This window comes from Kitasatospora sp. NPDC043950, from assembly GCF_056435345.1.
Window position 1 is genome coordinate 4,726 of the sequence record NZ_JBWKER010000014.1, and the last position, 56,455, is coordinate 61,180.

The 56,455-nt window shown below is 74.1% G+C and carries 46 protein-coding genes (1 of these 46 cut by a window edge); 17 read left to right on the plus strand and 29 right to left on the minus strand.

All coding sequences use genetic code 11. The annotated features are described in order from the left end of the window. Positions 1-419: 419 nt before the first annotated feature. From AC07BF_RS12170 to AC07BF_RS12180, 3 genes are all read right to left on the minus strand, one after another. Positions 420-1,283 (minus strand): hypothetical protein, encoded by an 864-nt coding sequence (locus AC07BF_RS12170; protein WP_400810151.1) that lies wholly within the window; start codon positions 1,281-1,283, stop codon positions 420-422. Beyond that, complete coding sequence (locus AC07BF_RS12175) at positions 1,270-1,794, minus strand: SigE family RNA polymerase sigma factor (RefSeq protein ID WP_363585614.1); 525 nt, start codon at positions 1,792-1,794, stop codon at positions 1,270-1,272. Before AC07BF_RS12175 ends, AC07BF_RS12170 begins: the two co-directional genes overlap by 14 nt. A 351-nt stretch (positions 1,795-2,145) precedes the next feature. Next, positions 2,146-3,621 carry a M1 family metallopeptidase gene (locus AC07BF_RS12180; protein ID WP_363629657.1) on the minus strand — a complete coding sequence of 492 codons (1,476 nt, stop codon included), beginning with the start codon at positions 3,619-3,621 and terminating at the stop codon, positions 2,146-2,148. 411 nt (positions 3,622-4,032) lie between these two features. Here AC07BF_RS12180 and AC07BF_RS12185 point away from each other — a divergent pair, with 411 nt between their 5' ends. Then, positions 4,033-4,923 (plus strand): carbohydrate kinase family protein, encoded by an 891-nt coding sequence (locus AC07BF_RS12185; RefSeq protein ID WP_363585612.1) that lies wholly within the window; start codon positions 4,033-4,035, stop codon positions 4,921-4,923. 8 nt (positions 4,924-4,931) lie between these two features. On the opposite strand, the gene AC07BF_RS12190 is transcribed toward AC07BF_RS12185, so the two are convergent. Then, entirely contained in the window at positions 4,932-5,453 is a 522-nt protein-coding gene (locus tag AC07BF_RS12190; protein WP_478333321.1) for a GNAT family N-acetyltransferase, read from the minus strand. A gap of 265 nt (positions 5,454-5,718) precedes the next feature. Here AC07BF_RS12190 and AC07BF_RS12195 point away from each other — a divergent pair, with 265 nt between their 5' ends. Continuing rightward, positions 5,719-6,642, plus strand: a complete 924-nt coding sequence (locus tag AC07BF_RS12195) for a polysaccharide deacetylase family protein (RefSeq protein ID WP_363629661.1) — start codon at positions 5,719-5,721, stop codon at positions 6,640-6,642. 27 nt (positions 6,643-6,669) lie between these two features. Here AC07BF_RS12195 and AC07BF_RS12200 read toward each other — a convergent pair whose 3' ends face one another. The 3 genes from AC07BF_RS12200 to AC07BF_RS12210 form a co-directional block, all read right to left on the minus strand. Continuing rightward, positions 6,670-7,107, minus strand: a complete 438-nt coding sequence (locus AC07BF_RS12200) for a YchJ family protein (protein ID WP_363585609.1) — start codon at positions 7,105-7,107, stop codon at positions 6,670-6,672. Between the two features lie 69 nt (positions 7,108-7,176). Continuing rightward, complete coding sequence (locus AC07BF_RS12205) at positions 7,177-8,727, minus strand: FAD-dependent monooxygenase (RefSeq protein WP_478333322.1); 1,551 nt, start codon at positions 8,725-8,727, stop codon at positions 7,177-7,179. 27 nt (positions 8,728-8,754) lie between these two features. Continuing rightward, positions 8,755-9,366, minus strand: coding sequence for an acyl-CoA-like ligand-binding transcription factor (locus AC07BF_RS12210; protein WP_363629662.1), 612 nt, complete (start codon positions 9,364-9,366; stop codon positions 8,755-8,757). A gap of 256 nt (positions 9,367-9,622) precedes the next feature. On the opposite strand from AC07BF_RS12210, the gene AC07BF_RS12215 reads away from it, so the two are divergent. Further along, positions 9,623-10,021: a cytochrome C oxidase subunit I gene (locus AC07BF_RS12215; RefSeq protein ID WP_350881931.1), complete on the plus strand. Its 399-nt coding sequence runs from the start codon at positions 9,623-9,625 to the stop codon at positions 10,019-10,021. 78 nt (positions 10,022-10,099) lie between these two features. Here the strand turns inward: AC07BF_RS12215 and qcrB are convergent, their stop codons facing one another. Next, on the minus strand, positions 10,100-11,722 hold the full coding sequence (qcrB, locus tag AC07BF_RS12220) for a cytochrome bc1 complex cytochrome b subunit (protein WP_363585620.1): 1,623 nt from the start codon (positions 11,720-11,722) through the stop codon (positions 10,100-10,102). Between the two features lie 395 nt (positions 11,723-12,117). Here qcrB and AC07BF_RS12225 point away from each other — a divergent pair, with 395 nt between their 5' ends. The 3 genes from AC07BF_RS12225 (at position 12,118) to efeB (ending at position 16,043) form a co-directional block, all read left to right on the plus strand. Beyond that, a complete protein-coding gene (locus AC07BF_RS12225) occupies positions 12,118-12,441 on the plus strand; it encodes a hypothetical protein (protein WP_363585606.1) in 324 nt (107 codons plus the stop codon). Between the two features lie 207 nt (positions 12,442-12,648). Continuing rightward, entirely contained in the window at positions 12,649-14,718 is a 2,070-nt protein-coding gene (gene efeU, locus AC07BF_RS12230) for an iron uptake transporter permease EfeU (RefSeq protein WP_363629666.1), read from the plus strand. Beyond that, the gene (efeB, locus tag AC07BF_RS12235) at positions 14,718-16,043 is read left to right on the plus strand and encodes an iron uptake transporter deferrochelatase/peroxidase subunit (RefSeq protein ID WP_400987463.1); all 1,326 of its coding nucleotides are present in this window, start codon (positions 14,718-14,720) and stop codon (positions 16,041-16,043) included. The genes efeU and efeB overlap by 1 nt, the downstream gene beginning before the upstream one ends. A gap of 130 nt (positions 16,044-16,173) precedes the next feature. On the opposite strand, the gene AC07BF_RS12240 is transcribed toward efeB, so the two are convergent. After that, complete coding sequence (locus AC07BF_RS12240; protein WP_400987465.1) at positions 16,174-17,565, minus strand: sensor histidine kinase; 1,392 nt, start codon at positions 17,563-17,565, stop codon at positions 16,174-16,176. Further along, positions 17,562-18,242 carry a response regulator transcription factor gene (locus AC07BF_RS12245; RefSeq protein WP_363629670.1) on the minus strand — a complete coding sequence of 227 codons (681 nt, stop codon included), beginning with the start codon at positions 18,240-18,242 and terminating at the stop codon, positions 17,562-17,564. The genes AC07BF_RS12240 and AC07BF_RS12245 overlap by 4 nt, the downstream gene beginning before the upstream one ends. 237 nt (positions 18,243-18,479) lie before the next feature. Here AC07BF_RS12245 and AC07BF_RS12250 point away from each other — a divergent pair, with 237 nt between their 5' ends. Then, positions 18,480-19,949 (plus strand): glutamate synthase subunit beta, encoded by a 1,470-nt coding sequence (locus AC07BF_RS12250; protein WP_363585601.1) that lies wholly within the window; start codon positions 18,480-18,482, stop codon positions 19,947-19,949. A gap of 137 nt (positions 19,950-20,086) precedes the next feature. On the opposite strand, the gene AC07BF_RS12255 is transcribed toward AC07BF_RS12250, so the two are convergent. Next, positions 20,087-21,526, minus strand: a complete 1,440-nt coding sequence (locus AC07BF_RS12255; protein WP_478333323.1) for a hypothetical protein — start codon at positions 21,524-21,526, stop codon at positions 20,087-20,089. Positions 21,527-21,733: 207 nt separating this feature from the next. Here AC07BF_RS12255 and AC07BF_RS12260 point away from each other — a divergent pair, with 207 nt between their 5' ends. Beyond that, positions 21,734-22,261, plus strand: a complete 528-nt coding sequence (locus AC07BF_RS12260) for a YcxB family protein (protein WP_363585599.1) — start codon at positions 21,734-21,736, stop codon at positions 22,259-22,261. A gap of 38 nt (positions 22,262-22,299) precedes the next feature. On the opposite strand, the gene AC07BF_RS12265 is transcribed toward AC07BF_RS12260, so the two are convergent. Beyond that, positions 22,300-23,610, minus strand: coding sequence for an MFS transporter (locus AC07BF_RS12265; RefSeq protein ID WP_363629674.1), 1,311 nt, complete (start codon positions 23,608-23,610; stop codon positions 22,300-22,302). 122 nt (positions 23,611-23,732) lie between these two features. Here AC07BF_RS12265 and AC07BF_RS12270 point away from each other — a divergent pair, with 122 nt between their 5' ends. Beyond that, positions 23,733-24,380 carry a TetR/AcrR family transcriptional regulator C-terminal domain-containing protein gene (locus tag AC07BF_RS12270; protein WP_363585597.1) on the plus strand — a complete coding sequence of 216 codons (648 nt, stop codon included), beginning with the start codon at positions 23,733-23,735 and terminating at the stop codon, positions 24,378-24,380. Positions 24,381-24,405: 25 nt separating this feature from the next. Here the strand turns inward: AC07BF_RS12270 and murQ are convergent, their stop codons facing one another. From murQ to AC07BF_RS12290, 4 genes are all read right to left on the minus strand, one after another. Further along, complete coding sequence (murQ, locus tag AC07BF_RS12275) at positions 24,406-25,308, minus strand: N-acetylmuramic acid 6-phosphate etherase (RefSeq protein WP_478333324.1); 903 nt, start codon at positions 25,306-25,308, stop codon at positions 24,406-24,408. A 170-nt stretch (positions 25,309-25,478) separates the two neighbouring features. After that, positions 25,479-26,096: an HAD family hydrolase gene (locus AC07BF_RS12280; protein ID WP_363621849.1), complete on the minus strand. Its 618-nt coding sequence runs from the start codon at positions 26,094-26,096 to the stop codon at positions 25,479-25,481. A 157-nt stretch (positions 26,097-26,253) separates the two neighbouring features. Beyond that, the gene (locus AC07BF_RS12285; RefSeq protein WP_363621847.1) at positions 26,254-26,934 is read right to left on the minus strand and encodes a DUF6445 family protein; all 681 of its coding nucleotides are present in this window, start codon (positions 26,932-26,934) and stop codon (positions 26,254-26,256) included. A 96-nt stretch (positions 26,935-27,030) separates the two neighbouring features. Continuing rightward, entirely contained in the window at positions 27,031-27,777 is a 747-nt protein-coding gene (locus AC07BF_RS12290) for a TetR/AcrR family transcriptional regulator (protein WP_400987473.1), read from the minus strand. A gap of 174 nt (positions 27,778-27,951) precedes the next feature. Here AC07BF_RS12290 and mca point away from each other — a divergent pair, with 174 nt between their 5' ends. Beyond that, positions 27,952-28,905, plus strand: a complete 954-nt coding sequence (mca, locus tag AC07BF_RS12295; RefSeq protein ID WP_478333325.1) for a mycothiol conjugate amidase Mca — start codon at positions 27,952-27,954, stop codon at positions 28,903-28,905. A 23-nt stretch (positions 28,906-28,928) separates the two neighbouring features. On the opposite strand, the gene AC07BF_RS12300 is transcribed toward mca, so the two are convergent. Further along, positions 28,929-30,371: an extracellular catalytic domain type 1 short-chain-length polyhydroxyalkanoate depolymerase gene (locus tag AC07BF_RS12300; protein WP_400844526.1), complete on the minus strand. Its 1,443-nt coding sequence runs from the start codon at positions 30,369-30,371 to the stop codon at positions 28,929-28,931. A gap of 200 nt (positions 30,372-30,571) precedes the next feature. On the opposite strand from AC07BF_RS12300, the gene AC07BF_RS12305 reads away from it, so the two are divergent. After that, positions 30,572-31,156: a PaaI family thioesterase gene (locus AC07BF_RS12305; RefSeq protein ID WP_400329178.1), complete on the plus strand. Its 585-nt coding sequence runs from the start codon at positions 30,572-30,574 to the stop codon at positions 31,154-31,156. Between the two features lie 120 nt (positions 31,157-31,276). On the opposite strand, the gene AC07BF_RS12310 is transcribed toward AC07BF_RS12305, so the two are convergent. From AC07BF_RS12310 to AC07BF_RS12320, 3 genes are all read right to left on the minus strand, one after another. Next, positions 31,277-32,275, minus strand: coding sequence for a YdcF family protein (locus tag AC07BF_RS12310; protein ID WP_363585589.1), 999 nt, complete (start codon positions 32,273-32,275; stop codon positions 31,277-31,279). A gap of 120 nt (positions 32,276-32,395) precedes the next feature. Further along, positions 32,396-33,349: a prolyl aminopeptidase gene (gene pip / locus AC07BF_RS12315; RefSeq protein WP_363629686.1), complete on the minus strand. Its 954-nt coding sequence runs from the start codon at positions 33,347-33,349 to the stop codon at positions 32,396-32,398. 119 nt (positions 33,350-33,468) lie between these two features. Continuing rightward, positions 33,469-34,146, minus strand: a complete 678-nt coding sequence (locus tag AC07BF_RS12320) for a TetR/AcrR family transcriptional regulator C-terminal domain-containing protein (RefSeq protein ID WP_363585587.1) — start codon at positions 34,144-34,146, stop codon at positions 33,469-33,471. A gap of 169 nt (positions 34,147-34,315) precedes the next feature. Between AC07BF_RS12320 and AC07BF_RS12325 the strand changes: the two genes are divergently transcribed. Next, a complete protein-coding gene (locus AC07BF_RS12325; RefSeq protein ID WP_478333326.1) occupies positions 34,316-35,986 on the plus strand; it encodes an MFS transporter in 1,671 nt (556 codons plus the stop codon). A 50-nt stretch (positions 35,987-36,036) separates the two neighbouring features. On the opposite strand, the gene AC07BF_RS12330 is transcribed toward AC07BF_RS12325, so the two are convergent. From AC07BF_RS12330 to AC07BF_RS12365, 8 genes are all read right to left on the minus strand, one after another. Continuing rightward, positions 36,037-36,849 (minus strand): lysophospholipid acyltransferase family protein, encoded by an 813-nt coding sequence (locus AC07BF_RS12330; RefSeq protein WP_363585585.1) that lies wholly within the window; start codon positions 36,847-36,849, stop codon positions 36,037-36,039. Continuing rightward, positions 36,846-37,682 carry a GNAT family N-acetyltransferase gene (locus AC07BF_RS12335; RefSeq protein WP_363585584.1) on the minus strand — a complete coding sequence of 279 codons (837 nt, stop codon included), beginning with the start codon at positions 37,680-37,682 and terminating at the stop codon, positions 36,846-36,848. Before AC07BF_RS12335 ends, AC07BF_RS12330 begins: the two co-directional genes overlap by 4 nt. Positions 37,683-38,032: 350 nt before the next feature. Then, on the minus strand, positions 38,033-39,412 hold the full coding sequence (locus AC07BF_RS12340) for a serine hydrolase domain-containing protein (protein WP_478333327.1): 1,380 nt from the start codon (positions 39,410-39,412) through the stop codon (positions 38,033-38,035). A gap of 233 nt (positions 39,413-39,645) precedes the next feature. After that, positions 39,646-41,025, minus strand: a complete 1,380-nt coding sequence (locus tag AC07BF_RS12345; protein WP_478333328.1) for a M1 family metallopeptidase — start codon at positions 41,023-41,025, stop codon at positions 39,646-39,648. After that, entirely contained in the window at positions 41,007-44,963 is a 3,957-nt protein-coding gene (locus AC07BF_RS12350) for a Pls/PosA family non-ribosomal peptide synthetase (RefSeq protein ID WP_478333329.1), read from the minus strand. Before AC07BF_RS12350 ends, AC07BF_RS12345 begins: the two co-directional genes overlap by 19 nt. Before the next feature lie 438 nt (positions 44,964-45,401). Then, positions 45,402-46,268, minus strand: coding sequence for an NmrA family NAD(P)-binding protein (locus tag AC07BF_RS12355; RefSeq protein ID WP_478333330.1), 867 nt, complete (start codon positions 46,266-46,268; stop codon positions 45,402-45,404). Next, positions 46,265-46,747 carry a hypothetical protein gene (locus AC07BF_RS12360; RefSeq protein WP_478333331.1) on the minus strand — a complete coding sequence of 161 codons (483 nt, stop codon included), beginning with the start codon at positions 46,745-46,747 and terminating at the stop codon, positions 46,265-46,267. Before AC07BF_RS12360 ends, AC07BF_RS12355 begins: the two co-directional genes overlap by 4 nt. 124 nt (positions 46,748-46,871) lie before the next feature. Continuing rightward, a complete protein-coding gene (locus tag AC07BF_RS12365; RefSeq protein WP_363373080.1) occupies positions 46,872-47,393 on the minus strand; it encodes a MarR family winged helix-turn-helix transcriptional regulator in 522 nt (173 codons plus the stop codon). Between the two features lie 142 nt (positions 47,394-47,535). On the opposite strand from AC07BF_RS12365, the gene AC07BF_RS12370 reads away from it, so the two are divergent. The 4 genes from AC07BF_RS12370 to AC07BF_RS12385 all read left to right on the plus strand — a co-directional run bounded on the left by AC07BF_RS12370 (position 47,536) and on the right by AC07BF_RS12385 (position 52,153). Further along, positions 47,536-47,775 (plus strand): hypothetical protein, encoded by a 240-nt coding sequence (locus AC07BF_RS12370; RefSeq protein WP_478333351.1) that lies wholly within the window; start codon positions 47,536-47,538, stop codon positions 47,773-47,775. 302 nt (positions 47,776-48,077) lie between these two features. After that, on the plus strand, positions 48,078-49,697 hold the full coding sequence (locus AC07BF_RS12375) for an alpha/beta hydrolase (protein ID WP_363585578.1): 1,620 nt from the start codon (positions 48,078-48,080) through the stop codon (positions 49,695-49,697). 500 nt (positions 49,698-50,197) lie between these two features. Further along, complete coding sequence (locus AC07BF_RS12380) at positions 50,198-51,820, plus strand: FAD-binding oxidoreductase (RefSeq protein ID WP_478333332.1); 1,623 nt, start codon at positions 50,198-50,200, stop codon at positions 51,818-51,820. Between the two features lie 57 nt (positions 51,821-51,877). Further along, positions 51,878-52,153 carry a hypothetical protein gene (locus AC07BF_RS12385; protein WP_478333333.1) on the plus strand — a complete coding sequence of 92 codons (276 nt, stop codon included), beginning with the start codon at positions 51,878-51,880 and terminating at the stop codon, positions 52,151-52,153. Between the two features lie 120 nt (positions 52,154-52,273). On the opposite strand, the gene AC07BF_RS12390 is transcribed toward AC07BF_RS12385, so the two are convergent. Then, entirely contained in the window at positions 52,274-52,999 is a 726-nt protein-coding gene (locus tag AC07BF_RS12390) for an ABC transporter ATP-binding protein (RefSeq protein ID WP_363585575.1), read from the minus strand. A 394-nt stretch (positions 53,000-53,393) separates the two neighbouring features. Between AC07BF_RS12390 and AC07BF_RS12395 the strand changes: the two genes are divergently transcribed. Then, positions 53,394-56,455 carry the 5' portion of an ABC transporter permease gene (locus AC07BF_RS12395; protein ID WP_478333334.1) on the plus strand. The gene runs 286 nt beyond the window's last position, so only the first 3,062 of its 3,348 coding nucleotides appear in the window; its start codon is at positions 53,394-53,396; its stop codon lies beyond the right edge, outside the window.

A 56,455-nucleotide genomic window follows, 5' to 3' on the forward strand; every position in this document is an offset into this window, starting at 1 on the left:
TTTCCTTTACCCTCCCCCCCCCCCTTCCTTCCCCCCCCCCACCCCCCCCCTCCCCCCCCCCCCCCCCCCCCCCCCCCCCCCTCCCCCCCCCCCCTTCCCCCCCCCCCCCCCCCCCCCCCCCCCCCCACCGCCGTGTCACGGCCGCGTCAGGACCGGTGGAACGCCCGCCCGGCGGCACCCGAGGAGACCGACCCGACCCCGGGTATCAGCCCGCCGGTGATCGGCCGGGCGTCCGCACCGCGCAGGGCCGCCCCGCCGCCCGCGCCGTACCACCGCGCCGTCCACCGGTCGCAGCCCCCGGCACCTACCCGTCGCCGCTCGCCACCCATGAGAGGACCCCCGTTCTCTGATCGTGCTCGGGACGCTAGCAGGAGCCACTGACACTGAACCCAGGTCGGCCAGGCCGGCCCGGACGGTCCTCAGCGGGTCGTGGTCGAGGAGGGAGTGCTCCCCTCGGAGGTCCGGATCGAGTCCAGCACCTGCTGCACCTGCTGGATCGTCACGTGCGACGGCTCCCGCAGGCAGGCCGTCAGCTGGATCAGCACCAGCGTGCCGGTCCGGGCGACGGCCCGATGGCCGATGAGCTCGCGGGTGCCGCCGAGCGTGAGGCATTCCTTGTCGAGCGTGACGTCGGAGGTGACGGCCAATGAGGTGGTGAACTTCCCGACCAGGTCCGGTTGGTCCACCAGCCGGAGGGTGAGGAGGGCGCCGCCGACGGGCAGCAGCGTGTCGGACGGGCAGGCGATGCCCGCCGTCCGGCAGGGGGACGCGGGGCTGATCGGCCCGGTGGCCAGGTAGCCGATGCCGTTCCGGGGGTCGCCGTTGAAGGTGCTCTGGCTGTACCAGCCGCTCGGCAGGTCGAGCGCCAGGTTCGGGTACGACGAGAAGCGGACCTGCGATCCGGGCGTCGGCACCATGGTCGGTGTCGCGCTGGGGCCGATCGTCGGAGTGGGCGGTACCCCGCCCGGCACCGTTTCGGCCGGTCCGGTCACCCCCGGTCCCGCAGCCGTCCCCAGTCCCGCGCCCACCCCGCGCTCCGGCGTGGGCGCGATCGCGGGCGCGGCGGCCAGCGCCGCGGCGACCAGCCCGGCGGTCAGTCCGGCCCCGAGCCCGGCGGCCCGCCGTCGGCGCCGGGTGCCGATGGCGCGGGCGCGTACCCGTTCCATCCGGTCCTCGGGCGTGGCGAGCTCCGGTACGGCCTGGTGGAGCAGGATCCGCAGCTCCTCGCCCTCACCGCCGTCCGGCCTTGGGTCGTCCGGGTCCAGCAGGTCAGTACCGATCACGGGGTCCCCCCGCCAGCAGCAGTTCCCGGGCCGGCAGCCGGCCGCGCAGCGCGGCGAGCGCGCGGTGCGTCTGGCTCTTGACCGTGCCGGTGCTGCAACCCAGGACCTCGGCGGTCTCCTCGACGCTGAGGTCCTCGAAGAAGCGCAGCACCACCACGGCCCGTTGGCGCGGCGGCAGGGCACGGACGGCCTGGGCGACCACCTCTCCGAGCACCACCCCTTCGTACGGGTCCGCGCTCGCCGGCGGCGGCTCCGGCAGTTCGCCGTGCGGCAGTTCGCCGGTCCAGCGGCGGCGCCACCAGGAGACGTTGCAGTTGACCAGCACCTTCCGCAGGTAGGCCTCGGGCCGGTCGATGGAGATCCGGTCCCATTTGGGCCAGATCTTGGCGAGCGCGGTCTGCAGCAGATCCTCCGCCTGGTGCGGGTCGCCGGTCAACAGCCAGGCCACCCGCAGCATCTTCGGGCCGCAGGCGGAGACGAACTCCTCGAAGTCCGGTGTGCCATCCCTCATCCCGCCGTCCCCGCCATGGTGTCCGTGCCGTCCCTGTCAGCCGTGGCGGCCTGCTGGGCCGCGATCGTGGTGTCCTACTCACAGCTGATGAACGTGCTGGACGGTGTTTCGGGTTGTCTTCCGGGCACGGGGATTTTCGGCCGGCCGGCGCGGGGAGGTTGGACGGCCCGCGAGCCGGCCGGGACTCGGCCGGGCGGCGGGCGGGCCGTGGGCACCACGATGGCCGCGTCGGTCCCGTCCGGCCAGAGGCGCTCACGGGGCGTCCGGGCGCACGATGCGGCGCGCCAGGGGCGTACGGGTGGGACGCAGGGGGCGGCGGACCACGGACCGGGCCAACCGGGTGACGGCGGGTCAGAGCGTCCCGGAGCCGTGCGGCGCCTCGGTGGGGACACCGCGGGCGGCGGCCGCCGGGTCCGAGGTCACCGGGGTGACCGTCCAGTCGGGGTGGCCGGGCATCGGCGGGGTGCGCAGCCCGTACAGCCAGTCGGTGAGGAAGCCGGAGAGGTCCTGGCCGGAGACCTCGGAGGCGGTGCGCAGGTAGTCCCGGGTGGTGGCGGTGCCGTACCGGTGCCCGCGCAGGAAGGTGCGCTCGATCCGGTCGAAGGTCCCGGCGCCGACCCGCTCGCGCAGTGCGAACAGCACCAGCGCGCCGCCGGTGTAGCGCTGGCTGTCGAAGAGCTTGGCGGCGCTGGGAGCGGCGACCGGTCCGGAGTCGTGCCGCCACTGGTCGCCGAGGCCGTAGAGGGCCCGCATCCGGTCGACCAGGGTGGTGTGGCCCCAGGCGTCCGGCCAGCCGCGCTCGTAGCGGTAGACCAGGGCGTAGTAGTCGGCGTGCCCCTCGTTGAGCCACAGGTCCGCCCAACTGGCGGGGGAGACGCTGTCGCCGAACCAGGAGTGCACCAGCTCGTGCATCTGGTGCGAGCCGATCGCGGACTCGGGCTGGCGCAGGAAGTCAGGCTTGTAGAGGGTGAGGGTCTGGGTCTCCAGGCCGGTGAAGCCGAACGCGGCGGGGTCGTCGGTGTCGGCCGGCAGGAGGCCGTAGGTCTCGAAGGGGAACGGCCCGAGGTGCTGCTCGGCCCAGGTCAGCTGGTCGGCGGTGAGCGCCAGGGCGGGTTCGAGGTCGGCGGCCCGGGCGGTCGGGACGACGTCGCGCAGCGGCAGGCCGTGCGGGCCGGTGCGCTCGCGGACGGTGTAGTTCCCGACGGAGACCTGCACCAGCTCGGTGGCCATCGGCTCGCGGGAGGCGTAGCGCCGGGTGGTCCGGCCGTCGCCGAGCCGTTCGGTCTGCGTCAACTCCCCGTTGGCGACGCCCAGCAGGCCGTCGGGCGCGGTGACGGCGATGGTGAACCGGGCCTTGTCGCTGGGGTGGTCGTTGCACGGGAAGACGGTGTGCGCGCTGTCCGGCTGGCCGGCCACCGCGAAGCCGTCCGGGGTCGGGACCCAGCCGGTGTGCGGGAGCCTGGCGCGCGGGTCGGCGGTGTACTCGACGGTCAGCCGCGCGGTGGTGCCGCGGTGCAGGGGCCGGGGCGGGGTGATGGTCAGCTTCTCGTCGTGGGCGGCGAACCCCGCCGGGCGCCCGTCGACCCGGACGGCGCGCACGGTCAGGCCCAGCGCGTCCAGCTCCAGGTGTGCCAGGGTGCGGGACGGCCGGGCGGTGATCACCGCGGTCGCGTCGACCGTGCGGGTATCGGCGCGGTAGTCGAACGACAGGTCGTAGGCGAGCGCGTCGTACCCGCTGTTGCCGAGTGAGGGGAAGACCGGGTCGCCGAGGCCGTCCGCGGCGGTGGCGGCCGGGGTGCCGGCGGACAGCAGCACCGCACTGAGCACGAGTGGGAGGACGAGGCCGACACGGGGCCTGGACAGGGTGATCACCGCACTTCGGGAGTCGTGGCCTCGGGGGGCCTGGCTGCGGGATTCGTGGCTTCGGGAGCCCCGGTGAGGAGCGGGGCCGGGCGGCGGTACGTGCGCGACGCACCGGGCACGGACCCTAGCGGACCGGGGCGCCCGCCAGGCGCCGCCGCCCGGACGGTTGTCAACACGAGTCCATCCCCCGGACGGCCTACAGCGATGGCGGGGCCGCCGCGCGCTGGCTAACGTTCGAAGTGCTTCGCCCCCTGACGGACGAGGCCACGGCCGTCGGAGAACCTGGCCAGGTCCGGCGGCCGTCCTTCATGCCCGGGTGCACCCCGTAGGCTGGCGGCCGAGACGACGCCCGCGTACCGGATGCCAGGAGCCGCCGTGACCAGCCCCGATTCGCACGTTCTGGTGATCGGCGAGTGCGTCGCCGACATCGTCCGCACGGATGGCGCCCCGGACACCGTCCACCCCGGCGGCAGCCCCGCGAACGTCGCCTACGGCCTGGCCCGGTTGGGGCGGCCCGCCACCCTGCTCACCCAGCTCGGGGAGGACGCCAACGGCCGGCTGATCCGGGCGCACCTGGAGTCGGCGGGGGTGGTGGTCCGGGCCGCCGGGGTGGCGCGGACCCCCTCGGCCGTGGTGCGTCTCGACGGGCAGGGGCGGGCGCGCTACACCTTCGACATCGGCTGGACGTTGCCGCCGACCGAACTCGCCGAAGCGCCGGGCGCGATCCACCTCGGCTCGATCGGGGCGGTCACCGACCCGGGCGCGGCGGCGGTGCTGGCGCTGGTCGAGCGGTGGCGCGGCCGGGCGCAGATCAGTTACGACCCGAACGTGCGCCCCGCGCTGATGGGCGAGCGGGCGCGGGCCGTGCGGCGGGTCGAGCGCTGCGTGGCGCTGAGCGACGTGGTCAAGGCGAGTGATGAGGACCTGGCCTGGCTCTACCCCGGTGAGGATGCGGAGGCGGTCGCGCGCAGCTGGCTCGCCCTCGGCCCGGCCGTGGTCGCGGTGACCCTGGGCGCCGACGGCGCGTTCGCGCTCACCGCCGGGGGCGGGCACGCGCGGGCCGCAGCCGTTCCGGTGCCGGTCGCCGACACCGTCGGCGCCGGGGACTCCTTCACGGCGGCTTTCCTGCACGCCCGCGCGGCCGGCGCCGACCTCGCCGGCTGCCTCACCCAGGCGGTGACGGCCGCCGCGCTGACCGTCTCCCGCCCCGGCGCCAACCCGCCCTCGACGGCGGAGCTGACGGCCGCCCTGGCGCAGGCGAGTTAGGGCGTGCTCTAGCCGGCCAGCTCCTTGCCGTACCAGATCTGGGCGTACGGGCCGCTGCTGTAGGCGGGGATCTCGCGGTAGCCGTGGCGGGTGTAGAGCGCGCGGGCCTCGACCAGGTCGAGGCGGGTGTCGAGGACGATCCGCCGGGCGCCGAGCGAGCGGGCGGCCTCGTCGACGGCGGCGAGCAGCCGGGCGCCGCCGCCGGTGCCGCGCAGGCCGGGGCGGACGAACACCCGGGTCAGCTCGACGGTGTCGGCGTCGCGCCGGCGCAGCCCGGCGCAGGACTGGGCCGCGCCGTCGTAGTGGCCTAGCAGGAAGAGGCCGTCCGGTGCGGCGAGGTCGTCGCTGGGGGAGCCGGCCAGCCCCGACTCCAGTTCCTCGGGGGTGCCTTCGCGGCCGAGGTGCAGGCGGTAGTAGCGGTTGGCCACGTCGCAGTAGTACTCGCGCAGCAGGGCCAGGGCCTCGGGTGCGGTGACGTCCGCCGTGGCGACGGACCAGAGGCGGGCGGTGCGGGGCGCGGTGTCGGTCATGGGCGCATGATCGGTGGTCGCGGGCCCGGTCCGCAATCGGGTTTCGCACGGCCGCCCGGTCGGCTCGGGTGCCCGGCCGGTTCGGCAAAGGAAGGGCAAGGAGCCCGGCGCGTCGTTGCCCCGCACGGGTGATGAGGGGGTTGGCGGGGGTGTGCTGCGGGGGAGCAGTGCGTCTATGACCAGATCATCAAATCATCGCATTAATGCGGGTTTGAGGGGGATTCAGAGACGCGGCGCCGGTGCTCGGGCGGGTGTGCGGACCGGTTTGCTGGCCACCGTCTGCCTCTCCGCCGTCGCCGCCGGCTGCGCGGGGCCGGCCGACCCCGCGCGGCCGGCCGTCGTCCCGCCCGCGCCGGGTGCCGTGCCCGTCGTCGAACACGGGGTCGGCCGCCCGCCCGAGGCGCTGCCGGTGCTGCCGGGCCTGGCCCGCAAGGAGGAGGAGGCCGGCACCGAGGCGGTCGCGCGCCGGGATTCGGAAACCCGGGCGGCCCTGGAGACCGCGCACCGCTGGGGCCTGGAGGCCCCGCCGCTGAAGGCGCCGCCACGCCCGGCGACCAGGCCGGTGCTGGCCCAGTCGCAGGGCGTGAAGCTCAAGGAGGGGCGGCCGCCGGTGGTCTACCGGGTGCCGACCGACGAGAAGGTGGTCTTCCTCACCGTCGACGACGGCTCCGAGAAGGACCCGGAGTTCTCCCGGATGGCCGACGAACTCGGCATCCCGCTCAGCACCTACGTTTCCGACTACCTGGCCCGCGAGAACTACGGCTACTTCCGCGACCTGCACGCCCAGGGGGTGGAGATCAACAACCACACCATCAACCACCGCAACCTGAAGGTCCTCGGCTACGAGGCCCAACGCGACGAGATCTGCCGTCAGCAGGACCAGCTGGAGAAGCAGATCGGCGTCCGCCCCCGGCTGTTCCGGCCCCCGTACGGCGAGTACAACGACGACACGCTGCGCGCGGCGGCGTCCTGCGGGGTCCAGGCGGTGCCGCTGTGGAACGAGGAGGCCTTCCCGGACCACATGGAGTGGCGCTACGACGACCGCAAGCTCCACTCGGGCGACATCATCCTCACCCACTTCCGGGGCACCGACCTCTGGAAGGCCTCGATGCCGGACCTGCTCCGCAAGGTCGTCAACGACGTCACCGCGCAGGGCTTCGCCCTCGGCCGGCTGGACGACTACCTGTAGGGGTTCGCCCGTCGGGGCCCCCGGGGGTCAGCCGAGCGAGAGGGCGTCGAGGTACACCCAGGCGCCCTCGTGCCGGACGAACCGGCTGTGCTCGGTGAGCACGCCCTGCTCGCGGCCCTCGGTCCAGTGCGCCCGGAAGGCGACCGTGCCCTCCGCGTGGAAGGCGCCGCCCTCGGTGGTGGCCACCACCTCCAGGCCGGTCCAGCGCAGCGCCGGGTCGAAGTCCACCTCGGCGGGCCGGGTGTCCGGGTGCCAGGTGCGCAGCAGGTAGGCCTCGTCCTGGGCGGCGAAGGCGCTGTACCGCGAGCGCATCAGGGACTCGGCGGTGGTGGCCGCCGTCTGGCCGCGGTGCAGCCGCCCGCAGCAGTCGCCGTAGGCGGCGGGCAGGCCGCAGGGGCAGGGGGAGGAGGGCAGCAGCCGGGGCGCGGAGGCGGCGGCGCGGGGCGCGGGGTGACGTCGGGACATGCGGTCCATTCTCTCCCTCCGGCCCCGGCCGCCCCGACCGGGGCCGGTGGGGCGTCCGGGTGCGGGTGCTCAGCAGTGGGCGGAGTCCGGTTCGCCGAACCAGGCGTGCAGCGCGCGCAGCAGCCCGTCCGGATCCTCCTCCCCGGGAGCGGCGGCCCAGGCGACGTAGCCGTCCGGGCGTACCAGCAGCGCGCCGGCGGGTGGTTGCGGGCAGTCGGCCGTGAGCACGTCCACCCGGCCCTTCCAACCGGCCGCGAGGTCGGCGAGCCGTGGCGGGCCGTCCGCGAGGTCGAGCAGCAGGGCCCGGCCGCCGCGGGCCAGTTCGGCGAGCCGGGTGGGGCCGGTGGCGGTGGTCAGCGGGAGGTCCGGCGCGAAGCCGCCGGCGAGCGGGTGCGGGCAGTCGGTGTCGTACCGGACGTCGCTGCCCGCCATGAGCGCGGCGATCCGCCCGAGGTTGTCCTGGTACGCGAGCAGCTCGCCGAACAGGGCGCGCAGGGCGGTGACGGCCGGGCCCGGGGACATCAGGGCCATCTGGGCCTGCGAGTGCATGAAGACCCGTTCGCCGATGGGGTACCGCTCGCGGTGGTAGCTGTCCAGCAGGCCGGGCGGGGCCCAGCCCTGGAGGTCGGCGGCCAGCTTCCAGCCGAGGTTCGCGGCGTCCTGGAGTCCGAGGTTGAGGCCCGGACCGCCGGTGGCGGCGTGCACGTGCGCGGCGTCGCCGACCAGCAGCACCCGGCCCTCGCGGTAGCGCTCGGCGAGCCGGGTGTTGTGCCCGACCTGGCGGCGCGGGGTGTGCGCGCCGGGCGTGTCGGCCGGGGCGAGCGGCAGGTCGGCGCCGGTCACCCGGCGGACGCTGGCGCGCAGTTCGTCCAGCGTGGCCGGCACGGTCTCGTCGACGGGCGGGCCGGCCCACTCCATGGTGGCCATCATGGCGAGTTCCGGGCCCATCGGGGCGAGCACGAACACGCCGTGCGCGGTGCGGGTGTGGGTGAACGGGCGGAACGGCGTCGGGCAGCCGGGCAGCAGCACCTCGCCGGTGTCGAGCACCCGCAGTCCCTCGGGCGGGCGCACGTGGGCGATGCGCGCGACGGGGTCGGGCGAGGTGACCCCGGGGAAGCCGATCCCGGCCAGCTTGCGGACGGTGCTGCGGCCGCCGTCGGCGCCGACCAGGTAGCGGGCGCGCAGCCGCTCCGGCCCGTCCGGTCCGAGGACCTCGACGGTCACCCCCGCCGCGTCCTGGCTCAGGCCGGTGACCTCGCGGCCGTGGTGCACGGTCACGCCGAGTTCGCGGGCCCGCTCCGCCAGGGCCTGCTCGATCCGGTGCTGCGGCACCGGCAGGGCGTACAGCGGGTTGCCGTCGAGCTCCCGGAGGTCCAGCGGGAACGCGCCGAACACGAAGCGGGGCACCGGGGCCGGGGCGCCCGGGCCGCCGAGCCGCTCGTACAGGCCGCGGTGGTCCAGCAGCCGGATCACCTGGCCGACCAGCCCGTTCGCTTTCTGCTCCGACGAACGTTCGGCCAGCCGGTCCAGCACCACCGGCCGGACTCCGGCCAGCGCCAGTTCGCAGGCCAGCATCAGCCCGTTCGGGCCGGCGCCGGCGATGATGACATCGTGGGCCATGGTAAATCCCCCTGTGCGACGGTGAGTTCACGAAGACGACGGTTCGGGGAGGCCGGCCGCCAGCTGCCGCAGTGCCTCCGCCAGGAGCGTTTGCAGCGGTACCGGCGGGTCGGCGCGCAGCCATACGTCGCTGGCCGCCTTGAGTGCGGCCAGGACGCCGGCGGCGACCAGTCTGGGGTGGAGGCCGCCGGGGTCGGCCCCGGTCCGGGCGGCCACCGCCGCGGTGAGCCCGGCCTCGGCGTCCGCGCCGGCGCGGGCCAGCTCGGCCTGGAGGGCCGGTTCGCGCAGCAGTAGCCGCACCGCGGCGGTCCACCGCGGGTCCGGCTGCTCCGCCGCGCCGTCGAAGGGCGCGAGGGTGGCCCGGGTGAGCGCCTCCCAGAGCGGTTCGGCCGCGGGCCGCTCGCTCAGCGCCTCGCCGACGAGCCGGATGCGGTCGCAGTGCCGGGAGACGATGGCCTCGGCCTTGCTGGAGAAGTAGTTGTTGTAGGTGCGCGGCGACACCCCGGCCGCGGCCGCGATGTCCTCGACCCGGACGTTCTCCAGGCCCCGTTCCACCGCCAGGCGCAGTGCGGCCCAGCTCAGCGCCTCCCGGGTCGCGGCCTTCTTCCGTTCCCGCAGACCGATCTGACTCTTCGTCATGACCACCACTCTCCCCGGAAGTCTGCGCGCCGCGCAAGACTGCGTGGCACGCAACTTTTTCGGATCCGACACCCCGGGCGGATCCGCCCCGGCGGGGTTGCGAGGAGTCGCGCGGCGGCTCGGCGAGTCGCCCTGCCCACCCGGTTGGTCACTGATAGTAGTGGCCTGGTTGCGGAGCGGTCTCCCGCGCCGGTTCGGCGGGACGGTTCGACAGGACGTCCCGACAGCACACCTCGACAGGACATGAGGAGCGGTCATGGGTGGCAGACAGCGTCCGCCGGGAGCGCGGACCCCTCGGCAGGGCAGGCCCGTCGCGGGCGGCCGGGTGAACGCCCGGGCGGAGATCGCCCGGCTGGAGGGTTATCTCGCCTGGGAGGCCGAGGTGGCGGCGGCCGAACGGGACGCCCGGGCCTTCGCCGGGCAGTTCCCGTGGCTGCCCGCCGCGGAGCGGGAGAGCCTGGAGCAGGCCTACGCCGCCGACCGGCTGCGCTACGCCGAGGAGGTCGTCGACCGCGCCGTCGAGCGCTGCCGCCGGCTGGCCGCCCGCTACCGCAGCGAGTGCCGCCGGATCTGCGCCCGCTGGGCCGCGCTCTGCCTCTCCGTCACCCTGGCGGCGGCGCTGTTCGCCGTCGTCCCGGCGGCCCTGCGGGCCTGAGCCGGGCCGATCCGCCGGCACGCCCGAGGGCCCGCCGCGCCGATGACGGCGCAGCGGGCCCTCGGGCGTGCGCGGGGATCAGTGGTGGCCGTGGCCGCTGCTGATCTCCTGGTGCTCCTCGGCGGTGGGCTTGGCGATCTGGCTGCCCTCGCCGTAGAAGCCGCGGGACAGCTTGGCCCTCGTCCGGGCGAACAGCCCGGCCTTGCGGACCACCCCGTTCTCGTCCACCTCCGGCGGCAGGTCCTCCGGCTGCGGCTGCTCGTGCGCGGTGAGGGTGTACATCCGGCCCGGCGGGAGCGGGGCGTGCACCTCGACGAACTCGCCGTGCTGGAGCCGGTTGATCACGCCGGTCTCCCGGCCGTGCAGCACCTTCTCCTTGTCGCGCCGCTGCAGGCCCAGGCACCACCGCTTGGTGACCACGAAGACGACCACCGGCACGACGAAGAAGCCGGTGCGCACCGCGTAGGTGATCGCGTTGATCGACAGGTGGAAGTGGGTGGCGAGCAGGTCGTTGCCGCCGCCGGCCAGCAGGATCAGGTAGAGGCCGATCCAGGCCGCGCCGAAGGCCGTGCGCACCGGTGCGTTGCGCGGCCGGTCGGCGAGGTGGTGCTCGCCGCGGTCCCCGGTGACCCAGGCCTCCAGGAACGGGTAGCACCAGATGATCAGCAGCACGGTCGGGAAGACCATCAGCGGGACGAACACCCCGAGGTTCAGGGTGTGGCCGCCCCAGACGCTGATCTCCCAGCCGGGCATCACGCGCACCAGACCCTCGGAGAAGCCCATGTACCAGTCCGGCTGGGCGTCGGTGGACACCTGGTCGGGCCGGTAGGGGCCGTACGCCCAGATCGGGTTGACGGTGGCGATCGCCGACATGAACGCGACCACGCCGAAGACCAGGAAGAAGAAGCCGCCGGCCTTGGCCATGTAGACCGGCATCAGCGGCATGCCGACCACGTTGTCGTTGGTCCGGCCGGGCCCGGCGAATTGGGTGTGCTTGTGGTAGAAGACCAGGATCAGGTGCGCCGCGAGCAGGCCGACCATGACCCCCGGGATCAGCAGGACGTGCACGGTGAACAGCCGCGGCACGATGTCCTGGCCGGGGAACTCGCCGCCGAACATGAAGAACTGCAGGTACGAGCCGACGATCGGCACGGCCAGGACGGCACCCTCCATGAACCGGATGCCGGTGCCGGAGAGCAGGTCGTCCGGCAGCGAGTAGCCCATGAAGCCGTCGAACATGCCGAGGAACAGCAGCAGCGCGCCGAAGACCCAGTTGATCTCGCGGGGCTTGCGGAACGCGCCGGTGAAGAAGACGCGCATCATGTGCGTCAGCATCGAGGCGACGAACACGATCGCCGCCCAGTGGTGGACCTGGCGCATCAGCAGGCCGCCGCGGACCTCGAAGCTGATGTCGATGGTCGAGGCGTAGGCCTCCGACATCTGGATGCCCTTGAGCGGGACGTACGAGCCGTCGTAGATGACCTCGCCCATGCTCGGCTTGAAGAAGAGGGTCAGCCAGACGCCGGTGATGATGATGATGACGAAGGTGTAGAGCGCGATCTCGCCCAGCATGAAGGACCAGTGGTCCGGGAAGATCTTGCGCAGATTGGCCTTGGCCAGGGAGTAGATGCCGACCCGGCCGTCGGTCCAGTCGGCCAGGGCCTCGGCCTTGTTCGCGGGGTTGGCGCGCGTGCTGGTCACCGGTCCCGGCTGCGACTGCTGGTCGGTTCTCACGACGGACTCCCCGGCGTCCTCGGCGTGCCGGGCTGGAGGCCCGCCGGCAAAGACGCCGGCCGGCGAAGTGTTGTGATCATGGGACCTCTCGATACGGGCCCGCCGGCTGAACCGGCACGCGGAGCGGGTGACCCACTGGCCCGTTGCTCAGGGTGATGGAGCGCTTACTCTGTCATGCTGTCGGCAGGGGGCCGACTGTGCACGTCCATCGGTCCGTACGGCCGCTCGTGTCGGGCCGGACGGGGGGTCCTGACGTCCGATCGGCCGCCGGACGGGTGGCGGTGCTGCGCCCGGGTGCCGCTGAACCGTTTCGGCGCGCGCCGCGTCCGGAGGTCGCGCGATTCCGGGCCTACGCTGCGCCAATGGTGGATCACCCTGAACTCTTCGAGGACGTCACTGCGGCCCTCGCCCGCGCCGGGATCGACGCCGGGCCGGGCCCGTCCCTGCTGCGGATCGGCCATCGGCCGCCGGGGGTGGCGGTCGGCTGGTCGCCGGGGGAGGGGCCGGACGGGCCGCCCTCCCGGGGGGCGCGCGAGGCGGTCAGCGGTGCGGTCGCCGTCGTGCTGCGCGAGTGCGGCTACCTGGTCGCCGAGACGGCCGGCGGCGAGCTGTTGGTGACGCCCGCCGCCGCACCGGTGGCGGTGCCGGCGGAGCCGGAGACGGTGCCGGAGCAGTGGTGGGGCTGAGCCGGGCCGGCTCGGCAGCCCTCATACCGAACCCTTACCTGAACGGGGGGTCCTGTTGACCGCGGCGGCTCTAAGGTTTGCCTAAGCTAAGTCGAAGCGCCCTGGACCCCCGTGTCCGGGGCGTTCGGCTGTGCCGCGCCGCCGCCACCCGCGGCGGGCCGCCGAGTTCAGGTACGACCCGGGGTGACCGGGGGAGGAGCCCGCTGCATGTGGGATGAGGCGTTTCCCAGCTTTCTGATCGGGCTGCGCGAGGGTCTGGAAGCCGGACTGATCGTGTCGATCCTGGTCGCCACGCTCGTCCGCTTCGGGCACAAGGCCCGGTTGCCGCAGGTGTGGACCGGTGTCGCGGCGGCGATCGCGCTCAGCCTCAGCTTCGGCGCGGTGCTCACCTTCACCGCCGCCAACCTCTCCGGCCACGCCCAGGAGGCGTTCGGCGGGGTGCTGAGCCTGATCGCGGTCGGCTTCGTCACCGCGATGGTGTTCTGGATGCGCCGCTCGGCGCGCACCCTCTCCGCCGAGCTGAAGGAGAAGGTCCAGGCCTCGCTGGCGATGGGCGCCGGCGCGCTGGTGCTCACCAGCTTCCTGGCCGTCGGCCGCGAAGGGCTGGAGACCTCGCTCTTCCTGTGGACCAACGTGCGCACCGCCGGGGAGTCCACCGGGCCGCTGCTCGGCGCGGCCGTCGGCCTGGTGCTCTCGGCCGGCCTCTGCTGGGGCCTGTACCGGCGGGCGCTGAAGATGAACCTCACCCGGTTCTTCACCATCACCGGCGTCGGCCTGATCGTGGTCGCGGCGGGCGTGCTCGGCTACGGCCTGCGCGACTTGCAGGAGTCCGGGCTGGTCGGCGGCGGCAGCTCGTACGCCTTCGACCTGAGCGGCCACCTGGACGCCTCCTCCTGGTACGCCACGTTGGTGCAGGGCACCCTCAACCTGACCGTCACCATGACGGTCCTCCAGGTCGTCGGCTACCTCGCCTACCTGTGCATCGTGATGACGCTGTTCGTCGAGGGCGTCCGCGGCGGCAAGACCGCTCCGGCCGCCGGGAAGGCGGCGCAGGGCGAGGCGACGCAGGGCGAGAAGGCCGGGGCGGCCGCGCCCGAGGCCGCCGGGCCGGTGCGGTCCGGACGGCCGCGCTGGGCCGTGCCGACCGCGCTGGTCGCGGTGCCGGTGGTGGTCGCCGGGGCCGTGATCGCGGTCAGCGACGGCAAGCAGGGCAGCTCCGCCACCGTGTCCGTCTCCGAGCAGGAGTGCGGCAAGGGCTTCAGCACCCCGCTGCCCGGCCAGCAGGTCTTCCAGATGCACAACACCGGGGACAAGGTCTCCGAGGTCTACCTGGTCAACCCGGCCAGCGGCGCCGTCTACGGCGAGATCGAGGGTCTGGCCCCCGGCACCACCCGCGCGCTGACCGCGACCATCGGCTCCGGCGACTACGCGTGGCGCTGTGTGCCCACCGGCGGCACGTCCGTCACCTCGGCCGCCGTGCACGTCACCGGCGGCGGCCAGGTCAAGGCCGTCAAGCCGGTCGCCGAGGACGACCTCAAGGGCCCGCTCGACGCCTACAAGGACTACGTCGACAAGGGCCTCGCGACCCTGCTGACGCAGACCCAGAAGCTCCAGGCCGACGTCCACGGCGGCGACCTCGCCACCGCCAAGGCCGACTGGCTCACCGCCCACCTCCAGTACGCCTCGCTCGGCGCCGCCTACGGCACCTTCGCCGACCTCGACGGCAAGATCGACGGCCGGCCCGACGGGCTCGCCGACAAGGCCCAGGACAAGGACTTCACCGGTTTCCTGCGCCTGGAGTACGGCCTGTGGCACGGCCAGTCCGCCGCCGACCTGACGCCCGTCGCCGACCAGCTGGCCGCCGACGTCGCCAAGCTCGGGCAGGACTTCCCCGGCCAGGACTTCGACCCCGGAGACCTCCCGCTGCGCGCCCACGAGATCCTGGAGAACACCCTCCAGTTCGAGCTCACCGGCGACACCGACCAGGGCAGCGGCACCAACCTGGCCACCACCCAGGCCAACCTGGCCGGCACCCGGGAACTGCTGACCGTCCTGCAGCCGCTGCTCGACGAGCGCGACCCGCAGTTGCTCCCCCGCGTCGACGCCGGGATGAAGCGGGTCGGCGACCTGGTCGCCTCCGCCCACAAGCCCGAGGGCTGGACCGCACTGGAGCAGCTCCCCGCCGACGCCCGCCGCCAGCTCAACGGCGCCACCGGCCAACTGCTCGAAGACCTCGCCCCCATCCCCGCCCTGCTCGAGATCCGGAAGGCCGCCTGATGACCGACCACACCGCTGCCGGAGGCTCCTGCCCGTTCCCGCACGCCGCCGCGCCCGCCCCGGCCGTCGCCGAGGGCGGCTGCCCGGCCGGCCCGGCCCGCCGCAGCTTCGTCCGGACCGCCCTCGGCGCCGGCGCCGGAGCGGCCGTCATGGCGGGCGGGGCGTTCACCCTGGCCGCCGGTCCGGCCTCAGCCGGGGACAGCCGCCAGGCGAAGAGCGGAGTCGTCCCGTTCCACGGCGACCACCAGGCCGGCGTCACCACCCCGGCCCCCGGCTACGCCGCCTTCGTGTCCTGCCAGGTGATAGCCCAGGACCGCAACGGCCTGGAGGACCTCCTCAAGACCCTGACCGAGCGGATCCGCTTCCTCACCGCCGGCGGCACCCCGCCCGACCTCGGCGTCGGCGCGCCGCCCGCCGACAGCGGCATCCTCGGCCCCACCGTGCCCACCGACAACCTGACCGTCACGGTCGGCGTCGGCGCCTCGCTGTTCGACGACCGGTACGGGCTGGCCAAGGCCAAGCCGACCAAGCTGGCCCCGATGAAGACCTTCCCCAACGACAATCTTCAGGCCGCCGAACTCCACGGCGACCTCTCGCTGCAGATCTGCGCCGACCGCCAGGACACCGTGCTGCACGCGCTGCGCGACATCACCCGGCACACGCGCGGCGCGATGCAGATCCTCTGGCGGATCGACGGCTTCCAGAGCGAGTCCCGCCCGGACGGCGCCCAGCGCAACCTGCTCGGCTTCAAGGACGGCATCGTCAACCCCGACACCACCTCCGCCCGCGAGATGGACCGGCTGATCTGGGTCACCGACGGGCTGGGCGAGCCCGCCTGGGCGACCGGCGGCAGCTACCAGGTGATCCGGATCATCCGGATGCTGATCGAGTTCTGGGACCGCGTCACCCTCGCCGAGCAGGAGAAGATGTTCGGCCGCCGCCGCGACACCGGCGCGCCGCTGGACGGCCGCCAGGAGACCGACGCGCCGGACTACGGCAAGGACCCGGAGGGCAAGGCGATCCCGCTCAAGGCGCACATCCGGCTCGCCAACCCGCGCACCGCCGACACCGACACCTCGCGCATCCTGCGCCGCGGCTTCAACTACGACCGGGGCGTCGACCAGGCCGGCAACCTGGACATGGGCCTGGTGTTCTGCTGCTACCAGCAGGACGTGGTGCGGCAGTTCGAGGCCACCCAGACCCGGCTCGTCGACGAGCCGCTGGTCGACTACATCTCGCCGACCGGCGGCGGGTACTTCTTCGTCCTGCCGGGCGTGAAGGACAACGCCGACTGGCTCGGGCGCGGGCTGCTCGCTGCGGTCTGACGGCGGTCTGACGGGCGGTCTCACGGCGGCCGACGTGACGCCGGGCCCCGGGCGCTGCCGCGTGCCCGGGGCCCGGCGGCGTTGCGCGTGCCCCGGAGCCGCCACGCGGACGGGAGGTCGAGGACACGCCCTACGGGCCGAGGGTGAAGCCGATCACCGCGCCGCCGCCGTCCCGGTTGGCGGCGAAGGCCTCGCCGCCGTGCGAGCCGGCCACCTCGTGCACGATGGCCAGGCCCAGCCCCGAACCGGGCAGGCTGCGCGCGGCGGTGGCCCGGTAGAAGCGGTCGAAGACCCGGGAGAGGTCGGCCTCGTCGATCCCCGGCCCGCCGTCGCGCACCTCGACCCGGCGGCCGCGCACCACCACCTCGATCGGGGCCTTCCCGGCCGGGTCGAACTTGGCGGCGTTGTCCAGCAGGTTGCCCACCGCCCGGGCCAGCGCGTCCGGGCGGGCCGTGACCACCGTGTCGTCGGCGTCCACGGTGATCTCCCGGCCGCTGCGCCGCCGGGCCTGTGCGGCGGCCTCGCGCACCAGCTCGGCCAGCACCAGTTCGGTCGGCTCCTCGTCGGCCTTCCGGTCCGCGGCGAGTGCCACCAGCTCCTCCACCAGAAGCGTCAACTCCCTTGCCTCCTCGGCCAGATCGGCCATCAGTGCGGCCTGTTCGGCGGGCAGCAGGCGGTCCAGGCTGGGCAGGACCGAGAGGTTGGTGCGCAGGCTGGTCAGCGGGGTGCGCAGCTCGTGCCCGGCGTCCTGGACGAGCCGGCGCTGGTTCTCCTTGGCCGTGGCGAGCCGGCCCAGCATCCGGTCGAAGGCCCGGCCGAGCCGGCCGACCTCGTCCGTTCCGGCGGCCGGCACCGGAACGTCCAACCGTCCGCTGGCGGCGACCAGTTCGGCCGCGTCGGTGAGCCGGACCAGCCGGCCGGTGATCCGCCGGGCGAGCAGCCAGCCGGCCCCGCCCGCGAGCACCGCGACCACCGCCACCGACACCCCGGTACGGATCCGCAGCGTCGCCAGCAGGTGCTCGGTGGGGCCCAGTTGCTGGGCGATCTGGACCGCGCCGCGGCCGCCGCCGAGCGAGACCACGGCCACCCGGTAGGTGTCGCCGTGCACGTGCCGAAGCCCGGACGAGGTCTGGCCGGGGTCGTCGGAGCGGGCGAGGGAGCGGTCCTCCGGGGTCGGCCGGAGGTCGATCCGGGCGGTGCCGGGCAGCACCTCCCCGTCGGGGCCGAGGGACTGCGAGGTGACCCGGATCGGGCGCAGCAGATCCTCGCTCAGGCCGCCCGTGCCGTTGAAGTCGCCGGGGAACAGCATCTCCCGGCCGACCTGCTGGTGCACCGCCTGGACGGCCGCGGTGAAGTCGGCGCCCTCGTCGTCCCGGATCAGCCGGGCGGCGGAGTGGTAGCCGAGCGCGCCGATCAGCACCGCGACCAGGGCGGCCATCGCGGCGAAGGCGAGCGAGACGGTGGTGCGCAGCCCCGGGCGCGGCCACAGCGGCCGCGGCCGCGACCGGCCCCGGCCGGTCACGACTCGCGCAGCGTGTAGCCGACGCCGCGGACGGTGTGGATCAGCGGTGTCAGGCCGGGCCGGTCCAGCTTGCGGCGCAGGTAGCCGATGAACACCGCGAGGTTCTTCGAGCCGGGGCCGAAGTCGTAGCCCCAGATCCGCTCGTACACCGTGGCCTGGTCGAGCACCGAGCCCGCGTGCCGGGTCAGCAGCTCCAGCAGGTCGAACTCGGTCCGGGAGAGCTCCAGTTCCTGCCCGGCCCGCCAGGCCCGCCGGGCGTGCGGCTCGACCCGCAGGTCGGCCACCGCGAGGACGCCCCCGGCGGGTTCGGGTGCGTTGCGGCGCAGCAGGGCGCGCAGGCGGGCGAACAGCTCGTCCACGTCGAAGGGCTTGACCAGGTAGTCGTCGGCCCCGGCGTCCAACCCGGCGATCCGGTCCGGGACCTCGACCCGGGCGGTGAGCATCAGGACCGGGGTGCGGTCGCCGTCGGCGCGCAGGCGGCGGCAGACCTCCAGGCCGTCCGGGCCGGGCATCATCACGTCCAGCACCAGCAGGTCCGGGCGCTGCTCCGTGAGGGCGGCCAGGGTCTGCGCGCCGTCCGCGGCGGTGCTCACCCGGTAGCCCTCCAGCTGGAGGGCGCGGGTGAGGGAGTCGCGGATGGCCCGGTCGTCCTCGGCGATCAGCACGGTGTGGGTCATGGCCCCGATTCTCCCCGGCGCGCCCACGGCGGCGTCCGGCGGGTCCGGGCGGCGGCGCGTGACGGGTCTGGGGGAAGGGTCTGGGCGAGGGCGGCGTCCGGCGGGTCCGGGCCCGGCCGGTGGCCGTGCCGGCCGCGGCTTTCGCAGCGCCGGGGAGGGGCGTACGGTGGCCACACGGTGGCGTGTCCGCCGGGGGCGCCACCGGGTCCTTGTCGGCACACCCCGCCGGAGGCCGCGATGGCAGACCGGATGGCCTTCCTCACCACCCCGCGCGCCGAGCGCGAGCGGCGGGACGCACAGCAGCGACTGGGGGACTCCCGGGAGGTGTACCGGCCGCGGACGCCGCTGCCGGTGGTGGGCGGGCAGGCGGGCCGGTGCATGGACTGCGGGCTGCCGTTCTGCCACCACGCCTGCCCGCTGGGAAACCTGGTGCCGGAGTGGAACCGGCTGGTGGCGGACGCGGACTGGCGGGCCGCCGCCGCCCGGCTGCTGGCGACCAACAACTTCCCCGAGTTCACCGGAAGGCTCTGCCCGGCACCCTGCGAGAGCGCGTGCGTGCTGGCGATCGACGGCGCGGCGGTGGCGATCAAGAACGTCGAGCTGGCGATCACCGACCGGGCCTGGGAAGAGGGCTGGGACCTGCCGCAGCCGCCCGAGCGGGGCGCCGGGTGGCGGGTGGCCGTGGTCGGCTCGGGCCCGGCGGGCCTGGCCGCCGCGCAACAGCTGACCCGGGCCGGGTACGCCACCACGGTGTACGAGCGGGCCGACCGCCCCGGCGGGCTGCTGCGCTACGGGATCCCGCCGTTCCGGCTGGAGAAGCACCGGCTGGACCGGCGGCTCGACCAGATGCGGGCCGAGGGCACGGACTTCCGCACCGGGGTGTTCGTCGGCCGGGACCTCGCGGCCGGGGAACTACGGGCCGGGTGCGACGCGCTGGTGGTGGCGGTCGGTGCGACCGCCTGCCGGGAGCTGGCGGTGCCGGGGTGCGCCCTGCCCGGCGTGCACCAGGCGATCGACTACCTGACCTGGGCGAACCGGGTCGACGAGGGCGACCGCGCGGCCCCGCCGGTGTCCGCCGAGGGTCGGCACGTGGTGATCGTCGGCGGCGGGGACACCGCGGCCGACTGCCTGGGGACGGCGCTGCGCCAGGGCGCGGCCTCCGTCACCCAGCTCGACATCAACCCGTGTCCGCCGGTGTGCCGGGCGCCGGAGCAGCCCTGGCCCGTCCACCCGAAGGTGTACCGGGAGACCACCTCGCACGAGGAGTCGGGGGCCGCGGCGGCCGGTCCCCGGGTGTTCGCGGCGACCACGGTCGGCTTCGAGGCCGGACCGGACGGCCGGCTGGCCGCCGTCCGCTTCGCCGAGGCCGAACCGGCCGACCGCAGCCCCCGGACCGGCACCGAGCGGAGCATCCCGGCGGAGCTGGTGCTGCTCGCGCTGGGCTTCAGCGGCCCGGAGCCGGACCAGGGGCTGATCGCCCAACTCGGCCTCACCACCGGCCCGGACGGCGCCCTGGCCCGGGACGACGACTTCGCCACCGGCGCGCCGGGCGTCTTCGTCGCCGGGGACGCCGGGCGCGGGCAGTCACTGATCGTGTGGGCGATCGCCGAGGGGCGGGCGGCGGCCGCGGCGGTGGACCGCCATCTGCGCGGCGGCACCGAACTCCCGGCGCCGATCCGGGCGTCGGCGCGGGCGCTCACGCTCTGAGGGGCGCGCGGGCGTTCATTGCTCTGAGGGGCGTGCGGGCGGGCCCGGCGGCCCGGCCGCACCTCCGCGCAACCCATTGCGGTGTGGGGTATCTGCTGCCGGTGCGGTGAGCGGGGCCGGGCCCGGTCGATTTCGGGTCAGAGCAGCGGCAGCCGGCGGAGGAAGACGTCAGGGGCCTGGTTGGTGTCGCCCGGGACGAGCGTGCCGTCCTCGGAGGTGAACAGCACCGTGGTGCCGAGGGCGTCGACGAACGGCCGCTCCGAGGCGCCGGCGGTCTGCGAGCCGTCCGTCGCCACGCTGACCCGCTCGGTGCGGCCGGTCCGCAGGTCGCGCCGGAAGACGTCCCCGGCGTTGTTGGTGTCCCCTGGCACCAGGTTCGCCGCGTCGGAGTCGAAGTAGACCCAGCGGGCGTCGGCGGTGATCTGCGCGTGGTAAGAGTCGCCGGAGGTCTTCGTCCCCGGGAGCCCGGCGCTGACCAGGGTCTCGGTGTCCTCCTCCAGGTCGCGGACGTACACCTCGAAGTGGTGCCCCCGGGGGCCGTTGCCGTCCTGGAGCAGCGCCGAGTAGACGGCGTAGCGGCCGTCCCGGCTGAGCGCCGGGGAGGCCGCCCCGCGGTAGCCGCCCGCCCCGTCGGTGCTCACCAGGACGCTCTGCTCGTCGCGGAGGTCGCGGACGTAGAGCGGGTAGAAGCGGGGCTTGAGGATCGTCGGCTGGTCGTCGTGCCGGAAGGAGTCGCGGACGAACTCCTCGTCGGAGACGCCGTCGAGCTCGGCGGCGGCCTTCGCGGCGAGGGCGCCGGGCTTGTCCTGGCCGATGATGTTGGTGGCCTTCGAGATGAAGCCGACCGAGCCGCCGTCCCCGCTGATCACCGGCTCGGCGGAGGAGGCGTTCGCCTCGGTTCCGTCCGCGCCGACGCTGACCAGGCGGGTCCCGCCCGTCGAGCGGTCGGTGACGTAGATGTTGCCGCCCGTCCAGGTGACCGTGCCGGGGGCCAGGTCGGAGCGGTTGGACTGGTAGGCGACGTACCGGCCGTCCCAGCTGATCGACGGGTGGCTGGACTGCCGGCCGGCCTGCGGCTTGGCCGGGTCGTGTCCGGTGGACACCAGCTCGGTGGTCCCCGTCCAGCGGTCGTGGACGTAGACGTCCTCGAAGCCGAGGTTCCCGCCGGGGGCGAGGTTGGTGGCGTAGGAGCTGAACGCCACGTAGCGGCCGTCGCCGCTGATCGTGGCGTTGAAGGAGTCGTCGGCCGTCTGGGCGCCGTTCGCGCCGGTGCTGACCCGTTCGGTCCGGCCGGTCCACAGATCCCGGACGAAGACGTCCGACGTGCCGTTGGTGTCGCCGGGAACCAGATTGGCGGCCTTCGAGGTGAAGACGGCGAAGCGGCCGTCGGCGCTCAGACCGGCGGCGTCCGAGGCGCCGTCGGTCTGCCTCTGGCCGAGCCCGACGGATACCCGTTCGGTGCGGCCGCGCGGCGCGTCCGCCTGGGCGGGCGTCGCCACCGTGACGGCGGCCAGCGCGGCCGCCGCCAGCGCGCCGGCCGCGCGCAGCAGGTGTGGTGCGGAACGTGCGCGAGTCATCCGGTTCCTCCCCTGGGTGCGGCCGGCCGCGTCGAACTCCCCGGCGGCCGGCTCGTGGTGAGCCAACCGCCGGGTGCGGCGGGAGGTCAACGATGCCCGCCCGGGAGCGGCGGAATCTCGTCACCGGGAGGAGACGGAGAGGGTGATGGATCGGGTGCACACGGCTTTTGCTAGCATCCGGCGGCAGATGCGTCGGAGGGGGTTCGGGTGGACGGTGGCAAGCGGGTGGAGGAGTCGGTCGAGGTCCGCTACACGCCGACGACCGCGGACTTCCGGGCGGCCTTCGCGGCCCGGGCCCGGGGTACGGCGGCGGGTCGACGGTCCCGGCGGTCGAGGTACCTGACCGCCTCCTGCGCCGGGGCCGGTGCGGTGGTGCTCTCGGTCGCCGACCGGACGGTGGGCCCACCGGCGCTGGTGATGCTCGCGGCCGCGCTGCTGCTGGTGGTCGGACTGCCCTGGCTGCAACTGCGTCAGGTGCGGCGGATGGCGGCGGACAAGGGTGAGTTCCGGATCGTCCTCGGCGAGGCCGGGGTGACCGTCACCAACGCGGTGTCCAGCACCGAACTCGCCTGGCGGGAGCTTCCGCACTACCTGGAGACGCCCGGACTCTTCGTCCTGCTGGGCGGGGACGAGCAGACGCACGTGCTGACCCTGCTGCCCAAGCGCGGCACCGGCGACCCGGGCCGGCTCGGCGCGTTGATCGCCCGGCACGCCACGGTGCCCGCCCGGGGCTGAGGGGCGGCGCCCCGGTCCGCCGCTGTCGAGGTGGGCGGTCATGGCGTGGACTGCTGGTCGGGCCGGACGGGCTGGTGGTGTCGGTCGGGTTGGTCGCGGGTGTTCAGCTGGTCGCGCTGGTCGTAGCGCCAGAGCGCGGGCAGCGCGGCCGACAGGGCGGCGGTGCCGGCCAGGCAGAGCAGACCGCCGGTGCGCAGCGCGACGCGGATGCCCTGCCGGGCGGCGAGGCCGCCAGCCCGCAGGTCCCCGAGGGCGGGGCCGGCGGAGCCGATCAGCATCTCCAGGCCGGCGGCGCGGCCCCGCAGTTCGTCCGGAATGGACTGGTTCCAGATCGCGCTGCGGAAGGTGTCGCCGATCTGGTTGGCGCCGCCCGCGACGAGCAGGCAGAGCAGGACGGCCCACAGGCCGGGGGCGATCGAGGCCGCGGCCGTCGCCGCGCCGACGAAGGCGGCGCAGAGCAGCACCAGCCGGCCGTGCCGGTGGACCCGCTCGGTCCAGCCGCCGGTGGCGGCCGCGAGCAGGGCGCCCGCCGCAGCGGCCGAGTAGAGCAGGCCGAGCGCCCACACCGCGTCCAACTCCTGGGCGAGGAAGGGGAACAGCGCGGTCGGCAGGGCACAGACGGTGGCCGCGAGATCCGCGAGGTAGGTGCCCAGCAGGTCGGGGCGGCGGGCCGCGTACCGGGCGCCGTCGACGAATTCCCGCAGCCGCGGTGCCTCGGCGTCCCGCTGCGAGGGGACGGGCCGGACCCGGGTGAGCAGGGCGATCGAAACCAGGAAGGTGCCGAGGTCGACCAGGTAGGCGGCCGGGACGCCGGCCGTGGCGATCAGCACCCCGGCGGCGGCCGGGCCGGCCAGTCCGGCGATGCTCCAGCGCAGCGAGAGCAGGTTGCCCGCCGCCACCAGTTGGTCGGGCGGCACCAGCCGGGGGATCATCGCCTCCGCCGAGGGCTGCTGAAGGCCCTGCAGTGCCGCTGCCAGTCCGGCGGCCGCGTACAGCGGCCAGAGCGCGGGGGTGCCGAGCAGCGCGTTGGCGAGCAGCAGGGCGCTCAGTGCGGCGAGTGCGAGTTCGGTGACCAGGGCGACGGTGCGGCGGTCGGCACGGTCGGCGAGGACGCCGCCGTAGAGGCCGAACACGATGGTCGGCAGGAGTTCGACGGCGCCGACCGCGCCCACGGCCAGCGGTGAACCGGTGAGGTCGGCGATCTGGAGCGGGATCGCCGTCATGGTGAGGACGGAGCCGAGCAGGGTGACGGTACCGGCCGTCCAGGTGAGGCGGAAGTCGCGGGAGGACCGCCAGGGCGCGGTGTTCGGCAGCAGTCGGGACCTGGGGCGGTCCGTTCCTGGGGTCATGGGGTTGTGGTCCCTTCGGGCCGTCGATCACGACGGCTCTCCTTATCACTGATAAATTCCAGCTCGGAACTTAGCGGCGATAAGGTGGAGTGGGCAAGCGGATAACGGAGAGGTGGCCGGCGGTGGCGCTGCAACGCGACGAGGTGGTGCGCACCGCGCTGCGCGTACTCGACGAGGAAGGCATCGACGGCCTGACCACCCGGCGGCTGGCCCGCGAACTCGGCGTCCAGTCACCCGCGCTGTACTGGCACTTCAAGAACAAGCGGGAACTGCTCGACCTGATGGCCGAGGCGATGCTCGCCGAGGCCCTCCCGGCCGACCGCAGCCCGGATCCGGAGCACTGGCCGGACTGGCTGGCCGCCGACGCCCGCGCCAAGCGCCACGCCCTGCTCGCCTACCGCGACGGCGCCCGGGTGCACGCCGGAACGCTGCCCACCGAAGACGAACTGCCCGCCGTCGAAGCCCAGTTGGACGCCCTCCGGCAGGCCGGCCTGCGGCCCCGCACCGCGCTGCGGCTGCTGCTCACCATCGACCGCTACATCATGGGCTGGGTCACCGAGGAGCAGGCCTGGCGACAGGACGCCGCCGACCGCGCCCGGCCGCCCTTCCCGGACGAGGTCCTGCGCGACCTCCCGTTGCTGCGGGAGGCGGCCGACGTGCTGCGCATGACCGACCACGACGCCGACTTCGAGTACGGGCTGCGCGTCCTGATCGAGGGCTTCCGGGCCGAGATCGCGCGCGAGGCGCTCGGGACGGACGGGCCCGCGTGACCGGCCGTGATCGGCCGGACAGCGCCTAACGGTGGGCGTGCAGCGCCTCGCGCAGCCGCCCGCCGGAGGCGGCGAGCTGCCGGGCGGCGGTCGGCGCGTCCACGTCCGCGAGCAGGACCAGGATCGCGTCCTTGGCCCGGCCTCCGGTGGCGGCGATCGCGTGGCGGACCGCAGCCTCGTCGGCGCCGGTGGCCTCCGTGACGATCCGGTGGGCCCGTGCGCGGAGCTTGGCGTTGGTGGCCCGGACGTCGACCATCAGATTGCCGTACGTCCGGCCGAGCCGGACCATGACGGCCGTCGACAGCATGTTGAGCACCAGTTTCTGTGCCGTGCCCGCCTTCAGTCTGGTCGAGCCAGCCAGCACCTCCGGGCCGACCTCCACCTCGATCCCCAGCTCGGCCGCCGCCACCAGTGCCGAGCCCCGGTTGCACGCCAGTGCGACCGTCAGCGCCCCGGCCGCCCGTGCGGTCCGGACGGCCGCCACCGTGTACGGCGTGCGGCCGGAGGCGGAGACGCCCACCACGGTGTCGGCCGGGGTGAGCCGGAGCGCGGCCAGCTCGGCCGCCGCCAGCTCCGGGCGGTCCTCGGCGCCCTCGACGGCCCCGGTCACGGCGGTCCCGCCCCCCGCGATCAGGCCCACCACCAGGCCCGGATCGGTGCCGAAGGTCGGCGGGCACTCGGCGGCGTCCAGCACTCCGAGCCGCCCGGCGGACCCCGCCCCGGCGTAGACCAGCCGCCCACCGGCCGCCATCCGTGCCGCCGTGGCGTCCACCGCGGCGGCGATCCGGACCAACTCCCCGGCCACCGCGGCGGGGACGGTGCGGTCCTCGGCGTTCATCAGGCGGAGCAGGTCGGTGGTCGGCAGCTGGTCGATCCCGGCCCAGTCGGGGCGGATCGTCTCGGTCGGCGGCAGGGCGTCCTGGTCCATGCGGCCAGCGTCCCCGGACATGGCGGTCGCCAATCGGCGCGGGGCCGCGCGTGGTGGTGGTCTCCGGGTCCTCGGTCGTGGCGGCGCCATGGCGGACGCCGGGAAAGGCGCGGTGGGAGCGACCGGTGTGCCCGTGATGCCCTCCACGTGCGGAGTGAGTGCTCAGCCCGTCAACGGGCGTCGCCGTCGCCGAGGTGACGGGCGATGCGGGCGATGGCGGGTGCGTTGTCCTCGAACAGATGGGCCTGCATGCCCACCGCCCGGGCGGCTTCGACGTTGGGCGCGTGGTCGTCGACGAAGAGGCAGTCGACCGGGCTGACGCCCAGGGCGGCGCAGGTGATCTCGTAGGCACGCGGGTCGGGCTTGCCGGTCCCGATCTCGTGCGAGTAGACGATGTGCTCCACCAGCTCGTCGAACCGGTAGAGCGGGACCTCGCGTTCGCGGGCGCCGACGAAACTGTTGCTGAGGATGCCGAGCCGGGCCCGCCCGCGCAGTCCGCGCACGTGGGCGATGAGCTCCTCGTTCGGCGTGCCCAGGTACTCCTCCCAGAGGTCGGCCATGAAGGCCTCGACCTGGGCCGGGCCCAGGTGCAACCGGGCGGCCACCTGCTCGCGCACCTCCGGCTCGGTGATGCCGCCGATCGCGCCGGCCCGCCAGACGTCCCGCAGTCGCTCGTCGATCGCGTGCGGCGGCAGCTCCAACCGGCGCTCCCAGCGCTCCGGCCAGCCCGTCCTCGGCGTGTACTCCAGGACGCCGCCGATGTCGAGGATGAGGCAGGGTGCGTTCACGGGTGGTCCCCTCTCCGTTGCGGCCGCCGTGGCGCGGCCCGCACCTGCCACTCTCAGGGGTGCGGGCGGGGCCGGGTCAAGGGGGCGGTGAGTCCTCGGAGGTTCCGGCGAGCGCGTTCGGTGGCCGCGTCGGGCGGCAGGGCGTGCTGTGGGCCCGTCAGGCCATCCAGAAGAAGACGGCCGTCATCCGACGCTCCGGCAGCTCGGTGCCGTAGTAGGAGGTCGCGCTGTGCATGAGGTTGGCGTGGTAGAGGAGCAGTTGGTTGTAGCGGTTGGGGACGCGGACGTCCTCGGTGAAGTGGTCGGCGGGCACGTGGCGGGTGCCGAGCGCCTCGACCAGATTGTTGTGCGGCGCGTTGACGAGGTTCCCGCCGAGGCGTCCGCCGGGGAACTGCTGGCGGAAGAAGCTGGTGCCGGCGTCCTTCGGCGCGCCCGGGCTGAGGTAGAGCACGGCGGCGTAGCGGCAGAGCGCGCGGGAGTCGGTGTGCGGGCGGGACTCCGACTCCCCGGCGCCGACGACCTGGACGCAGTTGTGGTTGAGCGTGCCGCCGCCCGGGGTGCTCTGCACCCAGAGCCGGGAAGCGCCGGTGGCCTTGCGGACCAGGGCCTCCACCCGGGCCAGCTCGTCGGGCTCCAGGCCGGGCATGGTGCGCAGGCCGGGCCAGGTCTCGGGGCGGTACGGGTAGCCTTCGGTCCAGTCGCCGCGGGCCAGACAGCGCTCGCGGACGGCGTCCGGGTCGGTGAGGACGTTGTCCAGGACCCAGTAGTCCCGGCCTCGGGTGGGCTTGCGGTAGGGCAGGACCGGCAGGGTGGTGGGCCTGATGGGCTGTGAGGGCATGGGCCGACGATAGGGGCGGCGGTCGTCAACCTTCTGCCGTGAGCAGGTCAACCTTTCGTCAAGGGCTGTCCATGGGCGGGCACCTCGCGCCGCAGGTCAGGAGCCCGGCCGGACGGCGAAGGTGCCCAGGGCGCCCTCCAATCGGTCGAAGGCCCGGACGGCCGAGGGGCGCACCGCCGCCGTGATGGCGGCGGCCTCGTCGCCGGCCAGCAGCCGGCGGAACACTTCGGTGAACACCGTGCGGTCGACGGCGGCGAGGAGCCCGGCGGCCACCCGGCTCTCGAAGTCGACCGGTGGGCCGACCGGTGTGCTGACCGGTGTGTCGGGCGATGCGCCGGACGGAGTGCCGGTTGTCGTCGTGGGGCGGGTGGCCCCGGCCAGGGCCTCGGCCAGGGCGGCCTCGCTCTGCTCGTGCAGTTCGCGCAGCCGGGCGACCAGGGCGGGGCTGTCGGAAACGGTGCGGGCGAACGCCGGGCCGGAGAAGCCGAGCCGCGGGTCGTGCCGGTCGAGGCCGGCCAGGCAGTCGCGGCGCAGCGCGGCGAGGGCGGACTCGCCGGGCGCACGCTCGGCGACCGCCCGGGCGAGCCGGCCGACGATCTCCTCGTGCAGGTCGAGGAGGAGGTCCTCCTTGCGCGGGAAGTGGTTGGTGACGGTCATCTTGGCGACGCCGGCGGCCGTCGCGACCTCGGCGATGGTGGTGCGGTCGAAGCCCTGGTCGATGAAGAGCCTGGTCGCGGCGTGCGAGATCGCCTCGCGGGTGCGGCGCTTGTTGAGCTCGCGCAGGGTCGGGGTGGCCCCGGGCCCCGTCGTGGGCCCCGTCGTGCCCATCGTGGGTTCCGTCACGGTTTCCGTCGTGGGTTCCGTCGTGGGTTCCGTCGTGGGTTCCGTCATGGGGGCAGCGTAGCGCAGTTGGCTGGGTCGGACCCAGAAATTAGGCTTGACCTAATCACTGGGTTCGTCCTAAGTTCCTTCCAGGCGGTCGGAGTGGCCGCCGGACGGACGACCCGGGGAGGGCGCATGACCACATCGGCCACGTACGGAGGCGCCATGTTCACCCAGCACACCGGGCGGCTCCGCCTGCTCAGCGTCCACGCCCACCCCGACGACGAGTCCAGCAAGGGCGCTGCCACCCTCGCGCGGTACGCGGCCGAGGGGGTGGACGTCCTGGTCGCGACCTGTACCGGCGGCGAGCGCGGCTCGGTGCTCAACCCGGCCATGGACCGCCCCGAGGTCCGGGCGGACCTCGCCCGGATCCGGAGCGAGGAGATGACGGTCGCCCGGGGCGTCCTCGGCGTGCGCCAGCAGTTCCTCGGCTTCGTGGACTCGGGCATGCCGGGCCCGGGTGAACCGCTGCCGGCGGGCTGCTTCGCCGACCAGCCCGTGGCGGCCGCCGCGGCGCCGCTGGTCGCCCTGATCCGGGAGTTCCGTCCGCACGTGGTGGTCACCTACGACGAGACCGGGGGGTATCCGCACCCCGACCACGTGATGACCCACCAGGTCACGGTCGAGGCCTTCGAGGCCGCCGCCGACCCGGGCCGCCACCCCGAGGCGGGGGAGCCCTGGCAGGCGGCGAAGCTCTACTACCACCTGGCGCTCTCCAGAGCCTGGTTCCAGACCCTGCACGACGCGATGACGGAGCGGGGTGTTCCCTCGGGCATGGGCGCACTGCTCGCGGACTGGCCGGACACCCCGCCCGCCCTCGCCACCACCACCCGGATCGCGTGCGCCGAGCAGTTCGCCGTACGGGACGCGGCACTGCTGGCGCACGCCACCCAGATCGAGCCCGGGGTCGCGTTCATGGCCCACCCGCGGGACATCGAGCGCGAGGTCTGGCCGACGGAGGACTACCACCTCGCCCGGAGCCTGGTGCCAGGCGAGAGCGAGAGCGAGGACGAGGGGCCCGAGACCGACCTGTTCGCCGGGCTGCGCTCAGGAGGGGCGGGGCTGCGCCAAGGAGAGGGGGACGGATGAGCCGGAGGTCGGGTTTCGCCCGCTCAGCACTGGCCGTCGGCGAGCACGAAGTAGCCCGGGCCGGTCTGCTTCAGGGTGTGCGTCACGAAGGTGTTCCAGAGGCCCATGCTCTGGCCCGAGCCGAGTGCGTAGGTCAGGCCGCCGCTCTGGGTGGCCCGCCCGGCCCGGACCTGGTTGTAGTTGCTGTCGGTGAAGCACTGCGCGGCGCCGCCGCCGGTGGTCGCCGTCACCGCCGCCGATCGGGTGCCCACGGCCCCCGACGGGTCGACCGCCGCCACGGTGTAGCCGTACGACGTGCCGGGGGCGAGCCCGGTGTCGGTGAAGGACGGGCCGGTGGCACTGCCCGCCATCGCGCCCTCCCGGTAGACCTGGTAGGAGGCAGCCCCGCTGACGGCCTGCCAGGCGAGGGCGATCGAGCCCTGGCCCGCCGGGGTCGCGGTCAGCCCGGTCGGGGCGGGCAGGCCGGGGTTGGTGGGCCCCGTGCCGCCGTCGAGGCCCCAGAACTGCGCGGTGTAGTAGCTGGAGCAGATCGTGTTGAGGAAGTAGCTGCCGGTGGCCCCGCACCGGTCGGCTGCGGAGCCGGGGTTGACGGCCAGCCCGTGGCCCATCCCGGCGATGGTGAACAGCGCCACGGCGGGCCGCCCGCCCGCGTCGGCGTAGACCTCCTCGGTGGTGCCGCCCGGCAGGCTCCGGGTGCTGGTCGGGCTCTGGCCGACACCCTGGACGTTGGTCCACTGGTCGCGCAGTTCCGTCGCGTTCACCGGCCTGACCACGGTGTCCGCGCTGCCCTGCCAGATCGCCACCCGGGGCCAGGGCCCGGCGTAGCCCGGGTACGCGGCCCGGACCTTGTCGCCCCACTGGGCCGGGGTGAGCCCCTGGTCGGAGTTCTGGCAGCCGGAGGCGGCGCCCTGGGTGGTCGCGCACTGGGCCGGGAGGCCGGAGTCGATCGCCCCGCCGGCGAACACGTTCGGGTAGTCGGCCAGCAGGTCGGAGGCCATCCCGCCGCCGGCCGACAGTCCGGTGACGAACACCCGCCGGTCGTCCGAGCCGTACAGGGCCTTGGCCTTGGCGACCATCTCGATCACCGACTCGGCCTCGCCGGCGCCCCGGGCGTCCTTGGTCGCGTCGAACCAGCTGAAGCAGGAGAGGCTGTTGTTGGCACTGCTGGTCTGCGGGAAGACGACCGCGAAGCCGTACCGGTCGGCGAAGGTCGTCCAACCGGAGTTGCGGTAGTAGTCGTTGGCGGTCTGCAGGCAGCCGTGCAGCGCGACCACCAGCGGCGCGCCACTCGGCAGTCCGGCGGGGGTGTAGGAGTACATCGCCAGGTTTCCCGGATTGGCGCCGAATCCGGTGACCTGCTGGAAGGTCCCGCTCACGGTGTCGGCCGCAGCCGGGGCGGGTGCGGTGGTGCCGATCGCGAGTGCGGCGGCCGTCAGCAACGCGGCGGCGGCAGGACGGAGAGACATGAGGGCTCCTGGGTGGGGAGGAGTGGGGGCGGATGCCGTGCAGCGTGGCGCGCCCCGCGCCCCGGTGCCATGTGACGGCCACCCGAGGTCCACCGCGCCGCCATGGCGTGGACCGCCATGGTCCGATGCCAGGGGGACGCGCGCCGGCCGTACCCCGGAAGGCACTTGAGGGGCGTGCGCGAACAGGGCAGGTTGATCCCATGACGACGAACGAGGCAGACCCCGGCGGCGCGACGTCCCCGGAGGGCCAGGAGCTCCTTGAAGGCCAGCAGTCCCTGGAGGGCCAGGCGCCCCGGACCCGGACGCACACCTGGACGGCAGGCCCGCCGATCTCCGCCTTCCCACACCTGAGCGGAGAGGAGATTCTGCACGAGATCCTCGCGGGCCGGATTCAGGAGCCCGCGATCTGCAGCACCCTGGGGTTCCACCTGACCGAGGTGAAGCCGGGTACGGCAGTGTTCGAGGGCGAACTCGGCGACCACCTCTACAACCCGATGAACACCGTGCACGGCGGTTACCTCGCCACTCTGCTCGACTCGGCGCTCGGTTGCGCCGTGCTGAGCCGGCTGCCCGCCGGGATCGGCTACACCACCACGCAGTTGAACGTCCACATGCTGCGCCCGCTGTTCGCCGACTCGGGGCCGCTGCGCTGCGAGGGGCTGGTGCTGCATCTGGGCCGGACGATGGCGACGGCCGAGGCCAGGGTGGTCGGGGTGGAGAACGGCAAGCTCTACGCGCACGCCACCACCACCTGCGCGATCCTGGCGCCCCGCCCGGTGGCCTGACTTGATGGCCTGACCGGTGGATTGACCGGAGGCCTGGTCGGAGGTCTGGGCTGAGGTTCGGCTGAAGGTGCGGCCGGGCCCCGGTCGCTGCGGCGGCCGGGGCCCGGGGTCGGCTGCGGTTCAGAGGGCCGCGAGCAGCCCGCAGAGCGCGAGGAGGCCGCAGATCCCGAAGTTGACCAGCTTGTGGGAGAGGAACACGGCGGCGAACTCGCGGATCGTCGCGCTCGGCCAGTAGTACGCGGCGGTCGGCGAGCCGAACACCTGCCCGTTGACGCCGGTCTTGCGGGCGGTGAGCGCCGCCCGGAAGGCGTGGAAGTTGTTGGTGACCACGACACAGCGGTAGTCGGGCTTGGCCTGTTCCATGATGGCCTTGCTGAAGAGCAGGTTCTCCTCGGTGGTGCGGGAGCGGTCCTCGCGCTCGATGTGTTCGGCCGGGAAGCCGCGCCCGGTCAGGTAGTCGGCCATCGCGTGGGACTCCGGCAGCTTCTCGTCCGGGCCCTGGCCACCGGAGGTGATCAGCACCGGCGGGTTGCCGCGCGCGGCCTGCTTGTCGTACACCTCCCGGCCCCGGTCGAGCCGGCTGGCCAGCAGCGGCGGGACGCGCTCGCCGCCGATCAGGCCGGAGCCGAGGACGACCACGAAGTCCACGTTCCGGCGCGGCCGGTGGCGGCCGTAGAGGAACGCGTAGCCGACGAAGCAGACGAACAGGAAGGAGATGTAGCCGACCACCAGGACGGCGGTGCCCGCCAGGACGCCCAGCTGGTGCGAGCGGGTGGCCAGGGCCGCGAGCAGCAGCGCGATGACGGCGAGGATGCCCAGCCCGGCGAGGAGGGACAGCAGGTTGGCGGGCCGTCTGCCCTCCTTGCGGATCATGGTCAGGCCGTTGGCGATCAGGAACCAGACCAGGGCCGCCGTGCCGAGGGCCGGCAGCAGGATGATCGCCACCGCTGCCAGTCCCATCACCAGCGTGGGCGCCTTGCGCAGCTCGGCGAGCAGGGCGAGGGCGAGCAGGGAGACGGCGATGCCGAGCAGGACGGCATTGCTGAACTGGCGGCGGTCGCGTAGTACCCCGACTCCGAACAACAGGAAGAACAGGGCGGCTGGGACATAGGCGATCATGCTTCGTATCGTAGGCGGAGGCCGTTAGCGCGAACCGGCCGTCCGCCCGAACCGTCCGCCCGGACCGGCCGCCCGAACCAGCCGCCCGAACCGGCCGGGCGGACTGGCCGAGCGGACCGGTCAGGCGAACCGCTCGATCGCGGTGAGGACCGCCTCGGTCATCGCCGGACTCCCGGTGTGCCCGGACTCGTCGATGACGGTCAGTCGGGCCTCCGGCCAGGCCTGGACCAGCCGCCACGCGGTGTCGAGTGGCGAGCCGAGGTCGAGGCGGCCGTGGATCAGTTCGCCTGGGATGCCGGTCAGCCGTCCGGCGTCGCGCAGCAGTTGGCCGTCGGCCAGGAACGCGTGGTGCGCGAAGTAGTGCGCGGTGATCCGGGTGAACGCCATCAGCGCGTCGGTGGGGCGGTCGCTGTAGGCGTTCGGCTTGCCCAGCGCCTCGTGCGCGATGACGGCGTCCTCCCAGGTGGCCCAGGCGTTCGCGGCGGCCCGCCGGACGGTCTCGTCCTGGTTGTTGAGCAGCCGGCTGTAGGCGGCCACCAGGTCACCGTCGCGGTCGGCGGCCGGCAGGAAGTTCCGGAACTCCTCCCACGGGCCGGGCAGGAAGCGGGCGACGCCCCGGTAGAGCCAGTCGGTCTCCTCGGGGCGGGTCGTGGTGACGCCGCAGAGCACGATCTCGGAGACCCGCTCGGGGTGGGCCTGGGCATAGGCGAGGATCAGCGTCGAGCCCCAGGAGCCGCCGTACAGCAGCCACTTCTCGATGCCGAGGTGTTCGCGCAGCCGCTCCATGTCCGCGATCAGCCGCTCGGTGGTGTTGTGCTCCAGCCCGGTCGTCGGGTCGGCGGCGTGCGGCAGGCTCTGTCCGCAGCCGCGCTGGTCGAACTGGACCACGTGGTACCGCTCGGGGTCGAAGTACCGCCGGGTGCCCGGCCGGTGGCCGGATCCGGGCCCGCCGTGCACGATCGCGGCGGGTTTGCCAGCCGGGTTGCCGGAGGCGTTCCAGTGCATCCGCTGACCGTCTCCGACGTCCAGCAGGCCTTGCGCGTAGGGCTCGTAGTGGGGGTGCAGCTCGGGCATCGCGGAACTCCTCCGTGGACGTGCGGCCGGACAGACCCTAGCGGGCGCTCGCAGGCCGGGCCGCGGATTTTCGGCGGGCCCGGGGCGGGGCCCGGTCGGCCGGGCCCGCGGTGGTGGGGTCAGCGCCGTTCGGCGGGCAGCAGGGTCGCGAGCCCGTCGAGGACGCGTTGCACGCAGAACTCGAAGCGGGTGTCCATGTCGGGTTCGGTGAGGTCGTCGGCCAGGGCGACGAGGTTGGGGAAGGTGTCGGCGGGCAGGGCGCGGAAGCGGTCTCCGGTGGCGTCGGCGATGTCCCGGCGACTGGTGCCGAGGACTTCGGCGGCCGAGATCGGGGACTGTTCCTGGAGGACGAACCCCTGGACGAAGGCGCCCAGCAGGTAGGTGGCCATGGCGGCGTCGGCGTCGGAGAAGCCGGCCGCGCGGAGCCGGTCGAGCTGGTCCTCCATCAGGCCGAGCAGGTGGGGGCCGGGGGAGAGGCGGCCCGAGACGACCTTGGCGGCGTCGCGCTTGTCGAGCAGCAGTCGGCGGTAGCGCCAGCAGTAGGCGTGGAACTGCTCGCGCCACCCGCCCTCGCGCGGCGGGGGTTCGGCCGAGGCCATCACCGCGTCGGTGAGCAGGTCGAGCAGTTCCTGCTTGTTGCGGACGTGCCAGTACAGCGAGGCCGCCTTGACGCCGACCTCGGCGGCGACCTTGCGCATCGACAGCCCGTCGAGGCCGTCCCGTTCCAGTACCCGCAGCGCGGCCTGGGTCAGCGCGTCCCTGGTCAGCGGCGGTGTCGTGTCGTCGTTCTCCGGCATGGCTGTGCGGACGCCTCCAGCGGTCTCATCCGGTCGCGAGTCTCGTGGCGACTGTCCGTGGCGAGTGCCGTCGCGAGATCCCGCTTGCAATCTAACACCGTTAGGGGCACTCTGTGCGTGCCGCACCACTCCCTAACGCTGTTAGGGGCCAGGAATCGGGAGGGTTCCCATGCAGGAGTCGAGCGCCCGGCGCAAACGGCTCGCGCTACTGACGCTCTGCGTCACCATGTTCATGTCCATGCTGGACAACGTCATCGTCAACAACGCCCTGCCCCGCATCGGCCAGGACCTGGACGCCGGGATCAGCGGCCTGCAATGGGTCGTCGAGGGATACAGCCTCGTCTACGCCGGGTTCGTGCTGACCGGCGGCGCGCTCGGCGACCGGCACGGCCGCACCCGGATGTTCCGGTTCGGCCTCGCGCTGTTCACGGTCGGCTCCGCGCTCGCCGCGCTCGCCGGAACGATCGGCCTGCTGGTCGGCGCCCGGATGCTGCAAGGCGTCGGGGCCGCACTGCTCACCCCGGGCAGCCTCGCCCTGCTGCGCCACGTCTTCACCGACGAGCGCGAGCGCGCCAGGGCGATCGGCCTCTGGTCCGGGGTCTCCGCGTTGGGTCTGTCGATCGGCCCGGTGGTCGGCGGGCCGATGGTCGAGCACATCGGGTGGGCCAGCGTGTTCTGGATCAACGTGCCGATCGGCGTGGCCGGACTGGTGCTCGCCGCCCGCGTGCTCCCGGACATCCCCCCGCGTGCCCGGCGGATCGACCTCGGCGGCCTCGTCCTCTCCGCCGCAGGCCTCGGCCTGCTGGTCTACGCGCTGATCGAGGGGCCGACCCGTGGCTGGACGGACACCCGGGTGCTCCTCTGCGGCGCCGCGGCGCTCGTGCTGCTGGCCGCCTTCCTGGTGCTCGAACTGCGCCTCGCCGAACCGATGCTGGAGCTGCGGCTGTTCCGCGACGGCGCCCTCGGCGGCGCGCTGCTCAGTGGTTTCATGGTCAGCTTCGGGATCTTCGGCGCGCTCTTCTTCCTGCCGCTGCTGATGCAGGGCCCGCTCGGCTGGTCCCCGTCCGACGCCGGCTGCGCCGGGCTGCCGATGACCGGGATGATCGTCGTAGCCGCCCCGCTCTCCGGCCGGCTGACCTCGCGGTACGGGCCCCGGCTGCCGTTGGTGCTCGGTCTCGTGCTGTGCGCGGCGGGCCTCGGCGGGCTGTCCCTCTACGGCGAGCACGCCCACTACGTCGAGTACCTGTGGACCCTGTTCGCGATGGGCCTCGGGATGGGGATGACCTTCACCCCGGTGTCGATCGCGGTGCTCCAACGGGTCGCCCCGGCGCAGACCGGGATGGCCTCGGCGAGCATCAACACCCTGCGCGAGCTGGGCGGCGTCCTCGGGATCGCGGTGCTCGGCGCCGTGCTGACCAACCGGATGACCGGCAGCCTGACCGCCGCCCTGCACCGGCTCGGCGTGCCGCCGGACGCCGTCGGCCCGATCGCGGACGCGCCCGCCGGGGCGGGGCACGGCGGTGGCGGCGCGGCCGCCGTGCTGCCCGGCCCGGTCCAGGACGCGGTGGACGGCGCCTTCATCGAGGGCCTCCACCTCGCGGCGCGCTGCGGTGCGGCCGCGCTCGTCGTCACCGCCGTCCTGGTCGCCGTCCTGCTGGGCCGGGCCCGCCCGCTCGCCCAAAGCGGCACCGGCCTCCCGGAATCGGCCCCCGACTCGGCGTCGGCCCCCGGCCCCGGCCCGGACTCCGGCCCCGGCCCGGACTCCGACCCTGGCCCCGACCTCGACCCGAACTCCGGTCCGGAGCCGCTGGCCGAGGCCCGGACGGTCCGACCGACCTGACGGGTCCGGCCGACCTGATCGGTCTGACCGATCCGCGTGCCGACGCCACGTCAGCGGATGCCCTCGACCGCCGCCTGCGCCGTGCGGGCCAGTTCCCGGCGCGCCCCCGCCCGGGTGGCCTGCGGCGCGGGCGGCGGAATCGGTGGCAGGAACGTCACGTCGGCGACCAGACCGCGCACCGCGACCACCCGGGCGAGCGAGGTGAGCAGTCCGTCGTCGCCGATGAAGGCGGGCACGCTGGTCGGCCGTCCGTCCGCCAGCCGGTAGCGGATCGTCACCGGCTGGACGAAGGCGCCCGCCTCCACCGCCGCCTGGAACAGCGCGGGCCGGAAGCGGCCGCTCTCCCGTCCGCACCAGGTGGACCCCTCCGGGAAGACGATCACCGGCTGGCCGGCGCGCAGCACCTCGGCCACCGTCGCCACGGTGTCGGGCAGCGCGCGCAGCCGGTCGCGGTCCAGGAACACGGTGCCGCCCCAGGCGATCAGCGGCCCGAGCACCGGCCACCGGCGGACCTCGGTCTTGGCCAGTGAGCGGCCCGGGCGGCCCGCCGCGATCAGCGGGATGTCCAGCCAGGACACGTGGTTGGCCACCACGAGCGTCCCGCCGCCGAGCGCGCCGCCCGGCGTCCCGAGGTGGACGGTGACCCCGAGGGTGTGCAACAGGACGCGCGCCCAGAGCCGGATCAGCCGCTCCCGGGTGCCGTGCGGGAGGAGGCGCAGCGGCAGGCTGAGCAGCACGCCCGCCAGCACCGCCGCCAGGCAGGCCGCCAGCCGCAGCGCCCGCCGGGGGTGCGAGACGGCGGGCGCCGTCTCGGCCAGGCAGGTCTCGGGCCGGCAGGGGGCCGTCGGCAGCCAGACGCTCATGATGAGGCGCCGAGGGGCCGGGCGGGCAGTCCGGACAGGAAGTGCCGCAGGTAGCGCGGGTCGGTGCGCTCCAGCGACAGCAGCACGTACAGGTCGACGCAGTCGAAGTCCGGGTCGTACGCGGGCTCGCCGCAGACCCAGGCGCCGAGCCGCAGGTAGCCGCGGAGCAGGGCGGGCAGCGCGCCGCGCTCGGCGCGCGGCACGCCGGTGGCGTCCCAGCGGCGGCGCGGGGTGACCCGGTACTGCTCGGGCGCCAGGTACTTGGCGCTGACGGTGTCCCAGACCCGGGCCGCGGTGGCGCCGCCGTCGTCTAGCGGGATCGAGCAGCAGCCGCCGACCCAGGTGTTGCCGGTGTCGGCGAGGTAGCGGGCGATGCCGCCCCACATCAGGTTGATGACGGCGCCGTTGCCCCGGTGGTCGGGGTGGATGCAGGAGCGGCCGAGTTCCACCAGGCCCGGGCGGACCGGGGCCAGGGCGGAGAGCTCGAACTCGCCGTCGGAGTAGAGCCGTCCGGCCCGCCGGGCGGCCTCGGGGCGCAGCAGCCGGTAGGTGCCGACGACGGCGCCGTGCTCGCCCTCGCGGACCAGGAGGTGGTCGCAGAACTCGTCGAAGGGGTCGACGTCGAGGCCGGCGACCGGGCTGTGCAGGACGGCACCGAGCTCGGCGGCGAACACCTGGTGGCGCAGCCGCTGGGCGGCGCGCACGTCGTCGGCGTCGCGGGCGAGGGAGACGGTGTAGGCGGCCGGGGCCTGCGGCCGGCGGGGGGCGGGGACGGCGGGGGCGTCCTGGGTGGGGGCTACTGCGGTCGGAGCGTACGTGGGGACGGTGGTCATGGCGGACCCTCCAGGGCAGCACGATCGGCGGCGCCCTGGATCGCCAGGGCACCGGCCCGGCCCGCAGGCGTTGGGCCTGCACGCGAACCGGTCCCCGTATATCTCTCCGAGCCGGTTGGCATCCATGTTGCGGCGCGGCGGAGCGCAGATGTGCAACTGCTGAATGGGACCACCCGTCGCCTCCCGGTCATCTGCCGGGCACCGGGCGCTCGCCCGCCGGGGGTGGACAGCCCGGGCGCCTGTGCGCCCGGGCCTGCCACCCTCCCCCGGGATTCCCCCGGAACTCCCGTGGACGGGTGTGGTGTTGCGCGCGACCGGCGTGCTCCGAGAAGCGCGCGCCCCGGCGGGGCCTAGAGGGCCTGCCAGCCCTGCGGGTCGACGTCGCCCGGGATGACGGGCGCGGGGCCGTAGGGTTCGCGGGTGAGGACGAAGGAGCCGAGGTCCAGGTGGCTGACGGTGCCGTCGGCGGCCCGGACCACCCGCAGGGTCTCGCCCGTGTAGTAGTTGTCCAGCCCCGTCCAGGTGCCGTCCGGCTCGGCGCGGAAGCGGGAGCTGCGGGCTCCGCCGACGAGCGAGGTCAGTTCGAGGCCGCGGTCGGCCCGCAGCCGCAGGGCCTGCGCCGAAGTGCCCCAGTACCAGGGGCCGGTGAGGGCCAGCAGCTCCTCGTCGACCTCGGGCAGCGGACGCCAGGGTTCGGGCAGCCGGGGCTCGTGCTCGGCGGTCAGCGTGATCAACTGGGCGGCCACCAGGGTGGTGCCGGCGCCGGTGGTGGCGTTGGACAGGGCGATCGCGGCCAGGCCGTCCTCATCGCTGACCCACAGTGCGGCGGTGAAGCCGGGCATCGAGCCGGTGTGGCCGTACAGCACCCGGCCTTCGTGGCGGCGCAGTTGCAGGCCGAGGCCGTATCCGGAGGTCCAGGCCGTGTCGTCGGGGCCGGTGGCGGGCCGGCGCATCTCGGCGAGCGAGTCGGCGGCCAGCACCTTGTCGTCCCCGGCGGAGAGGAAGGCCGCCCAGCGGGCCAGGTCGGCGACGGTGGACCAGAGTTGGCCGGCCGGGCCCATCAGCCCGGTGTCGGTGAGCGGCTCCGGCAGCATGACGTCGGCCCACGGGTGGACGGCGAAGCCTCCGGCGTGCGGGTGCTCGGGCAGCAGGGTGGTGCGGTCCATGCCGAGCGGTGCCAGCACCTCGCGCCGCAGCACCTCGCCCCAGGGCTCGCCGCGCAGCCGCTCGACCAGCGCGCCGAGCAGCGCGTAGCCGGGGTTGGAGTAGTGGTGGAGGCGCCCGGCCGGGTGCTTGATCGCGGCGCCGGGCTCCAGCAGGTCGTCCAGTCCGGGCCGCAGGGAGCCGTCGGTCCGTTCCCACCAGGGCCCGGGTGTCTCGGCGGCGAGTCCGGCGGTGTGGGCGAGCAGTTGCGCGACGGTCGCGCCGTCGGCCGGGGTGCCGGGCAGGTGTCGGGCGAGCGGGTCGGCGAGGTCGAGCAGGCCCTCGTCGCGCAGCCGCAGCACGAGCACGGCGACGAAGGTCTTGGTGAGCGAGCCGATCCGGTACTGGACGTCGGGGGTCGGCGCGTGTCCGTCGATCATGCTGCGGGCGCCGCTCCAGACCAGTCGGCCGTCCCGGACCACTCCGGCGGCCAGGGAGGGCGTGCGGCCTTCGGCCTGGGCGACGGCGATCCGGTGCAGCAGGGCGCGGCGGGTGGTCGGCAGCAGTTCGTCGGACTGATCGGTCATCTGATCCTCTGAATCCTTCGGCGTGGTCCGGCGGGGAGGCCCGTCGGAGTGGTCTGCCACGAGGTCCGCCGACGAGACCGTCGGCGAGGTCCGCAGGCGAGGGCCGCCGGCCAACACGGACGGGCAGCAGACGAACCCAACCTAGCCAGGCCGCTCCGAAGGATCCACCCGTTATCTCCGCAAACGCCCCGCGATCGCCCCGTGAACGCCTCGCGATGTCGCCGCCGGGCCGGTCAGCCCGGCAGCGGCGGGAGTTCGGGCCGCTGCAGCCAGGCCTCGAAGACCGGGGCCAGCGGGGCGGCCGCGTACCGGGAGGCGTGCGCGAGCAGGTCGGCGGTGCCGACGACGCCGTGCCGGTGGATGCTCGTCCAGTCCCGCAGCATCGCGAAGAAGGCGTCCTCGCCCAGCGCCCGCCGCAGCGCGTGCACGGCGAGGCCGCCGCGCTGGTACAGCCGGTCGTCGAACATCAGCCTGCGGCCCGGGTCGGCGAGCCTGAGGTCCTGCGGGAGCCCGGCCAGCAGTCCGTGCGCGGCGGCGGCGTGGGTGGCCGCGGCCGGGCCGCCGGCGTGCTCGGACCACAGCCACTCGGCGTACTTGGCGAAGCCCTCGTTGAGCCAGATGTGCCGCCAGTCGGCGATCGTCACGCTGTTGCCGAACCACTGGTGCGACAGCTCGTGGGCGATCAGCCGCTCGCGCTCCCAGCCGCCGCCGAGGTGGTTCGTCCCGAAGGTGGCGACGCCCTGCGCCTCCACGGGGACGTCCAGTTCCTCGTCCGCGACGACCACCGCGTACTCGCCGAACGGGTACGGCCCGAACACCTCGCCGAAGTACGCCATCATCTCCGGCTGCCGCCCGAAGTCCCGGGTGAACGCGGGGACCAGCCGCTCCGGCACGTAGCCGGTCTGCGGCACGGCCGGGCGGGCCGCCAGCGGCACCGGCCGGTAGTGGCCGATCGACACCGTCACCAGGTACGGCGAGGTCGGCGCGCTCTGCTCGTACACCCAGGTGGTGCTGGACGCCCGGGTGGTGCGGGTCAGCAGCCGGCCGCTCGCCAGCACGGTGAACGGGGACGGCGTGGTGACCGCGATCTGGTACGTCGCCTTGTCGGCGGGCCGGTCGTTGCACGGGAACCATGACGGCGCGCCGATCGGCTGGCTGGCGACCAGCGAGCCGTCGGTCAGCTCCTCCCAGCCCAGGCCGCCCCACGGGCTGCGCACCGGACGGGGGTTGCCGGTGTAGTGCACCTCGACGGTGAACGCCGCCCCCGCCGCCAGTGCCCTGGCCGGACGGATCCGCAGCTTGCCGGCGCGGTGGGTGTAACGGGCGGCCTTGCCGTCGACCAGCACCCGCCCGATCCGGAACTCGGCCAGGTCCAGCGCGAACTCGGCCAGCGCCGCGTCCGCCACGGCGCTCAGCCGGGCCGAGGCCGCCAGCCGGTTCGGCCCGGGCCGGTAGTCCAGCACGAGCTCGTAGCGGTGGACCCGGTAGCGGTGGTCGCCGTTGGCCGGGAAGTACGGGTCGGGGGCGCCGGCGGTCGCCGGGACGTGCTTGGGCTTCACGGGGGCGGGCACTTCCTGCGGGCCGGGACGGGTGGTCATGACGTGGGCTGCCACGCCTCGATGGGGTTGCCCAGCCACCGCGTGTCGGCGGGGACGGACTCGGCGCGCATCACCAGCGAGGCCGGGCCCAGCGTGCTGCGCGCGCCCACCGTGCTGCCGGGCAGCACGATGCCGCCCGGGCCCAGGGTGGCGCCCTCGCGGAGGACCACAGTATCCATCCGCATGATCCGGTCGTGGAAGAGGTGCGTCTGCACCACGCAGCCCCGGTTGACGGTGACGCCGTCCCCGAGGGTGACCAGGTCCGCCTCCGGCAGCCAGTAGCTCTCGCACCAGACGCCGCGGCCGATCCGCGCGCCGAGCGCCCGCAGCCAGAGGTTCAGCACCGGCGTGCCCGGCACCGCGCCGACCAGCCACGGCACCGCCAGCACCTCGACGAAGGTGTCCGCGAGCTCGTTGCGCCACACGAAGCTGCTCCACAGCGGGTGCTCCACCGCCCGGAACCGGCCGACCAGCAGCCACTTCGCCGCCACCGCGACCAGGCAGGCCACCGCGCCGGCGCCCAGCAGCACCAGGCCCGAGAGCAGCGCGGCCACGCCCGCCGACCAGGAGACGGACAGCCGGGACAGCACCGCGACGGTCAGCACGCCGAGCGCCCCCGAGGCGAGCACCGGCAGCAGCCGGGCCAGCTCGACCAGTCCGCGCGCCCAGAGCAGCCGGGCCGGCGGCTCGTAGGTCAGGCCCTGGTCGGCCTCGTCCGCCGCGCGCGGCAGCCGCATCGGCGGCATGCCCAGGTACGAGCCGCCCTTCTTGGCCTTCTCCGGCGTCGCCGACAGCACGCCCACCAGGCCCCGCTTGGGCACCGCCCGCCCCGGCGCGGTCATTCCCGAGTTCCCGAGGAACGCCCGCTCGCCGACCTTCGCCTCGCCGAGCCGCACCCAGCCGCCGCCCAGCTCGTACGGCGCGATCAGGGTGTCGTCGGCCAGGAACGCGCCGTCGCCGACGGTGGTCAGGCTGGGCAGCGCCAGCACTGTGGACACCTCCGCGCCCCGGCCGACCCTCATCCCGAGCGCCCGCAGCCACAGCGGCGTGACCAGCCCCGCGTACAGCGGGAAGAGCACATCCCGGGCCCGGTCCATCAGCTGGGTGACGGTCCACGCCTGCCAGCCGACCCGGCCGTGCAGCGGGTGCACCCCGGGGAGCAGACCGCGGCTCAGCAACCGGACGGCGGCCACCAGCTGCGCCGCGTACACCGCGCCGTACGCCAGGGTGGCGGGCAGCAGGCCGAGCAGCGCGCCGCCGAGCGCCGCGCCGAGGCCGTCGCCCTGGTGGACGAAACCGGCGAGGACCGCGAGCGCGGCCAGCGCGGGCGCCACCGGGAGCAGGCCGAGCGCCGTGCCGCTGGCACCGTAGAGCGCGGCCCAGAAGACCCGGTGCGGCGGGCGCTCCTTGGGCCACGCCCGCTCGACGCGGCCCAGCTTGACGGCGGGCGCGCCGCCCCAGCGCTGGCCGGTCGGCACGTGCCCGGTGACGCTGGAGCCGGGCAGTACCTGGGCGCGCTTGCCGACCCGGGCGCCGGGCAGCAGGGTCGAGCGGGTGCCGACCACGGCGCCGGAGCCGACCTTGACCTGGCCGACCTCCAGCCGGTCGCCGTCCAGCCAGTAGCCGCACAGGTCCACCTCGGCCTCGACGGCGCAGCCCCGGCCCAGCTTCAGCATCCCGGTGACCGGCGGCAGCGAGTGCAGGTCGACCTCGGGCCCGACCTTGGCACCCAGCGCCCGGGCGTAGCGGACCAGCCAGGCGCCGGACAGCGCGGTGGCGCCGCTGAGCTCGGAGAGCCGCTCGGCGGTCCAGAGCCGCAGGTGGACGGCGCCGCCGCGTGGATGGCTGCCCGGGCGCAGGCCGCGCAGCAGCAGCCGGGCGCCGCCGGCCGCGATCGCCAGCCGGCCCGCCGGGCTGTACAGCGCCAGGGCGCCCGCGCCGACCGCCCACCAGGAGGCGGTGGGCGCCCACGGGTAGTCGCCGAGGTGGGAGAGCAGGTTGCCGGCCGCCAGCAGGGCGACCGTCCAGCGCAGGCCGACCACGGTGAACAGCGGGATCAGCAGGAGCAGCTGGAGCAGCTTGGCCCGGGTCGGCACCAGGGCGATGGTGCGGGCCTGGCCGCTCTGGGCGGCGGTGCGCTCCAGGTGCCGGGCGAGCTTGCGCAGCGTCGGGTGCTGGTAGACGTCCAGCACGGCGGCGTTCGGGTAGCGGGTGCGCAGCAGCGTGGTGAGCCGGGCGGCGGCCAGGCTGCCGCCGCCGATGCCGAAGAAGTCGTCGCGCGGGCCGCTCACCGTCACACCGAGGATCTCGGCCCACTGCTCGGCCAGCCAGGCCTCGGTGCCGTACAGCTGCTCGCTCGGCCCGGCGTTCTCCAGCTCGGGCAGCGGCCAGGGCAGGGCGGCCCGGTCGACCTTGCCGGAGGTGCGGGTGGGCAGGGTGTCGACCGGCGCGAGCAGCGGCACCAGGGCGGCCGGCAACTCGGCGCGCAGCTTCTCGACGGCCTGCTCGCGGTCGAAGCCGTCCTGGACGACCAGGTAGCCGACCAGCAGCTGGTTGCCGCCGCGCGCGGTGCGGACGGCGGCGGCCGCGCCCGCCACGCCGGGCAGGGCCTGGAGCGCCGCGTCGACCTCGCCGAGTTCGATCCGGCGGCCGCCGAGCTTGATCTGCTCGTCGGTGCGGCCGAGGAACAGCAGGCCGGCCGGGTCGGCCTGGACCAGGTCGCCGCTGCGGTACGCCCGCTCCCAGCCGAGTGAGGCCAGCGGCGCGTACTTCTCGGCGTCCTTCTCCGGGTCGAGGTAGCGGGCCAGGCCGACCCCGCCGATCACCAGCTGGCCGGTACCGCCGGCCGTGACCGGCTCGCCGGCCTCGTCGACCACGGCGAGGTCCCAGCCGTCCAGCGGCAGGCCGATCCGGACCGGGCCGTCGCCGGTCAGCAGCGCGGCGCAGGCGACCACGGTGGCCTCGGTGGGGCCGTAGGTGTTCCAGACCTCGCGGCCCTCGGTGACCAGCCGCTGCACCAGCTCCGGCGGGCAGGCCTCGCCGCCGAAGATCAGCAGCCGCACCTCGTTGAGCGCCTCGGCCGGCCAGAGCGCGGCCAGCGTCGGGACGGTGGAGACCACGGTGATCTCCTGCTCCGCCAGCCAGGGGCCGAGGTCGGCGCCGCTGCGTACCTGGGAGCGGGGGACGGGCACCAGGCAGGCGCCGTGGCGCCAGGCCAGCCACATCTCCTCGCAGGAGGCGTCGAAGGCCACCGACAGGCCGGCCATCACCCGGTCGCCGGGGCCGATCGGCTCGTCCTGGAGGAAGAGCGCCGCCTCGGCGTCGACGAAGGCGGCGGCGTTGCGGTGGGTGACGGCCACGCCCTTGGGGCGGCCGGTGGAGCCGGAGGTGAAGATGATCCAGGCGTCGTCGGCCGGCGTCGGGCGGGGGCGGGGTTCCGCGGCCGCCTCGCCGGGGTCGGGGACCGGGCGTTCGCGGTGGACGGTCAGCGCGCGGTCGGCGCCGAGCACCGCGGCGACGCCGGCCTCCCCGAAGACCAGCTGGGCGCGCTCGTCCGGGTCCTCTGCGTCGACCGGCACGTAGGCGGCGCCGGCGGCGAGCACGGCGAGGATCGAGACGTACAGGTCGTTGGTGCCCGAGGGGACCCGCACGCCCACCCGGTCGTCCGGGCCGATCCCGGCGGCGGCCAGCCGGCGGCGCAGCTGCTCGACCTCGGCGGCCAGGGCGCGGTAGCCGAGCACGGTGCGCCCGTCGTCCAGGGCCGGTTCGTCGGGGTGGGCGCGGACGGTGGCGTCCAGGACGTCGACCAGGGTGCGCGGTGCGGCGGCCGGACGGCCCGGGAAGAGGGCCTGCGGCGGTGGGGCCTGTGGCGGCGTGGCGTGGGGTGGTGTGGCTCGGGGTGGTGTGGCGTGGGGCGGCGTGGCGGACTGCTCCGTGCTCGGTTCAGCTGTCATGGCAGCCCGTACGCTCCTCGTCCTCGCCCCGTTCCGACTGATGCCCGGCCCTTCGGGGCGGTGGGAGCACTCGCCTGACCGGGTGACCCCACTCCGGGGCCGGAGCGGACAACCCGACTGATGGTAGCCCCGGGTGCGAGGCGCCGTACGGCCCGACACTTGGCTCAACTAGGCCGGAAATGGCCTGAGCTGACGTTGTGTCAGTCAACAACTGGGTGAGCCTGGCAGTCATGTGACTGGATGTCAGTCGAATTGACGGATCGTCAGGCCTAATTCTCGATCGTGATCCACGCCACAGCGAATGCTGCTCCCTTCGGGTGGCGGGCCCGGCTTCCCGGCCCGGTTCCGGCCCGGCCGCCGGGCCCGCCAAGGCGTCGGAGCGGTGTCCGAGAGGCGCCGGAGAGAGACCCGAATGGCGCCCGAATGGTGTCAGGGCGGTCAGCGGAAGCGGTGCAGGTACTCCTGGAGGAACGCCTCCAGGGTGCGCGGGGCGCGCCCGGTGAGGTGGGCGAGGGTGCCGTCGGGTGCCTCCCGGCGGACCGTCGCGAGCTGCTGGATCTCCACCACGTGGGAGGCCAGCCAGGGCGGCATCCCGGCCCGCTCGACCAAGTGGGCGTGCAGCCCGGCCGGGGGCAGGTCGAGGTAGCGGACCGGGCGGCCGAGCAGCTGGCCGAGCAGCCCGGTGAGCTCCGGGTAGCTGTACGCCCGGCCGCCGGTGAGCGGATACGTTCCGCCGGCGAGCTCCGGGCGGGTGAGCACCTCGGCCGCGGCGTCGCCGATGTCCCGGGCGTCGACGTAGTTGCAGCGGGCCTGGCCCATGGCACCGTGCACCACCCCGGCGGCGGCGATGCCGGGGGCCAGCAGCAGCAGCTTCTGCATGAACGCGTACGGCCGCAGCACCGTCGCGGTGACGCCGGACGTGCGCAGGCGCTCCTCGACCAGGTGGTGGCCGCGCGAGACGGCCACGGGGGAGTCCGGTTCGGCTGCGGGTGCGGAGATCTTGACGATGTGCTCCACGCCGCTCTCGACCGCAGCGTCGATCGCGGCCAGCTCGTGCTGGACCTGGTGCGGGCCGTTGGCCATGGTGAGGAAGAGCTGGTGCGCGCCACGGAAGGCTTCGCGCAGGGAGTTCGGGTCGACGGCGTCGGCCGGGAGCGTCTCGGTCAGTGCGAGGGTCCGGTCGTCGAGGCCGGCCGCGAGGCGGGCGGGGTCGCGGCTGAGTGCGCGGCTCGGTGCACCGAGGGCGGCGAGGCTGCGCAGGGTGGCACCGCCGGTGGCGCCTCCGGCGCCCATGACGACGATCATGAGGTCTGTCCTTCCGGTCGGGTGGAGAGTCGGTGCTGCGGGGATCGGGTCCGGCGGCTGCCGCGCCAGCGCCAGGTGATCACGGTGGCCGCGATCGCCGACGAGACCGGCAGGTCGATCGGAAGGCGGCCGGGCCAGGGGCTGGTGGCGAGCCCGTGGATCTGCGGCAGCCAGTGCGCGGCCGCGAGGCCGACGGCGAGTGCGACGGCTGCGGCGGCCAGGCCGAGTGCGGGGGCCAGCAGGGCGCGCGGTGCCCGGCCGCCCGGGGAGCGGTTGGGTCGGCGTCGCAGGGCGGAGCCGACCAGGGTGGCGACGACGGCCGAGGTGCCGCCGATCGTGGTGGCCGCGGCGATCATCAGCTGCGGCTGGTGCGTGACGGCCCCGCCGATGCCGGCCATCACGGCGGGCATCGCGTAGGCGACGAGGACCTCCCGCCACAGGGTGAAGGGGGGCGGTGCGCCGGGTGCTTTCTTGCTCATGGGCTTCTCCTGCGGAGGTGTTGGGGTGAAGTGATTAGGTGGCTAACTATTAGTGCTTAGGTTCCTAACTATTGGGTCGTGAAGCCGGCGGGCCGCCTTGCGCGGCCCGCCGTTCTCGACCGGGTCAGTCCGCGGTCAGCGCGTCGGCACCCTCGACCACCCTGGCCAGGAGGTCGAGGAAGGTGGCGCGCTCCTCGACCGAGAGCCCGCCGACCAGTGCCTGCATCCGGGCGAAGTGCTCGGGCGCCAGATCGCGCAGCCGCTGCGCGCCGCGTGCGGTGAGGACCACCACGTTGGCGCGGCCGTCCTCGGCGGACGGACGGCGGACCACCAGGCCCTCCCGCTCCAGGCCGTCCACCAGGCCGGTCACGGTCGCCCGCGAGACGCCGAGGCCGGCCGCGAGCTGGGAGGGCGACTTCTCGCCGCCGTGGTCCTCCAGGTCGGCCAGCAGTCGGTAGCGGCCGGTGGAGAGCCCGAACCGGGCGAAGTGCACCTCCCCGGCCTGGCCGATCCGGGCGCCCGCCGCCATCAGCCGGGCCGCGACCAGGATCGCCTGCGGGTCGGCCGTGAGGCCGTAGCGGGCGATCTGGCGGCGCGCCTGGTCGAGAGTGGGGGCGCCGCTGCCGGCGTCGGGGCGTTGTGTCATGAAAGTAATATGGCGCCTCATCAGTTTCCCGGTCAAGTCGACGGCCCGCACCGACCGGGTTCCCGGACGGTGCGGGCCGCGGTGACGCCGGCCCCTCCGGGGCCGAGGGTGGCCGGGCGGTGCGCCCAGGGCGAGTCTCGTCATTCCCGGCGTCGCGCGCCCGGCGGGAACGGCGGGACACGTCCTACGCGGCGCGGCGCGCGCCGCCGTCCGCACCTTCCTGGCCGACCAGGGCGTGCCCGACCCCGACGGGCGGACCGCCACCCTGCTGGCCTGCGTCGACGGACTGGTCTTCGACCGGCTGGTGGGCGGCGGGGAAGTCCGCGTGGACGAGGTCCAGGGGCTGGTGGCGGCTGCGCTGCGCGGGGCGGCCGGACGGTAGGGCGTTTCTTCGAACTCCCGTCGCTTGGAGGCAGTTTGAAAAGGCACCCCCGGCGGGGTGTGGCGGCCTCGCCGCATGAAATGCCGTAGGGCGGCGCTCCGGCGGCCCGGATGCGGCGGTGGCCGGGGTGGTGGCTCGGTGGTGACGAGCAGTCAGGTCAATCAACCGTCAAGTTGGTTCATTCACAGAATAATCCGGTCGCAAAGTGGACGGCATCGAAACATTTACGCTGCTTCCAGGTCTTCACATGGAGATCTCAGACTGACAGGCTGGGGCCGCCCTTTCAGTACTGAGGAGGTTCCTTGTCCCGTATATCCACGCTGGCCGGAGCGGTCACCTGCGCCCTCGCCCTCGTCACCGGTAGTGCTGTCGCGGCATCGGCAGCGCCGATAGACCTGGCGCCGGGTGCGGCGGCCGAGGCGAAGGTCGCCGCTGTCAACTGGACCCCGTGTAACCCCGACCCGAGCAAGCCGGACCCAGGTATCTACGACTGTGCCGTGTACCCGGTTCCGCTGGACTATGACAACCCGTCGGGTGAGAAGATCGGCATCGCCATGATGCGCCGGCGGGCGAGCGACCCGTCCAAGCGGATCGGCTCGCTGTTCCTCAACCCGGGCGGCCCGGGTGGTAGCGGCTACCTGTGGGCGACCACCACCCGGTTCGGTACCGAGGTGCAGTCGCGCTTCGACCTGGTCGGTTTCGACCCCCGTGGCGTGGCCCGGAGCAACCCGCTCAAGTGCTTCAAGACCCAGGAGGACGCCGACGCGGTCAACGGCCGCATGGTCGGCGTGCCGGTCACCAAGGCCGAGATCAACGAGACGCTGGACGCGGACCAGGACTACACCGACGCGTGCAGCAAGAACGCCGGCCCGCTGATCGAGCACATGTCGACCATCAACGTGGTCCGCGACCTCGACCGGATGCGCCGCGCCGTCGGCGACTCCCAGCTCAACTTCGCCGGGTTCTCCTACGGCACCCTGATCGGCGCGACCTACGCCGGGATGTACCCGAACAAGGTGCGCACGATCATCGTCGACGGCAACGTCGACCCGAACCTGCGCCTGCACGACGGCCTGGAGTACGACCGTCAGCGGGCGGGCGGCTTCGAGCTGGCCCTGGACGAGTTCCTGAAGCGCTGCCAGGCCGCCGGCGCCCCGCGTTGCGCCTTCGGCGAGGGCGACACCCGGGCCAAGTTCGACCAGCTCCGCGACCACCTGCGGACCAGCCCGGTCACCCTGCCGAACGGCTCCCAGGTGACGCTGAGCACCTTCACCAGCGAGGTGGCCAGCGCGCTGTACTCGCAGGCCAAGCTGGCGCCGCTGGCCAAGTCGCTGCAGGCGACGTACCAGCTGGTCCAGAAGCCGGCCGCGAACACGCTGATGGCGCCGAAGGCGACCGTCTCGGACGACGACGCCAACATCCTCGCGGTGAACGCCCCGCGGGCGCTGCGCGAGGCCCCGGCCGACTCCGAGTACACCGCCGACGACTCCTACATGGGCGTCAACTGCCAGGACAAGCCGTACCCGTCGAACGACCGGGTCTTCCCGAACGTCGCCAAGGCCTGGGAGAAGGAGTCGCCGACCTTCGGCCGCTACCAGGCCTTCGACGCGCCCGCCTGCGCGAGCTGGCCGGCCCCGGCCCGGGACGCCGAGCGCTTCAGCGGCCCGTGGAACAAGAAGACCTCGAACACCGTCATGGTGATCGGCAACCTCTACGACCCGGCCACCCAGTACAAGTTCGCCCAGCGGATGCAGCAGCAGCTGGGCAACGCCGTGCTGGTCAGCGTGGACTCGATCGAGCACTGTGCCGTCGGCCGCAGCCAGGCGCTGAACGCGCTGGTCACCCGCTACCTGGTCGACGGCACCGCGCCGAAGCCGGGCCAACTGCTGAAGCCGGACGCGGCGATCTTCCCGGCGGCCTGACGGGGCTGAGCGGCCTGACGGGGCCGAGCGGTCGGCCGGTGCCGGCCCGCGCGGCCCGCAAGGCCCGCCCGGCAGGACTGGCCGCGCGGCCCCCGGAGGCCTGAGGTACGTGTGAACGGATGTGGTGGTCGGCGGCGCCGGCCACCACATCCGCGTTTTCCGGCCGAGCCCCCGGAGGACGGCGTGAACGCGGACGGCCGTGCGAAAGCGGATGACGGCGCGAACCGGGTATGCGGCGTGAATGCGGCGGTGGATCGCCATCCGGCCCTCCTCGGAAACGAGTTCTTCTCGGATTCTTCTCGGATGTCGGGGACCGTAGCCGATACCACTGACACTGATAGTTCAATCGGCCGCCGGGCCCGCAGCGGCCTGGGACCTGCGCTGATTCGTCCAAAATGACGTACTGTCACACTAGTTCGTTAAAGGATTCCCACCCTCGAATACCTGTGTTAGCGTGCCGCCGCCAGCTTCTCTCATCGCCGAGAAAGTGAGGTCGGGCCATGGAGGGCGCATTCTCCCGACGGGGATTCCTGGGCACCGCCGGTGCGGCGGCGGCCGGGGTGTCCGGCGGCTCGACGGGCACGGCGGCCGCCGCCGGGGCGCGTCGGGAGCCGCCGGAGGGGCGGTCGGTCCGGCCGGGCGATCCCCGCTACCGGACGCTCGGCCAGGGCTTCAACCAGCGCTGGCGCAGCAGCCCCGCCCACATCCGCCTGGTGGCCGACGAGGCCGACGCCGTGGGCGAGTTGAACCGGGCGCTGGACCACGGGATGCGGCCGACCGTCCGCGGCGGCGGCCACTGCTACGAGGGCTTCGTCGACAACGACGGGGGCGTCATCCTCGACCTCAGCATGATGCGGGGTGTCGTCGCCGCCACGGACAAGTTCGGCCGTCCGACGTACTGCGTGGAGGGCGGGGCCACCAACTGGGACGTCTACACCACGCTCTTCCGCGCGTACGCGGTGACGCTGCCGGCCGGGTCCTGCTACTCGGTCGGCGCGGGCGGGCACATCTGCGGCGGCGGGTTCGGCCTGCTCTCGCGGCGGCACGGGCTCACCGTGGACCACCTGGTCCAGGTCGACGTGGTCACCGTGCGGGGCGGCACCGCTGTGGTGACCAGGGCGCACCGCGACGACGGCGAGGGCTCCCCGGAGGCGGACCTCTTCTGGGCCCACACCGGGGGCGGCGGCGGGAACTTCGGGGTGGTGCTGCGCTACCACTTCGCGGTCGGCGTGCCGAAGCCGCCGCCCCGGGTCTGGCTCAGCAGCGTCGCCTGGCCCTGGGGCGAACTGGTGGAGCGGCCCGGCGACTTCGAGACCCTGGTGCGCAACTTCGGCGCCTTCATGGCCGAGCACAGCGGCCCGCGGGAGCCGACCTACCAGGGCCTGTTCGCGATCCTCAAGCTCACCCACCGCTCCAACGGGAACGTCGTCCTGGTGAGCCAGTGGGACGGTGACGACCCGGGGCCGCTCGACGCGTTCCTGGCGGCCGTCGAGCGCGGGATGGCGACGCGTTCGGTGGTCCAGACCCACAGCGCCGGCGGGCTGTTCCTGCCCTACCCGGAGAAGCGTCGCCAACTGCCCTGGTTCCAGGCCACCATGACGCTCAACCCGTCGGGCGACAACCAGCGCGGCAAGTACAAGTCGGCCTACCACCGCGAGCCGTTCAGCCGGGCCCAGATCGCCACCTTCTGGGACTGGCTGGTGCGGGACGTCGAGGGCGTGGACCTCACGAAGACGCTGGTGCAGATCGACTCCTACGGCTGCCGGATCAACACCCGCGGGCCCGAGGAGACCGCCGTCCCCCAGCGCGACTCGATCATGAAGCTCCAGTACCAGACGTACTGGACCGACGAGGCCCAGGACGCCGACCACCTGGCGTACCTCGGCGGGCTCTACCGGGACGTCTACCGGGAGACCGGCGGTGTCCCGGAGATCGACACCGCGACGGACGGCGCCTACGTCAACTACCCGGACGTCGACCTGGGCACGGCCGACCAGTCGGACCCGGCCTACCAGCGGCTCTACTACAAGGGGAACTACCCGCGGCTGCAGCGCACCAAGGCGTACTGGGACGGCGCGGAGGTGTTCCACCACGCTCAGTCGATCACCCTCCCCGGGGCCTGACCGGGAGGGGGCCCGCCACCGGATGCGCGAGCCGCCGTAGGGGCGCAGGGTCGAGGTATGAGCGGAGTGGTCGTGCTGGTCGAGCTGGAGCCGTCCACCGAGGTGCTGGACGCGGGCGAGGTCGACGTGGGCGCGCGGATTCGCTGGGTGCACGCGGCGCCGACGGATCCGGACGTGCCGGAGGATCCGGGGCCGGTGACCTTCTGCGGCCTCGACACGGCGGACCTCGAACGGGAGCCCTACCGCCCGGCCGGGCCCGGCGAGCCGTGGTACCCGCCGTCCCAGCGCACCCGGCGGTGCCGAGCCTGCGAGGCGGTGCTCAAGGCGCCCTGAACGGGCTCGCGGAGCGCGGCCGGTTCCACCACCGGCCGCGCCCGGGAGCGCGGGCCCGCCCGACCGGACAGGCCCGCCCGACCGAACGGCCCGGACAGGCCGGCGCACCCCGGGCCACCCCTACGCGGCCGGCTTCGCCGCCTCCTCGACGATCCGCCCGTCACGCAGCTCGATCACCCGGTCGGCGAGTTCCATCAGCGTCGGGTCGTGGGTGGCGACCACCACGGTGACGCCCTCGCTGCGGACGACGGCGCGCAGCAGCTGCATGATCGAGCGGCCGGTCTCCGAGTCCAGCTGGCCGGTCGGCTCGTCGGCGATGATCAGGCCGGGCTCGTTGGCCAGCGCGCGGGCGATGGCGACGCGCTGCTGCTGGCCGCCGGAGAGCTCGCCGGGCCGCTGGTTGGCCTGGTCGGCGAGGCCGACGAGGGCCAGCAGGGTGTGCGCGCGCTCCTCGCGTTCGGCGGCCGAGACCTTGCGCAGCCGCATTGGCACGCCGACGTTCTCGGCGGCGGTGAGCATCGGGATCAGCCCGAAGGACTGGAAGACGAAGCCGATCCGCTCCCGCCGCAGGGCGAGCCGGCCGTCCTCGTCCAGTTCGGCGAGGTCGGTGCCGTCCAGGGCGATGCTGCCGGCGGTCGGGGCGTCCAGGCCGCCGACCAGGTTGAGCAGGGTGGTCTTGCCGGAGCCGGACCGGCCCTTGAGCGCGGCGAGTTCGCCGCGGCCGACGGTGAAGGAGACGCCGCGCAGCGCGTGCACGGTCCGCTCGCCGGTGCCGAAGCTGCGCCGGAGGTCGGTCACGGCCACCATCGGGGCGTTGGTGGTGGCGGTGGCCTGAGGCTGCGTCATTGAGGCTTCCCCCTGTGTGTGTCTACCCAGTGTCTACGGACGGGTGGCGCCACGGGTTCACGGTTTCGGGCGGCGATTTCCGGGGTGCGGGTCGGCGTTCCCAAAGGCGTGCTGTGGAGCCTGAGTTATGAAATGTTCATGGCATTCTGGCGGGCGCCCGAAGTGCGGGTGCTGCCAATGCAAGGAATTTGCTCATTACTTACTTGTTAGCGCAAGTCCCTTCCGTTCCTGGATCGAATCTGACAGAGTCGTCCGCTATCCGGTGATCAAATGCCGGTGATCATTGCGTTGATGTGCCCTAAGTGTGTCCATTCGTGGCCGAGTTGTGACCGAATCGGATCGATGAACGGGGCTGGGACGCGACCTGGGGACGTAAAGACCGGGGAGGAACTTGATGCTCGGCTTCGTCGTGCGCCGACTGCGCGGGCGACTGCCGCTGGCTGCCGCCGTGTTGCTCGCTGTACTGATCACCACGGCCGTGCTGACCGCGCTGGTGGCGTTCAACCGCAGTGTCGGCGAGGCCGGTCTGCGGCAGGCGCTCCAGGGGCCAGGACATGCTCGGACCACGGTCGTGGTGACCGCCGAACACGGGCTCGACCAGCGTGCGAAGGACGAGGCGGAGCTCGCCGCCTACCGCGGCAGGCTCTTCGGGGACCTGCCCGTGCGCACCGACAGCCTGCTGCGCAGCCGCTCCTACGGCCTGCCGGACGGTGCCGGCACCACCGGTACCAACGGGACCAGCGGCGCCACCAGCACCAGCGGCGCCCCCGGGTCCGCGGTCCCCGGACCCGGGACCCAGCCCGACCTGACGGTCCTCGCCGACCTCGACCGCGACCGGACCCGCCTGCTCGCCGGCGCGTGGCCCGCCGCGGCCTCCGGCCCGGTCCAGGCCGCCGCCCCGCAGGTCGCCGTCCCGCAGACCATGCTGGCGCGGCTCGGCCTCACCGACCAGGCCCTGCCCGCCGATGTGCAGGTGGCGGACCGCCTCGGCGGCAAGTCGCTGACCGTCCGCGTCACCGGCGTCTACCGGGCCGTCGACCCGACCGACGCGTACTGGCGCATCGACCCGGTCGGCGGCCACGAGGTCGAGGTCAGCGGCTTCACCACCTACGGCCCGATGCTGGTCGACCAGAGCGCCTTCACCACCGGCGGGTTGGTGCAGAGCAGCCGCAGCTGGCTGCTCGACGCCGACTTCGCGGGCATCGGTCGCTCCGCGGCGGAGGCCATGGGCGACCGCGCCCAGGGCCTCGCCGACGACCTGCAGACCCGCGCCAGCATCAGCTCGCGGACCGAACTGCCAGACATCCTGCGCGAGTTGTCCTCCAGCATGATGGTCGCCCGGACCACCCTGCTGATCGGCGCCCTCCAGCTGGCCGTGCTCGCCGTCGCGGCGCTGCTGCTGGTCGTCAACCTGATCGCGACCCGGCAGACGGCCGAGAACGAGCTGCTCGCCGCCCGCGGCGCCTCCGGCGCCCGGCTCGGCGCCTTCACCGCGACGGAGTCGCTGCTGCTCGCCCTGCCCGCCGCGCTGCTGGCCCCCCTGCTGACTCCGTTCCTGGTCCGCGCCCTGGCCGGCTTCGGGAGCGACCACCAGGTGCCCCTGGACACCGGCATCAGCTGGTCGCTCTGGCCGATCGCCGTGCTCTGCGCCTTCGCCTGCGTCCTGCTGGCCAGCCTGCCCAGCCTCCTGCGCGGCGCCGGAGCCGCCCTGCGCAGCCGCTCCGGCCGCCGCCAGGCCCTGGTCTCCGGCATCGCGCGCAACGGCGGCGACCTCGCCGTGCTCGCCCTGGCCGTGCTCGCCTACCAGCAGCTCAGCCAGTACGGCGGCGGGCTGTCCACCGACTCCTCCGGCCGGCTCGGCGTGGACCTGCTGCTGGTCGCCACCCCGACCCTGGCGCTCTGCGCCGGCACCCTGGTGGTGCTGCGCCTGCTGCCGCTCGCCGCCAGGCTCGGTGCCCGGGTGGCCGCCCGCGGCCGTGGCCTCGGCCCGGCCCTGGTCGGCTGGCAGCTGGCCCGTCGGCCCGCCCGTGCCACCGGCCCCGTGCTGCTGCTGGTGATGGCCGTGGCCACCGGCGTGCTGGCGCTCGGCCAGCACGCCACCTGGACCGCCTCCCAGCGCGACCAGGCCGCCTTCAACACGCTCGGCGGCCTGCGGATCTCCGCCTCGCACAACGCCCTGATGGGCCAGGGCGGCCGCTACGGCGCGCTGCCCGGCGGCGACCGGCTGGTCCCGTTGGTGCGCGAGGAGCAGTCCCTGCCCAACGGCAAGGGGCAACTGGTCGCCGTGGACACCGCCGCCTTCGCCGAGCGCGTCCCGGTCCGCTCCGACCTGCTCGGCGGGCGCACCCGCGAGGACCTGTTCGGGTCGCTCGCCCAGCCCGCCCCCACCGGGCCGCAGGCCGGCCTGGAACTGCCCGGCCACCCGCTGCGGATCGACGCGGAGGTCACCGTCCAGCAGCCGGAGCAGCAGGCCGGGACGCCCGGCGGCAGGACTGGTCCGTCGCTTCACCCGGAGGCCAGGTTGCTGCTGCGCGACCGCTTCGGCATGATCCACAAGGTCTCGCTGGGCACGCTCCCGCTGACCGGCGACGCCAAGGTCTCGGCCTCGCTGACCACGCTGGTCGACGCCCCGCTCGGCTCGGCCGCCGCGCCGTTGACCGTGGTCGGCGTGATCGTCGCCTTCGGCGACCGGTCCAACGGGGAGCTGACCGTCCACCGGCTGTCCGTCTCCGACAGCGCCGACGGCCCCGCGACCGCCGTCCAGGTGCCGGCCGGCTTCGGCTGGACGGCGACGGCGCCCCCCGTCCGGGCCATCGGCGACGTGGTGCCCGGGCCGGCCGCCGTCCTCGGATCCGAACCGACCGGCGCCGACCGCTTGTTCACCATCCGCTACCGCTTCGCCAACGGCCTCGGGGACATGGTCCGCGCCGTCCTCCAGCCGACCGGGACGAGCGTGCCGGCCACCGTGTCCGGCATCGTCACCCGCGACTACCTGAAGGTCGTCGGCGGCTCCGTCGGCGACACCGTCCAGGTGCCGTTCTCCGGGATCGTCCTGCCGGTCAAGATCACCGCCGTGGTCGACGCCCTGCCGGCGGCCGGCCTCAACGCGCTCATGGTCGACCTCTCCACCACGGCCCGGCTGCTGGCCGCACAGGGCGGCGAACTGCCCAACCGCGCCGAGTGGTGGCTGCCCGCCACCGGCCCCGGCGACTGGACCCCCGCCGAGGCCGCCGCCGCACTGCGCGCCGCCCCCGGCGCCCAGGACGTCCAGCTCTACGAGGAGGCCGTCGAGGACCTGCTCAGCGACCCGGTCGGCGCCGCTCCGCAGAGCGCGCTCATGGTCATCGCGGTCGTCACCGGGGTGCTCGCCGCGATCGGCTTCGGCGCCGCCGTGGCCGCCTCCGCCCGCGAACGCTCCCGGGACTCCGCCCTGCTGCTCGCGCTGGGCGCCCGCCG

What these genes read in the sequence shown, in the direction of transcription:
- AC07BF_RS12325 (WP_478333326.1), top strand. Translation starts at nt 34,316, where the DNA reads ATGCAGGAGTCGAGCGCCCGGCGCAAACGGCTCGCGCTACTGACGCTC.
- pip (WP_363629686.1), bottom strand. Translation starts at nt 33,349, where the DNA reads ATGCCCGAGCTGCACCCCCACTACGAGCCCTACGCGCAAGGCCTGCTG.
- AC07BF_RS12390 (WP_363585575.1), bottom strand. Translation starts at nt 52,999, where the DNA reads ATGACGCAGCCTCAGGCCACCGCCACCACCAACGCCCCGATGGTGGCC.
- AC07BF_RS12380 (WP_478333332.1), top strand. Translation starts at nt 50,198, where the DNA reads ATGGAGGGCGCATTCTCCCGACGGGGATTCCTGGGCACCGCCGGTGCG.
- AC07BF_RS12330 (WP_363585585.1), bottom strand. Translation starts at nt 36,849, where the DNA reads ATGAGCGTCTGGCTGCCGACGGCCCCCTGCCGGCCCGAGACCTGCCTG.
- AC07BF_RS12305 (WP_400329178.1), top strand. Translation starts at nt 30,572, where the DNA reads ATGACGACGAACGAGGCAGACCCCGGCGGCGCGACGTCCCCGGAGGGC.
- efeU (WP_363629666.1), top strand. Translation starts at nt 12,649, where the DNA reads ATGTGGGATGAGGCGTTTCCCAGCTTTCTGATCGGGCTGCGCGAGGGT.
- AC07BF_RS12360 (WP_478333331.1), bottom strand. Translation starts at nt 46,747, where the DNA reads ATGAGCAAGAAAGCACCCGGCGCACCGCCCCCCTTCACCCTGTGGCGG.
- AC07BF_RS12200 (WP_363585609.1), bottom strand. Translation starts at nt 7,107, where the DNA reads ATGTCCCGACGTCACCCCGCGCCCCGCGCCGCCGCCTCCGCGCCCCGG.
- AC07BF_RS12175 (WP_363585614.1), bottom strand. Translation starts at nt 1,794, where the DNA reads ATGAGGGATGGCACACCGGACTTCGAGGAGTTCGTCTCCGCCTGCGGC.
- AC07BF_RS12190 (WP_478333321.1), bottom strand. Translation starts at nt 5,453, where the DNA reads ATGACCGACACCGCGCCCCGCACCGCCCGCCTCTGGTCCGTCGCCACG.
- AC07BF_RS12255 (WP_478333323.1), bottom strand. Translation starts at nt 21,526, where the DNA reads ATGACTCGCGCACGTTCCGCACCACACCTGCTGCGCGCGGCCGGCGCG.
- AC07BF_RS12335 (WP_363585584.1), bottom strand. Translation starts at nt 37,682, where the DNA reads ATGACCACCGTCCCCACGTACGCTCCGACCGCAGTAGCCCCCACCCAG.
- AC07BF_RS12310 (WP_363585589.1), bottom strand. Translation starts at nt 32,275, where the DNA reads ATGATCGCCTATGTCCCAGCCGCCCTGTTCTTCCTGTTGTTCGGAGTC.
- AC07BF_RS12285 (WP_363621847.1), bottom strand. Translation starts at nt 26,934, where the DNA reads ATGCCCTCACAGCCCATCAGGCCCACCACCCTGCCGGTCCTGCCCTAC.
- AC07BF_RS12365 (WP_363373080.1), bottom strand. Translation starts at nt 47,393, where the DNA reads ATGACACAACGCCCCGACGCCGGCAGCGGCGCCCCCACTCTCGACCAG.
- AC07BF_RS12210 (WP_363629662.1), bottom strand. Translation starts at nt 9,366, where the DNA reads ATGACGAAGAGTCAGATCGGTCTGCGGGAACGGAAGAAGGCCGCGACC.
- AC07BF_RS12250 (WP_363585601.1), top strand. Translation starts at nt 18,480, where the DNA reads ATGGCAGACCGGATGGCCTTCCTCACCACCCCGCGCGCCGAGCGCGAG.
- mca (WP_478333325.1), top strand. Translation starts at nt 27,952, where the DNA reads ATGACCACATCGGCCACGTACGGAGGCGCCATGTTCACCCAGCACACC.
- AC07BF_RS12215 (WP_350881931.1), top strand. Translation starts at nt 9,623, where the DNA reads ATGGGTGGCAGACAGCGTCCGCCGGGAGCGCGGACCCCTCGGCAGGGC.
- AC07BF_RS12245 (WP_363629670.1), bottom strand. Translation starts at nt 18,242, where the DNA reads ATGACCCACACCGTGCTGATCGCCGAGGACGACCGGGCCATCCGCGAC.
- AC07BF_RS12385 (WP_478333333.1), top strand. Translation starts at nt 51,878, where the DNA reads ATGAGCGGAGTGGTCGTGCTGGTCGAGCTGGAGCCGTCCACCGAGGTG.
- AC07BF_RS12355 (WP_478333330.1), bottom strand. Translation starts at nt 46,268, where the DNA reads ATGATCGTCGTCATGGGCGCCGGAGGCGCCACCGGCGGTGCCACCCTG.
- AC07BF_RS12300 (WP_400844526.1), bottom strand. Translation starts at nt 30,371, where the DNA reads ATGTCTCTCCGTCCTGCCGCCGCCGCGTTGCTGACGGCCGCCGCACTC.
- murQ (WP_478333324.1), bottom strand. Translation starts at nt 25,308, where the DNA reads ATGGACCAGGACGCCCTGCCGCCGACCGAGACGATCCGCCCCGACTGG.
- AC07BF_RS12265 (WP_363629674.1), bottom strand. Translation starts at nt 23,610, where the DNA reads ATGACCCCAGGAACGGACCGCCCCAGGTCCCGACTGCTGCCGAACACC.
- efeB (WP_400987463.1), top strand. Translation starts at nt 14,718, where the DNA reads ATGACCGACCACACCGCTGCCGGAGGCTCCTGCCCGTTCCCGCACGCC.
- AC07BF_RS12225 (WP_363585606.1), top strand. Translation starts at nt 12,118, where the DNA reads ATGGTGGATCACCCTGAACTCTTCGAGGACGTCACTGCGGCCCTCGCC.
- AC07BF_RS12320 (WP_363585587.1), bottom strand. Translation starts at nt 34,146, where the DNA reads ATGCCGGAGAACGACGACACGACACCGCCGCTGACCAGGGACGCGCTG.
- AC07BF_RS12340 (WP_478333327.1), bottom strand. Translation starts at nt 39,412, where the DNA reads ATGACCGATCAGTCCGACGAACTGCTGCCGACCACCCGCCGCGCCCTG.
- AC07BF_RS12350 (WP_478333329.1), bottom strand. Translation starts at nt 44,963, where the DNA reads ATGACAGCTGAACCGAGCACGGAGCAGTCCGCCACGCCGCCCCACGCC.
- AC07BF_RS12205 (WP_478333322.1), bottom strand. Translation starts at nt 8,727, where the DNA reads ATGGCCCACGATGTCATCATCGCCGGCGCCGGCCCGAACGGGCTGATG.